At 36.7% G+C, this 57671-nt stretch carries 59 protein-coding genes (1 of these 59 running past the window's edge); 30 read left to right on the forward strand and 29 right to left on the reverse strand.

Translation table 11 applies throughout. The annotated features are described in order from the left end of the window. Window positions 1-260 precede the first annotated feature (260 nt). From AC27VX_RS21225 to mdlD, 4 genes are all read right to left on the reverse strand, one after another. Window positions 261-1304, reverse strand: coding sequence for an anhydro-N-acetylmuramic acid kinase (locus AC27VX_RS21225; protein WP_488697800.1), 1044 nt, complete (start codon window positions 1302-1304; stop codon window positions 261-263). 10 nt (window positions 1305-1314) lie between these two features. Next, window positions 1315-1905: an LPS export ABC transporter periplasmic protein LptC gene (lptC, locus tag AC27VX_RS21230; RefSeq protein WP_300690081.1), complete on the reverse strand. Its 591-nt coding sequence runs from the start codon at window positions 1903-1905 to the stop codon at window positions 1315-1317. Between the two features lies 1 nt (window position 1906). Then, on the reverse strand, window positions 1907-3193 hold the full coding sequence (bamG, locus tag AC27VX_RS21235) for a BamG family beta-barrel-assembly machinery protein (protein ID WP_488697802.1): 1287 nt from the start codon (window positions 3191-3193) through the stop codon (window positions 1907-1909). Window positions 3194-3389: 196 nt separating this feature from the next. After that, complete coding sequence (mdlD, locus tag AC27VX_RS21240; RefSeq protein ID WP_488697804.1) at window positions 3390-4709, reverse strand: NAD(P)-dependent benzaldehyde dehydrogenase MdlD; 1320 nt, start codon at window positions 4707-4709, stop codon at window positions 3390-3392. A 253-nt stretch (window positions 4710-4962) separates the two neighbouring features. Here mdlD and AC27VX_RS21245 point away from each other — a divergent pair, with 253 nt between their 5' ends. After that, window positions 4963-6081 carry a DNA polymerase III subunit gene (locus tag AC27VX_RS21245; protein ID WP_236855421.1) on the forward strand — a complete coding sequence of 373 codons (1119 nt, stop codon included), beginning with the start codon at window positions 4963-4965 and terminating at the stop codon, window positions 6079-6081. A gap of 48 nt (window positions 6082-6129) precedes the next feature. Here AC27VX_RS21245 and AC27VX_RS21250 read toward each other — a convergent pair whose 3' ends face one another. Beyond that, the gene (locus AC27VX_RS21250) at window positions 6130-6360 is read right to left on the reverse strand and encodes a hypothetical protein (RefSeq protein WP_236855420.1); all 231 of its coding nucleotides are present in this window, start codon (window positions 6358-6360) and stop codon (window positions 6130-6132) included. 229 nt (window positions 6361-6589) lie between these two features. Here AC27VX_RS21250 and AC27VX_RS21255 point away from each other — a divergent pair, with 229 nt between their 5' ends. The 5 genes from AC27VX_RS21255 to AC27VX_RS21275 all read left to right on the forward strand — a co-directional run bounded on the left by AC27VX_RS21255 (window position 6590) and on the right by AC27VX_RS21275 (window position 12400). Then, window positions 6590-7228: a TetR/AcrR family transcriptional regulator gene (locus AC27VX_RS21255; RefSeq protein WP_236855419.1), complete on the forward strand. Its 639-nt coding sequence runs from the start codon at window positions 6590-6592 to the stop codon at window positions 7226-7228. Further along, window positions 7212-8528, forward strand: coding sequence for a TolC family protein (locus tag AC27VX_RS21260; RefSeq protein ID WP_236855418.1), 1317 nt, complete (start codon window positions 7212-7214; stop codon window positions 8526-8528). Before AC27VX_RS21255 ends, AC27VX_RS21260 begins: the two co-directional genes overlap by 17 nt. A gap of 20 nt (window positions 8529-8548) precedes the next feature. Continuing rightward, window positions 8549-9652, forward strand: a complete 1104-nt coding sequence (locus AC27VX_RS21265) for an HlyD family secretion protein (RefSeq protein WP_488697807.1) — start codon at window positions 8549-8551, stop codon at window positions 9650-9652. 158 nt (window positions 9653-9810) lie between these two features. Further along, a complete protein-coding gene (locus tag AC27VX_RS21270) occupies window positions 9811-11388 on the forward strand; it encodes a DHA2 family efflux MFS transporter permease subunit (RefSeq protein WP_236855416.1) in 1578 nt (525 codons plus the stop codon). A 415-nt stretch (window positions 11389-11803) separates the two neighbouring features. Beyond that, window positions 11804-12400, forward strand: coding sequence for a hypothetical protein (locus AC27VX_RS21275; protein WP_488697809.1), 597 nt, complete (start codon window positions 11804-11806; stop codon window positions 12398-12400). Between the two features lie 235 nt (window positions 12401-12635). Here the strand turns inward: AC27VX_RS21275 and AC27VX_RS21280 are convergent, their stop codons facing one another. The 3 genes from AC27VX_RS21280 to AC27VX_RS21290 are packed head-to-tail and all read right to left on the reverse strand — an operon-like array spanning window position 12636 to window position 15008. Beyond that, window positions 12636-13646 (reverse strand): TQO small subunit DoxD, encoded by a 1011-nt coding sequence (locus AC27VX_RS21280; protein ID WP_236855414.1) that lies wholly within the window; start codon window positions 13644-13646, stop codon window positions 12636-12638. A 52-nt stretch (window positions 13647-13698) separates the two neighbouring features. Then, entirely contained in the window at window positions 13699-14055 is a 357-nt protein-coding gene (locus AC27VX_RS21285) for a hypothetical protein (protein ID WP_236855413.1), read from the reverse strand. Between the two features lie 38 nt (window positions 14056-14093). After that, complete coding sequence (locus tag AC27VX_RS21290; protein WP_488697812.1) at window positions 14094-15008, reverse strand: alpha/beta hydrolase; 915 nt, start codon at window positions 15006-15008, stop codon at window positions 14094-14096. A gap of 166 nt (window positions 15009-15174) precedes the next feature. Here AC27VX_RS21290 and AC27VX_RS21295 point away from each other — a divergent pair, with 166 nt between their 5' ends. Continuing rightward, complete coding sequence (locus AC27VX_RS21295) at window positions 15175-15495, forward strand: MazG-like protein (RefSeq protein WP_488697814.1); 321 nt, start codon at window positions 15175-15177, stop codon at window positions 15493-15495. Continuing rightward, the gene (locus AC27VX_RS21300) at window positions 15492-16052 is read left to right on the forward strand and encodes a DNA-3-methyladenine glycosylase I (protein ID WP_236855410.1); all 561 of its coding nucleotides are present in this window, start codon (window positions 15492-15494) and stop codon (window positions 16050-16052) included. Before AC27VX_RS21295 ends, AC27VX_RS21300 begins: the two co-directional genes overlap by 4 nt. A gap of 74 nt (window positions 16053-16126) precedes the next feature. Here AC27VX_RS21300 and AC27VX_RS21305 read toward each other — a convergent pair whose 3' ends face one another. Then, complete coding sequence (locus tag AC27VX_RS21305; RefSeq protein WP_236855409.1) at window positions 16127-16528, reverse strand: winged helix-turn-helix transcriptional regulator; 402 nt, start codon at window positions 16526-16528, stop codon at window positions 16127-16129. A 91-nt stretch (window positions 16529-16619) separates the two neighbouring features. Between AC27VX_RS21305 and AC27VX_RS21310 the strand changes: the two genes are divergently transcribed. Then, window positions 16620-17150: an NAD(P)H-dependent oxidoreductase gene (locus tag AC27VX_RS21310; protein ID WP_488697816.1), complete on the forward strand. Its 531-nt coding sequence runs from the start codon at window positions 16620-16622 to the stop codon at window positions 17148-17150. 74 nt (window positions 17151-17224) lie between these two features. On the opposite strand, the gene AC27VX_RS21315 is transcribed toward AC27VX_RS21310, so the two are convergent. From AC27VX_RS21315 to AC27VX_RS21330, 4 genes are all read right to left on the reverse strand, one after another. Next, window positions 17225-17731: a DUF2199 domain-containing protein gene (locus tag AC27VX_RS21315; protein WP_488697818.1), complete on the reverse strand. Its 507-nt coding sequence runs from the start codon at window positions 17729-17731 to the stop codon at window positions 17225-17227. Between the two features lie 9 nt (window positions 17732-17740). Continuing rightward, the gene (locus AC27VX_RS21320) at window positions 17741-19210 is read right to left on the reverse strand and encodes an FAD-binding protein (RefSeq protein WP_488697820.1); all 1470 of its coding nucleotides are present in this window, start codon (window positions 19208-19210) and stop codon (window positions 17741-17743) included. 33 nt (window positions 19211-19243) lie between these two features. Then, complete coding sequence (locus AC27VX_RS21325) at window positions 19244-20830, reverse strand: patatin-like phospholipase family protein (protein WP_488697822.1); 1587 nt, start codon at window positions 20828-20830, stop codon at window positions 19244-19246. A 62-nt stretch (window positions 20831-20892) separates the two neighbouring features. Further along, on the reverse strand, window positions 20893-21792 hold the full coding sequence (locus AC27VX_RS21330; protein WP_236855404.1) for a magnesium transporter CorA family protein: 900 nt from the start codon (window positions 21790-21792) through the stop codon (window positions 20893-20895). A gap of 73 nt (window positions 21793-21865) precedes the next feature. Here AC27VX_RS21330 and AC27VX_RS21335 point away from each other — a divergent pair, with 73 nt between their 5' ends. Continuing rightward, complete coding sequence (locus tag AC27VX_RS21335) at window positions 21866-22888, forward strand: 3-oxoacyl-ACP synthase III family protein (RefSeq protein ID WP_488697824.1); 1023 nt, start codon at window positions 21866-21868, stop codon at window positions 22886-22888. A 129-nt stretch (window positions 22889-23017) separates the two neighbouring features. Here AC27VX_RS21335 and AC27VX_RS21340 read toward each other — a convergent pair whose 3' ends face one another. After that, window positions 23018-24178, reverse strand: a complete 1161-nt coding sequence (locus AC27VX_RS21340; protein ID WP_236855402.1) for a thioredoxin family protein — start codon at window positions 24176-24178, stop codon at window positions 23018-23020. A 301-nt stretch (window positions 24179-24479) separates the two neighbouring features. On the opposite strand from AC27VX_RS21340, the gene AC27VX_RS21345 reads away from it, so the two are divergent. Continuing rightward, window positions 24480-26105: a tetratricopeptide repeat protein gene (locus AC27VX_RS21345; RefSeq protein ID WP_488697826.1), complete on the forward strand. Its 1626-nt coding sequence runs from the start codon at window positions 24480-24482 to the stop codon at window positions 26103-26105. Between the two features lie 380 nt (window positions 26106-26485). Here AC27VX_RS21345 and AC27VX_RS21350 read toward each other — a convergent pair whose 3' ends face one another. Together AC27VX_RS21350 and pruA are read right to left on the reverse strand one after the other, a co-directional pair. After that, window positions 26486-26695 carry a hypothetical protein gene (locus AC27VX_RS21350; protein WP_236855400.1) on the reverse strand — a complete coding sequence of 70 codons (210 nt, stop codon included), beginning with the start codon at window positions 26693-26695 and terminating at the stop codon, window positions 26486-26488. Window positions 26696-26954: 259 nt separating this feature from the next. Beyond that, window positions 26955-28580: an L-glutamate gamma-semialdehyde dehydrogenase gene (pruA, locus tag AC27VX_RS21355; protein WP_236855399.1), complete on the reverse strand. Its 1626-nt coding sequence runs from the start codon at window positions 28578-28580 to the stop codon at window positions 26955-26957. Window positions 28581-28991: 411 nt separating this feature from the next. On the opposite strand from pruA, the gene AC27VX_RS21360 reads away from it, so the two are divergent. The 13 genes from AC27VX_RS21360 (at window position 28992) to AC27VX_RS21420 (ending at window position 40863) form a co-directional block, all read left to right on the forward strand. After that, a complete protein-coding gene (locus AC27VX_RS21360; RefSeq protein WP_236855398.1) occupies window positions 28992-29357 on the forward strand; it encodes a hypothetical protein in 366 nt (121 codons plus the stop codon). A gap of 155 nt (window positions 29358-29512) precedes the next feature. Then, complete coding sequence (ureA, locus tag AC27VX_RS21365; protein WP_089737134.1) at window positions 29513-29815, forward strand: urease subunit gamma; 303 nt, start codon at window positions 29513-29515, stop codon at window positions 29813-29815. A 14-nt stretch (window positions 29816-29829) separates the two neighbouring features. Next, window positions 29830-30198 carry an urease subunit beta gene (ureB, locus tag AC27VX_RS21370; RefSeq protein ID WP_488697830.1) on the forward strand — a complete coding sequence of 123 codons (369 nt, stop codon included), beginning with the start codon at window positions 29830-29832 and terminating at the stop codon, window positions 30196-30198. Between the two features lies 1 nt (window position 30199). Beyond that, window positions 30200-31921, forward strand: coding sequence for an urease subunit alpha (gene ureC, locus AC27VX_RS21375; RefSeq protein ID WP_236855396.1), 1722 nt, complete (start codon window positions 30200-30202; stop codon window positions 31919-31921). Between the two features lie 118 nt (window positions 31922-32039). After that, on the forward strand, window positions 32040-32687 hold the full coding sequence (locus AC27VX_RS21380) for a hypothetical protein (protein WP_236855395.1): 648 nt from the start codon (window positions 32040-32042) through the stop codon (window positions 32685-32687). Then, entirely contained in the window at window positions 32677-33186 is a 510-nt protein-coding gene (gene ureE / locus AC27VX_RS21385) for an urease accessory protein UreE (protein WP_300690118.1), read from the forward strand. Before AC27VX_RS21380 ends, ureE begins: the two co-directional genes overlap by 11 nt. Window position 33187: 1 nt before the next feature. Beyond that, a complete protein-coding gene (locus AC27VX_RS21390; RefSeq protein WP_236855393.1) occupies window positions 33188-33877 on the forward strand; it encodes an urease accessory protein UreF in 690 nt (229 codons plus the stop codon). Window positions 33878-34017: 140 nt separating this feature from the next. Further along, window positions 34018-34656: an urease accessory protein UreG gene (gene ureG, locus AC27VX_RS21395; RefSeq protein ID WP_236855392.1), complete on the forward strand. Its 639-nt coding sequence runs from the start codon at window positions 34018-34020 to the stop codon at window positions 34654-34656. Then, window positions 34657-35445, forward strand: coding sequence for an urease accessory protein UreD (locus AC27VX_RS21400; RefSeq protein ID WP_488697833.1), 789 nt, complete (start codon window positions 34657-34659; stop codon window positions 35443-35445). Between the two features lie 103 nt (window positions 35446-35548). Beyond that, window positions 35549-36250 carry a hypothetical protein gene (locus AC27VX_RS21405; RefSeq protein ID WP_300690123.1) on the forward strand — a complete coding sequence of 234 codons (702 nt, stop codon included), beginning with the start codon at window positions 35549-35551 and terminating at the stop codon, window positions 36248-36250. 201 nt (window positions 36251-36451) lie between these two features. Continuing rightward, on the forward strand, window positions 36452-37342 hold the full coding sequence (locus AC27VX_RS21410) for an urea transporter (RefSeq protein ID WP_236855389.1): 891 nt from the start codon (window positions 36452-36454) through the stop codon (window positions 37340-37342). Window positions 37343-37484: 142 nt separating this feature from the next. Then, window positions 37485-39731 (forward strand): TonB-dependent receptor, encoded by a 2247-nt coding sequence (locus AC27VX_RS21415; RefSeq protein WP_236855388.1) that lies wholly within the window; start codon window positions 37485-37487, stop codon window positions 39729-39731. A gap of 244 nt (window positions 39732-39975) precedes the next feature. Beyond that, window positions 39976-40863 carry a helix-turn-helix domain-containing protein gene (locus AC27VX_RS21420; protein ID WP_236855387.1) on the forward strand — a complete coding sequence of 296 codons (888 nt, stop codon included), beginning with the start codon at window positions 39976-39978 and terminating at the stop codon, window positions 40861-40863. A gap of 155 nt (window positions 40864-41018) precedes the next feature. Here AC27VX_RS21420 and AC27VX_RS21425 read toward each other — a convergent pair whose 3' ends face one another. From AC27VX_RS21425 to AC27VX_RS21435, 3 genes are read right to left on the reverse strand one after another with little or no spacing between them, the layout of a single operon-like run. Beyond that, entirely contained in the window at window positions 41019-42125 is a 1107-nt protein-coding gene (locus tag AC27VX_RS21425; RefSeq protein ID WP_488697836.1) for a DNA topoisomerase IB, read from the reverse strand. A gap of 9 nt (window positions 42126-42134) precedes the next feature. Further along, window positions 42135-42302: a phosphatidate cytidylyltransferase gene (locus AC27VX_RS21430; RefSeq protein WP_300690131.1), complete on the reverse strand. Its 168-nt coding sequence runs from the start codon at window positions 42300-42302 to the stop codon at window positions 42135-42137. A gap of 23 nt (window positions 42303-42325) precedes the next feature. Continuing rightward, window positions 42326-42763 carry a DUF6526 family protein gene (locus AC27VX_RS21435; RefSeq protein ID WP_236855384.1) on the reverse strand — a complete coding sequence of 146 codons (438 nt, stop codon included), beginning with the start codon at window positions 42761-42763 and terminating at the stop codon, window positions 42326-42328. A 402-nt stretch (window positions 42764-43165) separates the two neighbouring features. Between AC27VX_RS21435 and AC27VX_RS21440 the strand changes: the two genes are divergently transcribed. The 4 genes from AC27VX_RS21440 (at window position 43166) to AC27VX_RS21455 (ending at window position 47606) form a co-directional block, all read left to right on the forward strand. Further along, the gene (locus tag AC27VX_RS21440; RefSeq protein ID WP_488697839.1) at window positions 43166-44935 is read left to right on the forward strand and encodes an aminopeptidase P family protein; all 1770 of its coding nucleotides are present in this window, start codon (window positions 43166-43168) and stop codon (window positions 44933-44935) included. Window positions 44936-45202: 267 nt separating this feature from the next. Continuing rightward, window positions 45203-45769: a Crp/Fnr family transcriptional regulator gene (locus tag AC27VX_RS21445; RefSeq protein ID WP_300690134.1), complete on the forward strand. Its 567-nt coding sequence runs from the start codon at window positions 45203-45205 to the stop codon at window positions 45767-45769. Between the two features lie 236 nt (window positions 45770-46005). Then, complete coding sequence (locus AC27VX_RS21450; protein WP_236855381.1) at window positions 46006-47031, forward strand: NAD-dependent epimerase/dehydratase family protein; 1026 nt, start codon at window positions 46006-46008, stop codon at window positions 47029-47031. Further along, window positions 47028-47606, forward strand: a complete 579-nt coding sequence (locus AC27VX_RS21455; RefSeq protein ID WP_236855380.1) for an NAD(P)H-dependent oxidoreductase — start codon at window positions 47028-47030, stop codon at window positions 47604-47606. The genes AC27VX_RS21450 and AC27VX_RS21455 overlap by 4 nt, the downstream gene beginning before the upstream one ends. A gap of 80 nt (window positions 47607-47686) precedes the next feature. On the opposite strand, the gene AC27VX_RS21460 is transcribed toward AC27VX_RS21455, so the two are convergent. From AC27VX_RS21460 to AC27VX_RS21505, 10 genes are all read right to left on the reverse strand, one after another. Next, window positions 47687-48709 (reverse strand): TerC/Alx family metal homeostasis membrane protein, encoded by a 1023-nt coding sequence (locus AC27VX_RS21460; RefSeq protein WP_488697841.1) that lies wholly within the window; start codon window positions 48707-48709, stop codon window positions 47687-47689. Window positions 48710-48717: 8 nt separating this feature from the next. Further along, window positions 48718-49401 (reverse strand): hypothetical protein, encoded by a 684-nt coding sequence (locus tag AC27VX_RS21465; protein ID WP_488697843.1) that lies wholly within the window; start codon window positions 49399-49401, stop codon window positions 48718-48720. A 33-nt stretch (window positions 49402-49434) separates the two neighbouring features. After that, window positions 49435-50229 carry a protein kinase domain-containing protein gene (locus AC27VX_RS21470; RefSeq protein WP_488697845.1) on the reverse strand — a complete coding sequence of 265 codons (795 nt, stop codon included), beginning with the start codon at window positions 50227-50229 and terminating at the stop codon, window positions 49435-49437. Window position 50230: 1 nt separating this feature from the next. Further along, window positions 50231-51709: a protein phosphatase 2C domain-containing protein gene (locus AC27VX_RS21475; protein ID WP_488697847.1), complete on the reverse strand. Its 1479-nt coding sequence runs from the start codon at window positions 51707-51709 to the stop codon at window positions 50231-50233. Window positions 51710-51803: 94 nt separating this feature from the next. After that, window positions 51804-52442, reverse strand: coding sequence for a vWA domain-containing protein (locus AC27VX_RS21480; protein ID WP_236855376.1), 639 nt, complete (start codon window positions 52440-52442; stop codon window positions 51804-51806). A 1-nt stretch (window position 52443) separates the two neighbouring features. Next, window positions 52444-53082, reverse strand: a complete 639-nt coding sequence (locus AC27VX_RS21485; RefSeq protein WP_488697849.1) for a vWA domain-containing protein — start codon at window positions 53080-53082, stop codon at window positions 52444-52446. 37 nt (window positions 53083-53119) lie between these two features. Next, window positions 53120-53779 (reverse strand): TerD family protein, encoded by a 660-nt coding sequence (locus AC27VX_RS21490; protein WP_236855374.1) that lies wholly within the window; start codon window positions 53777-53779, stop codon window positions 53120-53122. 8 nt (window positions 53780-53787) lie between these two features. Then, window positions 53788-54363 carry a TerD family protein gene (locus tag AC27VX_RS21495; protein WP_236855373.1) on the reverse strand — a complete coding sequence of 192 codons (576 nt, stop codon included), beginning with the start codon at window positions 54361-54363 and terminating at the stop codon, window positions 53788-53790. A gap of 305 nt (window positions 54364-54668) precedes the next feature. Further along, window positions 54669-55391: a siderophore-interacting protein gene (locus tag AC27VX_RS21500; RefSeq protein ID WP_236855372.1), complete on the reverse strand. Its 723-nt coding sequence runs from the start codon at window positions 55389-55391 to the stop codon at window positions 54669-54671. A gap of 87 nt (window positions 55392-55478) precedes the next feature. Beyond that, window positions 55479-56345, reverse strand: a complete 867-nt coding sequence (locus AC27VX_RS21505; protein WP_488697852.1) for a helix-turn-helix domain-containing protein — start codon at window positions 56343-56345, stop codon at window positions 55479-55481. Window positions 56346-56828: 483 nt separating this feature from the next. Here AC27VX_RS21505 and AC27VX_RS21510 point away from each other — a divergent pair, with 483 nt between their 5' ends. Further along, window positions 56829-57404 carry a helix-turn-helix domain-containing protein gene (locus AC27VX_RS21510; RefSeq protein ID WP_300690149.1) on the forward strand — a complete coding sequence of 192 codons (576 nt, stop codon included), beginning with the start codon at window positions 56829-56831 and terminating at the stop codon, window positions 57402-57404. Window positions 57405-57491: 87 nt separating this feature from the next. After that, window positions 57492-57671, forward strand: the start of a protein-coding gene (locus tag AC27VX_RS21515) for a serine hydrolase domain-containing protein (RefSeq protein ID WP_488697855.1). 1308 nt of this gene lie beyond the right edge of the window; only the first 180 of its 1488 coding nucleotides appear in the window; the start codon lies at window positions 57492-57494; its stop codon lies beyond the right edge, outside the window.

Raw genomic sequence — 57671 nt, forward strand, 5'->3', positions numbered from 1 at the left:
ATGCCCTTTTCGTAAGATTGGAGTAAAATTGGTTGATAAAATAAACCGAAAGAAGAAAATTATAATAATAAAATAATATTTTTCTTCTTGTTAACCATTTGGTAATTAGCTGAATGAGGTGTTTTAGCGATATGATTGTTGATTTTTGTGAGATCAGTTGTAAAAGGTATAGAAGTATCATACCTTGCTCGGATTTTATAGCTGAAGTACTGGATATTTTTTTATGGAAACTAATAAACGAAATACATTGAAGAGTTCATCTAAGCGATTACACCGGAACAATGATCAGTTATACTTCCTGTTGCTGAAGATAGGACATTGATCTCATTATTCATCCTTAAAACTCCCATGAAAGCAAAAATCAAAGCTTCTTTGTAGTCAATGATCTCTTTTCTGGGAAGGATCACTTCAGCTTTTGTTTTTGTTCTTATTTTTTCAATCAGAAAAGAGTTGTAAGCGCCTCCTCCGGTGATCAGGATGTCTTTTATATTGTTTTTATTAATGACATTCGAAATCTGCTGTGCAGCATGTTCTGTAAAAGTAGCGAGCGCATCTGTAGTTTCTGTATCCTTGAGTATTGGATAAATATATTGGTGACACCATTCTGCTCCCAAAGATTTTGGGTGAGACTGTTTATAGAAATCTAATGAATCCATTTGGTTAAGCACCTCTTTATCTACTTTTCCCTTTCTTGCCAGCTCTCCATTTTCGTCAAAACTTTTACCCAGCTGTTGTGCGAATTCATTCAGTACAATATTGACGGGAGCTATGTCAAAGGCAATTCTTTTACCATTGGATGACAAAGAAATATTAGAAAATCCTCCCAAATTAAGGCATGCAGAATATTCGGAAAAGAGTAATTCATCACCTATAGGAACCAATGGAGCTCCATTTCCTCTCATAAGGACATCCTGACTTCTGAAATCATAGATAACGGGGAGATTGGTCTCTAGTTTTATGGCCCGTCCATCTCCAACCTGCAGTGTGAATTTTCTTTGAGGCTGATGGAAAACCGTATGGCCATGAGACGCTATTACATCAATATTTTCAAGCTTATATTTTCTGATAAATTCTTTAACCTGCTGGCCAAGATAGAATCCATAGTCTGAATTCAGTTCCAATAAATCATCTGCTGAAAGATCAATAGCAGTACGGAGTCTGTTTTCCCAATCAGGAGAATAGGGAAGGGTTTCTGCTTTTAGAATCTGAAAAGTCCATTGTTTCTGTTTTTCAAATTCAGCCAGGCAGATATCCAAACCGTCCAGACTTGTTCCGGACATCAATCCAATAGCCAGCGATTTCATTATAACAGATTTATTTTTTATTTTCGGAAATTCTTTTTGAACTGAAATCTCCTGAATTATTATAAAAGGTGTATTCAGAAAAATCATCCTTGGCAGTCATACCATTGGCGCCTACCAGCGTAGAGCCATCTTCCATAGTAACATAAACCGTATCCTTGGTATAGATTCTTTTTTTTCTCTGATCCCAATAAATACTTTGCATAGCAAATTTCTGACCCTCATTTGTAGTGATCCTAACATTGCCTTTAGCTTCATAAAATTGCTTATAGTCAAAAAATTTAGCATATTTAGCTTTAATCGTTCCCGGAATTTTGGGCTTTTTCTTATCAAAAAACTCAATGTCAATTCCTTTTCTGGCCACAGTATAAGGACTGTCGATCAACTCATATTTTTCTATAATGGGAGCTTTTGCCTTTAATATCACAAACCCGGAATCACGTTGTACAATATTGGCATTATTGATCACCTGTGATGGAAAGTTTTTACTCTGATTACCTTTGTTTTTCGTAAGGTCTTCTTCACAGGATGTCAATATAAAAAATATAGCACAACTAAAAAGGCATGCTATATTTTTATATGATATTTTTTTTGAAAAATTCATTCTAGTTATAAAGACTCTTTCTGAACCATTTATCAGCAAAATTGAATCCGATTTTCAGGTTGATATAATTCTGGTTGATCAGGTTATCACTAAGCGTTCCTCTTTTACCGATTTCTAATCCTAATTCAAGCCCGCTCATTCTTGTAATACTGCTGTTTTTGAATGGAAGCATTACTCCGGCAGTGATACCGAATTTATTGATACTGTTACCATCTAGTTTAAGATTTCCTCTTTCATAGAAAGCTCCATATCTGTAGATTACTCTTGAGAAGTAGTTTCTGAAGTTATTGTAGTTAGGAAGGTACCATCCACCGGCAGAAACTCTGTAAGTATCCTGAAAATCAAAAGATTTACCGAAATAGGCGATATCTTCTCCTCTTTTATAATCAAGCTGTCCTGATAAGAACCAATGGTTTTCACTTCCATATCCTACCCCTAAAGAAGCTTGAAACGGAATAAGATTTTTAGAACTTACACTTTGTTGATCCAAGATACTTTCATCCATTTTAGTACCGGCTTTTGCATCTGCATACCTGTATGTACTGTTGGTATAATCAGTAGTTGTATTACTCGTATTTCCAAAAGTAGCCGTAGCACCTATGGTCAGTTTTTTATCAGTACGTGTATTTATAGTCTGATAACTTGTACCTAATGTAAAGTTAAAGTTTCTGATTCTGTTTGTCGTTTGATATCCGTTCACATATTCACTCCCATATGCAGTAAACTCATTAAGATCACTAAGATCACCAAAATAGAGATTCGCTTTTGCTCCTACCGAGAATTCCTGATTGATCTTATAAGCAACAGCCACCTGTGCAATGTTTACAGTACCGCTTCCTTTAAAGCTGTTTTGAGAAAGAGGACTTCCCTCTGCCGTTGTTTGTTGAGTTACAATATCATAACTTTTAGAACTGTAAGGCTGATAAGAAATTCCCATTTTCACTTTTGAAGAGATAGGAAATGCCAGAGATATATTGGAAAGATACGTAGAATGCTTTGTAGATTTCGTATCGTTGAAATTCGATTTGAAATAATTGTTTTCATTGGTAGCTTCCAGTTTGATACTCGTAAGTTCAAAATTGGCATTGTTTGCCGGGTTGGCAAAATTGAAACTACTGGTAAAATCACTTATAAAAGCAGTTGATATACCTCCCATGGAAGCAGTTTCGATCGTATTATCATATTTTACATCTCCAATTCCATATGCTGCATAAGGAGAGTTGCTTAGACTCTGTGCATTCAGGAAGTATCCAGCTGATATGAATGATACTACAAAGATTTTTTTCATTCTTTATTTTTAAAACAATGCGCAAATATCTTAAATATTAATGAATTGTAAAAATTATATGTGGTTAAAGTTTGTTAAGGGCCGTTCTTTAAACGAAAAATGCAATTTTTCACCCATTAGAATATCAATTTTATTATATAAAAAAAGACTGTCTACGGCATAGAACAGTCTTTTTGATAAAGGCAGACGCCCATTATTATTTTACCTGAAGTACAGAACGGCTGTGGCTGAAACTTTCAAAACTGAATTTTCCATGATATTTCCCCATTCCCGAGGTTCCTACTCCTCCAAAAGGTAGAAAATGTGAACCTACATGAATGATTGTACTATTGATTTCAGCATCTCCGCTTGTAGTATGGTTTAAAACCTGATCAGCAAATTCCTGATTTTCTGTAAAAACATACAGTGCTAATGGTTTTGGGCGGTTATTGATCTCTTCCAAAGCTTCATCAATATCATCATATGTCATAATAGGAAGGATGGGCCCGAAAATTTCCTGCTGCATAACCTGATCATCCCAGGTTACATTATCCATTAAAGTAGCCTCGAAATGTCGGGTCTCAAGATCATATCCCCCTCCATAAACTACTTTTTCAGGGGCTGCTTCCAGATAACCTGCAAGGTGTTTAATCTGGTTCTGACTTACAATTTTTCCGATTTTTCCTAAAGACTGCCCCTCATAAATAGTATTTAAATGAGCTTTAAACTTCTCAATGAAAGCATCTTTTATAGATTCGTGAATGTAAAGATAGTCAGGAGCAACACACGTTTGTCCGCAATTGATCCATTTTCCGTAGGATATTCTTTCCACAGCCTTATCCAGGTCTGCATCTTTATGAACAATTGTCGGGGATTTACCTCCCAGTTCTAAAGTCAGAGGAATCAGTTGCTCAGCAGCAGCTTTCATGACAATCTTTCCAACATTTGGGCTTCCTGTAAAGAAAATATAATCAAAGGGAAGGCTCAGTAATAATGTGTTTTCCTCAATCGCTCCCTGAATGACTGCTACATAAGACTCGTCAAAAGACTCTTTTACAATATTTTCAAGAACTTTGGCCACATGAGGGGTATTTTCGGATGGTTTTATGATGGCTGTATTTCCGGCAATCAAAGCTCCGATAAGGGGGCTGAAGGTCAGCTGAACGGGATAGTTGAAGGGACCAATAATATAATTGACTCCATAAGGCTGATAAGTCACCCTGCTCACAACTTCAGCTCCGGATGGATGTGGTTTTGAAGGTACAGGAGTAGGCTTTGCCCATTCATCAATGTTTTCCAGCAAATAATCCAGTTCACTGATGACAATCTGGATTTCCACGTACTCTGCCTCTTTTCTGCTTTTCCCCAAATCAATAGATAAGGCTTCACAAAGATCATCCGTATGAGCTAAAAAAACTTCACGAAACTTTCTTAGGGCTGCCTTACGGAATTCAATATCTTTTGTCTGATTGGTTTTGAATAAAGCTTTCTGCTGCTGGAATATTCCTTTTATTTTATGCTCTAATTCTTTGTCCATTTGTTTATCGATTTTAAAATTTGAAACTTGATGAAATTCTAACGGTAATTTACGCTTAAATTTTCTATCACAAATTTATTGTTTAAAATTAAATTGTGTAAAATTTAATTTTACATTTTATTCTAATAAGATTATTAATATTTTCTATAATATAAAAGGTATTGCAATGTCTGGGAAAGTGGAATATGCATTTTTATGCATTTTAACCAGACTTAATTTTATAAATTGAAATAAGATTTTTTATCTTTGAAGCATGAATTGGGAGAATATCGCAGGACAGAATAATCTAAAGAAACTTCTTAGAGAAAGCATTGCTGAAAACAGAGTGAGCCATGCCCAGCTTTTCGTAGGAAAAGAAGGATACGGAACATTACCTATGGTTTTGGCTTATGCAAAGGAGATTTTCAGAAAGGAAAATGAACATGCTGCTGCGAAGGTGGAGCATCTTAATCACTTGGACCTGCATTTCAGCTTTCCCGTTTTTACAGACCATAAAAATTCTTTAAGCAAAAATAAATTTGATGAATTCAGAGACATGATCATGGAGTCTCCTTATGCGAGCTATGATGACTGGGCGGCTTTTCTGGAATCTGAAAATAAGCAGCTCTTTATTTCTGCCGATGAGATTGATGATCAGAACCAGAAGTTTTCATTAAAAAGTTTTGAGGGAGGAACTAAGATTCTCATTGTCTGGAGAGCAGATAAAATGAATATTTCAGCCTCAAATAAGTTTTTAAAATTTCTGGAGGAACCACCTGCAAAGACAGTTATTCTCCTTACAGCTGAAAGTACAAATGATATACTTCCTACCATTCTTTCCAGAACACAGGTAGTGGAAGTTCCGAGAATTGATGACGAAGACCTTGAAAAGTATCTCAAACAAAGTCATTCTGTTGCCGAAGAAAAAGTCAGAGAGATTGTGCATGAAGCTCAGGGAAATCTGAATGATGCACTGAAACTACTGAACTCAGGAGACAAAACCAGTGAGTTTGAGCAGTTATTTGTGCAATGGGTTAGAGATGCATTTATGGTAAAGAAGAAGCCTGCCTACCTTAAAAGTATTATTTTTTGGGCAAGGGAAATAGCAGGGTGGAACCGGGAAAAACAGAAAAACTTTTTGAACTATTGTTCTGAGATTTTCAGATTGGCACTCCTTCAAAATTATCAGTCGGAAAACCTGGTATACAAAAAGATTGATGTCAACGGATTCAACTGGAGTGGTTTTTCAAAATTTATCAGTGGGGCCAATATTGAAAGCATTCTGGAAGAAATCAATAGTGCTGATCTGCACTTAACAAGAAATGGAAATCCTAAAATTGTATGGACAGACCTTGGGATAAAATTATCAAGACATATTCATAAAAATACATAAAACAAAACTCCGGTCAGACGATCGGAGTTTTATTTTTTATTTCGGCTGTTAAGCTGTCTTTTTTACTTTTGCCGCTTTTTTATCTTTTTCAGGAGCATTTTCAGCTGTTTTCGACTTCATATTACAGTCTTTATGCTGTGACTGAGCACTTGCCTTTTTATCTTTTACAGCACATTCTTTTTTGTCTTTGCCGGCACAGCAGCCTCCTTCTTTAGGCTTCTCCTGAGCATACCCGAATGCAAATAAACCTACAGCTAAAATTGAGATTATTTTTTTCATAATTTTAATTCTTTAACAGTGACTCAATATAATGCTTTTTGATTTATTAACGAAAATTTAAAAAAACATTAAAATAGCTAATGTTTTTTTTCGTAAATTCATATTTGATTGTACTATCGTTACCAGCTTATAGAAAGCGTCTCTTATTTACCATAAATTAAATCTATATTAAAAAACCAATCAATCGTTTGATTTGAATGAAAACTTGTGTAAATTTGCGCCCTGAAAAATGAGTAATGACATGATTTCAAAAGAAGAAAATATATTATTCGCCGCCGAAAAGCTTTTTGCTGAAAAGGGGTTCGAAGGAACTTCTACCCGGGAAATAGCCAAGGCGGCACATGTAAATATTTCTATGATCTCGTATTATTTCGGTTCTAAAGAAAAACTTTATGAGAAACTAGTGGAATACAGAATGAATGAAGGACAGTTTTTTTCAAAAGATATTTTAGAAAGAACTGATATGAACGAATGGCAAAAGATGGAAAGGGTAATAGATCAGTTTTCTCACAAGATAAGAACTCAAAAATGTTTTTACAGGATTATGCAGAGAGAACAGCTGCACACTAAAAATCCTCAGATTGTAGAGTTTTTGAAGCAGACCAAAATGGGATTTCTTTCTATGTATTCGCAAATATTGGAAAGTGGTCTCAAAAATGGAGTTTTCACGAAAAATCCTCCCATTTATCTGCTTCATTCAACGGTGAGCGGAACTTTATTTTATGCATTCAACGCTAAAGAGATGTATAAAGAGTTCCTTAATGATACTGAAGAAGAGAGCGTTTTTGACGAGACATACTATACAGAACTTAATAAACATATAAAATATTTACTAAAAGACCTTTTAGGTTATGAAGAGAATAAATAACTCAGTGATTGCATTATCACTATTCGTAGGAATAGCAAATGCAAATGCTCAGGAGAAAAAGACACTTTCTCTTGATGAAGCTGTGCAGCTGGGAATCCAGAACAGCAAGAATCTTAAGATCGACGCGGCCAAGATCGAAGAGGCTACGGCTGATCTTCTGGAAGCCAAAAACAAACAGCTTCCGGAATTGAAAGTCTCTGGGAGCTATATGTATCTTCCCATAAAACCAAATGTTGATATCAAACTCGCAGGACTTTCCGGGGGAGCAGGAGGTCCGGATATTCATCAGGTAGCTTATGGTTCGGCGAACCTTAGCGTTCCGATTTATAGTGGTGGAAGAATCAAATATGGTATTCAGTCTGCTAAATATTTAGTGGAAGCTTCAAAATTGAGTACGGAAAACGATAAAGTAGCTATAGCTTATAACGTTGCCCAGGCTTATAATAATCTGTTTAAAGCCAATCAGTCTATCAAAGTTTTTGAAGAAAATCTGTCAGCTTCTCAAAAAAGGGATGAAACATTTCTGAAAATGGAAAATAATGGATTGATCGCAAGAAATGACAGATTAAAGGCCAACCTTCAGACCTCGAATATTGAACTTCAGTTACTGGAAGCTAAAAACAACTATAATATCGCCAATATCAATATGGACTTATTATTAGGGCTGCCTGAAACTACAGAACTGGAAGTTGATCAGAATTATATTGAAGAAGGTTCAGACGTAAAACCTGTAAGCTTTTATGTGAACGAGGCCAGAGAAAATCGTAAGGATTTACAGGCCCTAGTTCAGCAAAGAAAAGCTGCAGAATTGGGAACAAAAGCAGCAAAAGCAGAAAATCTTCCCTCAATAGCTTTTACCGGAGGATATGTAGCAGCAGACATTCCTAAATTTCTTACTGTTTACAACGCTGTGAATTTAGGAGTAGGTATTTCTTACAACTTATCCAATATCTGGAAAGAAAACTCATCATTGAGACAATCACAGGCCAGAGAAAAACAATTGGCAGCTACAGATGAATTGCTGAATGATAACATTAAACTGGATGTCAACAGAGAATATCAGAATACAGATTACTCCAGAAAGAGAATTTCTGTTTTTGAAAAGACAGCGGAGCAGGCTAATGAAAATTTCAGAATTACAAAAAACAAATACGACAATGGTCTTGCTACCATGACAGAATTATTGGATGCAGACGCAGCTCAGATTGCAGCAAATGTTGGTGTGATTAATGCAAAGGCAGATGCTGCATTGGCCTACAGAAAATTATTACAGACAACAGGAACTTTAACATTTAAATAAACTTAAGAACGATACCAACAATGGAAAACAATAATACACAAGCGGCTGAACCTAAAAAGAAAAAAAGTTTAGTCTTTCCAATAATTTTGGCGGTTGTTTTAATCGGTGGAGGAATCTACGGTTATAGAGCTTACTCTTACGGACAATATCACGAAGAGACTGATGATGCTCAAATCGCTTCAAATATGTCACCTGTTATTTCTAAAATTTCAGGATATATAACTCAGGTTAAAGTAAAAGACAATCAGTTTGTGAAGAAAGGAGATACTTTGGTTGTTTTAGATAACAGAGACCAGAAAATGGCACTTGAACAAGCTCAGGCAGCTTTGTCTACAGCTAAAAGTAATATTTCAAATGCAGAGGCTTCTACCACTGCTACTTCAAAAAATATAAGCTCTTCTGAGGCTGCGGTAGTAACTGCCAACGCTCAAATAGAGGCTGCAAAAGTAAATGTCTGGAAAACAACTCAGGATTTAAAAAGATATGCAAACCTTGTGAAAGACCACTCTATTACAGAACAGCAATATGAGCAGGCTTTAGCGGCAAAACAAACAGCTGACAAGCAATTACAGGTTTTAGTTGACCAAAGAAATCAAATTGCTCAGCAAACTACTATTGCATCATCTCAAACAGCTGCCAGCTCTCAGCAAATCAGTGTTGCAGGTTCTGTAGCTAAGCAAAGAGAAGTAGATGTAGAAAATGCTAAATTGAACTTATCATATACTGTAATATTGGCATCTGAAGACGGTTTCGTTGGGAAAGTTCCTATCCAGGCCGGACAATATTTACAAGCTGGATCACAGTTGTTTTCTTTAGTTAAGGACGACCAGAAATGGGTAGTTGCTAACTTTAAAGAAACTCAGGTTCATAAAATGGTAGAAGGACAAAAAGTGAAAATTGAAATTGATGCATTCCCTGATAAAGAATTTGAAGGAGTAGTAAGTTCGTTTTCTCCGGCTACAGGTTCTACATTCTCTATTCTTCCTCCGGATAACGCGAGTGGTAACTTTGTAAAAGTAGTTCAGAGACTTCCTGTAAAAATAGATTTTGTAAACCTTGATAAAGCTATTGCAAAAAAACTGAGAACAGGAATGAACGTGAAGGCAGAGGTTGCTTTGAAATAGTATTCATGTATTGGCGTAATATGTATTCAAGAATGATTTAAGTAATTTGGTAACTCTTTCAAAGAAATTGGTTTTATCAGAATTTAAATTATTGATACATTTTACATTACATTGTACATTTTACAAAATTTTTACATCAATACATTGTACAAAAAATTATGCAAGATTCATTAGTAGAATATGGAGCCCGAAGAGTGATCATCACGATCACAGCGATTCTTTGTGCTCTGCTGGAAATTGTGGATTCCACGATTGTGAACGTTGCCCTGAACGAGATGAAGGGGAATCTGGGCTCTACACTTTCCGAAGTGGGATGGGTAATTACGGCTTATGCCATTGGTAACGTAATTATAGTACCAATGACGAGCTGGCTTTCCCAGCAGTTTGGGCGTAGAAATTACTTTGCAGCTTCTATTATCATTTTTACTGTATTTTCATTCTTATGTGGTAACGCAGATAATATTTGGGAACTCGTATTTTTCAGATTATGCCAGGGAATTGGAGGGGGAGCCTTATTGGTAACTTCGCAAACAATCATTACAGAATCCTATCCGATTGAAAAAAGAAGTATGGCCCAGGCGATTTATGGTTTGGGAGTAATTATCGGCCCTACTTTAGGTCCGCCTCTTGGAGGGTATATTGTCGATAATTATAGCTGGCCATATATTTTCTATATTAATATTCCAATCGGGATTGCAGCGACTTTGATGACACTACAGTTTATAAAAAGTCCAAAATATGCTGAAAAACGTAAGGTATCAGATGTAGACTGGTTAGGAATTGCTTTATTGGCAATTACGGTGGGATCATTACAGTTTATTCTGGAAAGAGGACATGAAGAAGACTGGTTTGCCAGTGGAATGATTGTGACATTTACAGTAGCAGCAGTATTAGGATTTATATTATTTCTCTGGAGGGAACTTACATTCAAGTACCCTATTGTAGAGCTGAGGGTTTTAAAGAACGGAAATTTACGGATCGGAACCGCAATGTCCTTTGTATTAGGATTTGGTCTGTATGGATCTACATTTATAGTTCCTTTATATACCCAGAGTATTTTGGGATGGACAGCTTTAGAATCAGGAGCATTGATGATTCCAGCTGCCTTGACAACCGCCTTTATGATGCCTATTATTGGTAAGCTCCTTTCCAAAGGAGTGAAACAGCAGATTTTGGTTTCTTTAGGACTGTTTACATTCTTTGTTTATAGTTTCTGGGGATATAAAATTCTGACTCCGGATACCAGTAAAGAGGCCTTTTTCTGGATGTTGATGGTAAGAGGAGCCGGATTAGGATTGCTGTTTATTCCAATCACATCCTTATCGCTAAGCACCTTGAAAGGTCAGGAAATTGGCCAGGGAGCCGCATTTACGGGAATGATGAGACAGTTGGGAGGATCTTTTGGGATCGCAGCAATTACAACCTTTATTGCGAATGCCAGCCAGAAATACAGGGTTAACCTGATCTCCCATCTGGACTCCAACGATTTTGATGTCCAGCAGAGATTAAATGCATTGAAAGCAAGTTTTATGGCTAAAGGGATGACTCCCGATGCTGCCATGAATGCCGCCTATAAAATGCTGGATCTTACGGTCACCAAACAGGCAACGGTACTTTCCTATATGGATGTTTTCCTGTATTTAGGAGTTGCATTCTTAATCTGTATACCGTTTATCTTATTTATTAAAGAAAGAAAGAGTAAAGAAAAAATAGATTTAAGTGAAGCCATGCACTAAATTTTTAATTAAAAACCTTCGGAATTTCCGAAGGTTTTTTTATGGGTGGGTATAGTGGATTTCTATAAAGTATTAGAAGCCAAGTTGTTTATTTTAAATTTCAGACCGATTTCTTACAATAAAAATAATATCACTTATTGGAGAGTTTATTATTTTTTATAGCTTTACAGTACCAAATGAAAAAATATGAATAGACTTCCTCTCCCTCAGACGTCCTTTTCAAAACGCACAGCCAGAATAGATTTTTTGATTCTTGTGTGAACATAGATTTTAGTATACAGCACTTTGTGCTCATTATTCCTTTATTATTATGTGAAGGAAAAATTCTCAGTTTCCGAAGAAAGAGCCATAAGCCTTTATTCATTTATATTACTGATCCTAACCATGACTATGAAAACCTTACAAAATATTAAATATGAATCCAATACAACTACCGGAGACCTATGTGGCATTATCCGATTTCAGAAAACATGATGTCTATCTGCCTGAAATGAATCAGAATCAGATTATTTCAGATTTCTTTCCAGGAACTTTTACTGAACTTACCCAGCGTCTTTCAGATATTACAGGAGCTTTTTATGGAGGTATGCTTAAGCAGGCAGGAAAGCTTTATGGAGATGAATCTATTGAGCAGCTTTCCAGTGCTTTTATGTATGATCTTGGATCAGGAATGGGCATGAGAATACTGAAAGCAAAACCAGATCTGAAGCCCGGAATCCCGGCAGTTGCAAAAATACTGATAGGAGCTATTTTTACATCCAGTCCCGAATATAATTTTGAATTTAAAGAATTAAATGACCACAGAGGCAAACTACTGATCAAAGGATTTGACCGGTATCATAGAATTACACATAGTCTGCAGATTGCAGACCAGTTGAAATGGCCGGTTATAAAACCTTTTATCCATGGAGTTTGCGATACCATGGGACTGGATGTTTTTATTGATGCAAAGGTGCTGAAACTTGATACGGACAGCTCGTGTATTTATGAGATTACCGTTTCGAAAAGTTGAAAATTGAAATTGAAGAGCTGAAAATTTAAAACTTGAAGCGATACACTTTAAATCGCATTATCACCCATCAACAGGAGCGGACTTTAGTCCGCTTTTATTATGAATATCTCATCCAAATGGCTCCATCCGAAATTTAAAATGCAGATGATCTCCAATCAGTCTTTCATTACCTATTATCAACCATTTAATTATCCACTTTCAATTATCCAATTACAACTTTCAACTTTCAATTCTATCAAATTTTCTCTATCCACTCAATACCACTGATATCAATCAGTTTTATCGAGTGAATTTCACTTTTCAGAATAATATCATCAATACTGATTGTCACATCGGCTTTAGCTCCCAGTGGAATTACCAGGCTGTGTTTGCCGGGCTTTACTTTGGCAACGTAGTGATTTCTTATATTTTCTTCAGAGAGTTTTGAAAGGTCCTTTTGAAAAAGTTCCTTTACTATATTTCCATCTTTATCCAGAATTTGAATTCCTATTAAAAAAGAACCATAAACGTCTGCCCCTTCAGTCCTATAAACTTCAAATGTTAAATCCGAATTGTTATGCGAGATATTTGAAATTTCCAGCTTTGGTTTTACAGACTTATTATGAAGGGTTCCCCATACCCCTCCATGGAAATATTGATTGGTATACAGAGTAAGTCCGAATATGATAAATGAACCTGCCAAAACAAGACCTTTAGGATTTGAAACAGGTAAACTTCCTGACCCCATCCATTGAAACCATTTTGTTTGAGTGAAACTCCTGTTTTTTTTCATGAAATAGTAATCAAGAGAATAAGGTCCGCTCCCTGTAAGGAACAAAACAAAACCTCCTGCAATCCCAAGAACACCTATCTGCCATTCATCTACGCAGGTTGTCCCCAGCCAGCCGGAACCTAATAAAATTCCCAAAGCAAGACTGAAAATCCCGATACTCATCAGGCGGGTAAGCAACCCAAGAATAATAAGAAGTCCTACGACTGCTTCAATAATAGTGAACATCATCATCGACTGCTGTAAAGTATCCGGGTGCGTAACCAGATATTCGATGATGGGTTTAATTCCTAATGCATTAGGTAAAAAATGATTGAATTTTTCTCCGATATATCCCTTTTCATCGGGAATAAGTTTGTTTTCAAGTATAAGTCTGCGCCAGAAAGCTGAAAAGTAGGTCCATCCGATAACCATGCGGAGGGATAAAGTATATAATCCGGCCAGGTCAGAAGACTGGCTGTTCATGCTATGTTTCATTGAAATTAATATTGTATTGTAAAAAACTGATTTTAATCTGATTTAAAAAAAATTAAACCAGGCTTACTTTCAGTCTTTTAAACAGAATATATTTCGGAGGACTGTTTCCCGTGGAATGCCCTGAATAATCATTGAATAAAATCTTCTCTTCTCCGGTGTTTTCTGCAGCAGAATTAAATTGTGAGAAATCCCCTTTGTATCTGTGTTGAACTCCAGCTTTTGACACAGAAATGCTGGAGGAAGCAGAAGCCGCATCGCAGCCAAAGGAAAACGCAGAGGTTGCTTTTACTTTATTCAGGCCACTGATGTACTGAATGTCAAAAATATCAAGAACATCCCTTTTCAGAGAACATGGTGATAATGAAAACGCCAATATTAGCATCGTGACGACAGCTTTATAGGTTTTCATATGGAGTCCTGATTTTGACATTATTACAAAACTACACTTTATTTTAATGTAAGCTTTATAAATTTAAAAAATTCATCCTGCTGATCTACAAATAAGTAATGTGAACAGTTATCTATAAGCTTAAAATTACCTTTTCCAACTATATTTTTAAGGTCATTCAATTGTTTTTCGGAGAATATTCCGTCATTTTTGCCATAAATACAGAAGATAGGCACTCCTTTTCTTTTAATCTCCTTTAAAACAGCAGTATTATCAAGATTGTTCAGAGGTTCATTCTGATAAAATTTGGCTGGCGAATCAGGATTTCTAATATTGTTTTTATAAAATTCACCAGCCTCATATTCTTCCCTTAAATTTTCACTTTCGGGAGTAGGAGAGGGCATCTTGAAGAAATTCATTTTACCTGCAATTTCATAACATCTCTTTCTGTAAGCTGCAGTGTTTTTATCCAGCCTTTCTATTTCTGAAATTTCTTTTAGCTGGGCAGGATCATTTTTGAAGTATATTTTTGCTTCTTTTAAAATATGATCATAGGTTTCCTGCTGAGTAAATAAAGCTCCCGCAAGAGTTAATGAGCTTACTTTCTTTGGAAACTGACGGGTAAATAAAGTACCTATGATTCCTCCAAAGCTATGGGCAATAATATGGGCCTTTTTGATTTTATACTTTATATAAAGCTGATTCAGATCTGCAAAACTTTCTTTAAAGGTCATGGTAGCATTCTCATCTTTTGAGCGGCCTTCACCACGACGGTCATAAACGATCACATAGAAACCTTTTTCAGCTAGTTTGGATGCCGTTGTTCCCTCAAATAAAGTAGCATTCCCACTTGGACCGCCATGGATAAAAATCACCGGAGGATTCTGAGAATTTCCATACACTTTGGAATAAATGGTCTGTGCCTGATAAAAAATGGAGAATATGGAAAATAGAAAGGCTGTAAAAAATTTCATGATCTTAGTTTTGAGTTTTCAAAACTAATGATTATTAAAAATAAGAGAACTATCGTCTTACTTAATTAATGTTAAATTTTAAAGATTAAAAACACTGCTGACTAACAGTTGTCAAAACCGTACCTTATCTTTATGCTCTGAAAGTTTTTAAAACAGAAATTACAATATGGACACCAATAATTTTGAAGAGATTATCAAACGATCTTTACAGATAAGAGACGAGTATCATCAACTTGAAATAAAAAGTAACGGAAAAGAGTGGACGCTGGAAGAAGATGCACTTGCTTATCTTACCGATGCCGGATTGGTAGGAAGAAATGTAATGTCACATCAGAAAACATGGCTGAAAAAAGATTCGGCAGAAGAACTTGAACATAAATTAGCAGAAAATATCTGGTGGCTGATTGTCCTGGCAGACCGAACAGGAATTGATATAAAAGAAGCCCTGGAAAAATTCTTAACCAAAACAGAAAACCTATTTCCATGAGTTATTGCTTAGCTATAGAAGGAATGCAGCCTGAAAGCAGAAGAGAACTGCACAAAAATTACCACGACAATTATTATGGATTTCCGATTCATGATGATAATGAATTGTTTGGAAGACTGATTCTTGAAATTAATCAGGCAGGATTAAGCTGGGAAACCATTTTAAAAAAAGAAGAAAGCTTTCGAAAAGCCTATGACAATTTTGATATCCATAAAATAGCAGCGTATACAGAAGAAGACCGCGAAAGGCTTCTGAGCGATAGCGGAATTATCAGAAATAAGCTAAAAGTAAATGCTGCCATAGAAAATGCCAAAACCATCATTGAGCTGCAAAAAGAATTCGGTTCATTCGAAAAATGGCTGGAACGTCATCATCCTAAAACATTACAGGAATGGATGAAGCTTTTTAAAAAAACATTCAAATTTACAGGAGGAGAGATTGTAAATGAATTTCTGATGAGTACCGGATACCTGAAAGGGTGTCATTCCGAAACTTGTCCTATTTACTTTAAGGTATTGGAAAGTAATCCATTATGGAATACTATAGAAAACAAATAGAAAAACTGATCAATATATAATTTTAAATTTCTGCGGAATGATAATCGGACTACCTGACTAATTCGTATATTTTATCATTCCGTAGAAATCTCAATTCTTTGGGGATTCTCTGAAGTCTCTTTTATAAGTTCTTTATGTTCTTTTCCCCATTTTTCAAATTCCAGAATAATAGGACCCAGTTTATAACCGATTTCTGTAAGCTCATATTCTACGCGCGGCGGAACTTCTGCATAGACTGTTCGGGTAATAATTTTATCTTCCTCCAGTCTTCGAAGCTGAAGGGTCAGCATTCGCTCTGTAATGTTATTGAGTTTTTTCTTCAGTTCACCAAACCTCATCTTTCCGTTGATCAGATAACAGCAGATAGCCAGAGCCCATTGCCCTCCGATAATATTGGAAGCATAGATCTCAGGACATTCATCAGCAAGGGCTTTTTTATTGGCAAAATTGGTGGATGTTTGCTTTATTTTAGTCATTACTTACATTTTTTATAGTACCATACAATTGGTAGCTAATGTACGAAATGTAAGTTACATGCAGTAATTTTGCATCAGAAATTTAAACATAATGAAGACGTTAATTATTGTTACACACCCTGGAATTGAAAAATCTGTTATCAATAAAAGATGGATTGAAGAACTGCAAAAAAATCCTGAAAAATACACTGTTCATCAGCTCTATAAAGTCTATCCAGATGGGAAGATCAACGTAGCAGAAGAGCAAAAACTAATGGAATCTTATGACAATATTGTATTCCAGTTTCCTTTTTACTGGTTCAGCAGTCCGCCGCTTTTGAAGCAATGGCTGGATGAGGTTGTGCTGTATGGCTGGGCGTATGGCAGCGGCAGTGGTTTCAAACTGGCAGGAAAGAAAATGTCTCTGGCGGTTACAGCCGGAATTGACGAAGAGGGCTACAGCGCTTCCGGAGAATATAAATACACAATGAAAGAACTGTTCCGGCCTTATGAACTGACCTTCGATTATATAAAAGCAGACTATAAAGAGCCTTTCGTCTACTACGGAATTGAAAGAGATTCTTCTGATGAGTGGATTGAAAAAAGTGTTCCGATGTATCTTGAGTTCCTGGATACTTTGTGATGATATGAAAAAAGAGTTGGAGTATTGAATTTTCGATACTCCAACTCATTTATTCTTTCAGCAGCTATATCTTTTTAATTTTTTTCTGCATTTAAGACCCAATTAATCCTTTTTTCGGCTTCTTCTTTTGTAATCCCATTATAAAAATCGTGTACAAAGGGATGCTCATAATCCTGATGAGGAAAGACAAACGGACGGCCAATAGTATTATTTACCACAACAGTTGTCGGTATACTTTCCGGGAAATCGTAATCCGGAAGATACGTGGAAAGCCATCCGAAATATTCAGCTTCAAATTCTTTATTGTCATAATTTTCTACATATTCGTTGAAGCTTTTCTCACTTAGCGAAACCCAGATACCATAATCAAGATCCCGGCAGTCGCCAAGAACTTCCTGTATCAGAACGGCTCTCACAAACCGATGAGTATGCTCAGTTTCTTCAACCACACAAAGATCAGAAGTCAGCTCATTGTTTTTCTGTTCCTCTTCTGATAAGCAGGTGTAATAGTAAGGAGAATTGTAGGCCAGCGCCGGCCAGTCTTCTTTTTCTTCCCCGCAGCATTCACAGATGTATTTCATAGCTGTATTTTATTTATAATGTTGATAGAATTTATTATCAAAAAGCTCAGCAGGATCATATTTTCTTTTCAGCTCAAAAAAAGATTCAGCTTGGGGATATACCTTTCTCATTTTATCTTTTCCGATATGAAGACGGTAGGGAAGATAAAAAGTACCTTCATTTTTTATAGCCATATCTACCAGATGATTGGTGAGTAATCTCATGGCATCTTCCTGCTTTACCGTTTTCTTCTGATTGAATAAAAATACAAAACCAAATACATTTTCTCTGGCATAGTTCATATAGCTGTCTTCATCTTTGTTCACCGCACGAATGGTTATGTTAAGCAGGTCCATCCCGGAATTTCTCAGAATGGGTTTAATGTCTTTAATAAACTGATTGAAGTTTCTTTCCGGAATAAAATATTCCTGAAGAAGATCTGTAGAATTGGGATCTTTGTTTTCAATAAGGGATACGTGGTCATTCAGAAGCTCGTTTCTGGAATAGACTGCATTTTTGGTCATCTTATTCATTCCGGTTTCCAGATCCCATCTTAGTCTTTTTCCGTATTCACTGTTGACGGTACTTCTGAAAACAAGGCGTTTGGTTTCTGCATTTTTGGCATTTTGAAGAGGAAGCGGCAGCGGTTTTTCATTTACTTTTTCAAAATAATTAATGGTAGCTTCCTCAAGAAAATGTTTGTCGGAAATTCTTAACCTTCCAAAAACCAGATTGACATTTGGGTTTTCGGAGATAAATTTTTTATAATAATCCGTATAATGATCAGCACTTAAACGCACATATTTATATTGAAGTGCAGCATTATCAACCACTTTTAAACGAATATCGAGAATCACTCCAAAAAGTCCGTATCCGCCAATAACGAGCTTAAAAAGCTCAGGATTTTCTTCCCGGCTGCAATTGATGATCTTTCCACTTTCGTCCATTAAGGTAAAGGATATCACACTAGACGAGATAGGAGGGAGGTTTTTCTGCCATCCATGCCCGTTCACACTGATAGAGCCGCCTACCGAGAATGAGCTGAAAGCCTGCATTACAGAAACAGATTTTCCGTATTTATCAAGATATCTGATGGCATCTTCCCAAAGAGCTCCGGACCCGATTGTAAGAATATTGGTTTTCTCATCCAGTTCCATATGTTTGTAAGGAAGCATATTCAGAAGAATTCCATTCGGGTAAATAGTATGGCCGCCCATACTGTGCTGAGCTCCGGCAATGGAGATTTTCAGGTTCTTTTCTTTTGCATATTTCAGGATCTGGCGAATTTGATTTTCGATTTCCGGTTTGGAAGAAGGTACTTTTATAAGAGTATCTATTTTGGTTAAATTCAGCTGGCTGGCATCATTGGTATAACCTTTGGGAATTTCATTTTTAAAATCAGATTCACTCCATTTTGTCTTAAGGACATGAATAATCGGAATAGAAATGAAAATGACGATTGCTGCAACCGCAAGTCTAAAAAAATGTTTCTTTTTCATGGATATATAAAAAGCTAAAATACTTAAAAATCCTTATCCCACCGTTGGGGTATCCTCTTCCTTAAGTATTTTTTTCTCTTTCATAGAAAGCATCATTCGCTCATACTTATATTTTTCCCAGTCAAATTGATTGAGAAAGTCAAGGGCCGCCTGAAACCCTTTGTTGAAAAGCTCTTCCTTCTCTTCTTTTTTCATAAAGAAATTCAGCCAGCTGCTGGTACCACAGTTGACGGTCTGTATGCTGTACAACCTGTAGAATGTATGCTTGGTAAGGAACGTTTTATCATTGAATCCTTTTAAAGTACTGATGATGTTTCCGGCATAGCTAAAAGGACTTTTTAAGATTTCTTCACTTGTTTTTCCTTTTTCAGAAAGCAGATCAGAATCATTGGTAAGCTGTACCCCGAAAAGAGGTAACCTGGGATAGAAAACTTCATCCGCATGAAAAAGATCAATAGGAAAATTCGAAATGCTGCCGCCATCAATGAAGATTCCCACGGGGTTGATCTCATTTTGTTTTGTGTTCATCCAGTATCTCCATGCATATTTTACAGAATCTTCTTCTTTATTGATCACTTTTTGAAAGGGTTCAAAGAAAAAAGGAACAGACATGGAAGCTCTTACAAAATCTGCCGGGCTGATATGTTTCAGCTCCTCTTCGGACCAATACAGATTGGCCATTGTGGGAAGTTCCACTTTTATTTTAGCATTGATGTCGGTTGTAATAACAATGTATTCAGATCGGAGAAGATAAAATGGATTGTTTTTGTAGTAATCATTATTGACAGCACTTTCGTAGAAAATCCTATATCTCGTCTGGTCAATATGCTCCTGGTTTTTAGTTTTTATCTTTTCTATGCTTTGCAGAGCCATTGTATAATATTCCTGACCGTTTCCATATCGGTAGCTGAGGTTCAGATCCCATTCTTTCCGAATGAATTTTTCGTTAAGGCTGGCAACGGTGTCTATTCCAAAGCCTTCCAGTGCACTTTTCATGGTGTTCTGAAAAGTATTTCCGGGATTGAGCCCGCTGTTCTCTTTTCTGAAATTGTTGTATAGTTTTTGAATGCAGAAAAAGAGCATAATAGCCGGAACCAACGGAATTAAAAACATCAGTTTGGCATTCAGAATAGTTTCTGAATGAGTGACAAAAGGAATACTGATAAGGATAACAAAAAATGCTACAGCTATAATAGCATTGATTTTAAAGAAATTTTTATTATTCAGTATCGCATGAAGAGTAGTTTTTACATAGGTTTTCCCATCCATAAAATCCGAAAAATCCCAATTGAAAAGAATCTCTTTAATTAATTCGCTTTTCGGCTCCTCTTTGGTTTTACAGGCTGCTATAAGCACCGTATTAATAGCTCCGGCACTGGTTCCTGCAATTTTCAAAAAACGGATTCCAAAGGTTTCTAAACCATAAAGATAACCTACCAGTGCACTTCCCCAGACACCTCCTCCTTCCTGTACAAATTCTATATACTGATTACCATTTGCATCCAAAAGATCAGAGAACTCTCTGGAGGAGATGTTGAGATGCAAAGCAGCAAGCTTTTCTTTAGAAGCCTCAGAAAGTGAATCATCTTCCAGAATTTTATTAAGATCCTCAGTTTTCATGGTATTTTGGTTTTATAGTGCTTAAAAGCGAGTGTTAAAAAATAAACACTCATTGCGTAAAGTTACCATTGTCTGCGCCTTACGTAGATAAAAGTACTGATCACAACCGTTGCCATTACTCCTAATGTTATAAAATAGCCATGTTTATGATGAAGCTCGGGCATATTTTCAAAGTTCATACCATAAACCCCTGCAATAAAAGTGATCGGTAAGAAATAAACCGAATAGATGGCAAGAACCTTCATAACCTGGTTGGCCTTTTGATCTGAAAGTGCCAGAAACATTGAAATAAGGTTGGTAATCTGAATATTTAAATGATCAAAATCGGCCACTACGTCTTTATGCTTATCCTTTAAATCGACAATTTCGGAATCCTGAAGGTCCAGAAGTTTGAACTTATCAATAGCATCTGTGGAAATAACCAATACCCTTGAATTCAGCCCGGACTTTCGTTTTAGTTTATAAAGACGTCTGATCTGGCTTGTGTGATTGGTATTTTTAAGGAAAATTTCATTTTCAATATTATCCATAGTTTCCATTAGGCTTAGCGACTCATCATCAAAACTTTTCATAATGAGGATAGCGATCATTAAAGCTACTTTTTGAGGGGTTGCTTCTTCCTTCAGCACAGAGAGTTTCTTTTTCGTTTCAGAAATGCTTCGGGTTTTCATCCTGTGGATGGTGATAATGGTTTTACCCACTAGGAAAATTCCTATTTTGGTGCTGATATCACTGATGGTATTGAGATTTTTTCTTTCCAGCTCGGTACTTTCACGGAGAAGGAAGAATTTTACATTCCCATCTTCTTCATATTTTGGAAGGTGATTGGGGTCTATGGTATCTTCAAGAAGGAGATTGTTGATTTCGTATCTCTCATGAAGAAATTTCAGGTCTTCTGCTGTAGGAGCCTCCACATCTACCCATTCACACTGGGAGCTTCTGTATATTGTATCAATTGGCATAAAGTAAAAATACTAATATTTTGAAATACTATGTTTTAAATAAGTTTTATCTTTGCCAAAATTAAAAAACTATATGATTAAAAGTACCATAAAAGGAGTAGGATTTTATGTTCCAGATAATGTTGTTACCAATGATGACCTGTCCCAGGTAATGACAACCAATGATGAATGGATTACAGAGAGGACAGGTATTAAAGAAAGAAGACATCGTAAAAACAGGAATGATTCTCAGGAAACAACTGCCTATCTTGGATATAAAGCTTCTGAAAAAGCACTTGAAAAAGCAGGTTTGACTGCTAAAGATATTGATTATATTATTTTTGCAACACTTTCTCCGGATTATTATTTTCCGGGATGTGGAGTATTGCTTCAGGAGATGTTAGGCTGTGATACCATCGGAGCGCTGGATGTGAGAAACCAATGTTCAGGATTTGTCTACTCTATGAGTGTTGCCAATGCATTTATTAAATCCGGTATCTATAAGAACATCCTTGTTGTAGGAGCAGAAGTTCATTCTTTCGGTCTGGATTTTTCTGATGCGGGAAGAGGAGTTTCTGTGATTTTCGGAGATGGGGCAGGAGCAGTGGTACTCTCTGCTGCAGAAGATGAAAATGCAGGAGATATTTTAGCTGTAAATATGCATTCTGAAGGGAAATATGCTGATGAATTGTGTACGCAGTTTCCAGGTTCTAAATATGGATGGAGCGACAGGATGAGAAAAGAGCCGGAGAATGTAACGGATAAGGAAGTATATCCAATCATGAACGGAAATTTTGTATTCAAACATGCGGTAACAAGATTCCCGGAAACAATGATGGAAGCATTAGATAAGGCAGGAAAAACAATTGAAGATCTCGATATGTTTATTCCACATCAGGCAAACCTTAGAATTGCCCAGTTTGTTCAGCAGAAATTCGGGTTACCGGACGATAAAATCTTCAATAATATCCAGAAATATGGAAATACAACAGCTGCTTCTATTCCAATTGCCTTAAGTGAGGCTATTGAACAGGGGAAAATCAAAAGAGGAGATTTGGTTCTTCTTTCAGCTTTTGGAAGTGGATTCACGTGGGGAAGCGTATTGTTTGAATATTAATAATACCAAAACTCAATATTAAGATTCCCATCCTAAAATGAGAAACTTGAAAGGGGGAATCTTAGCAATGAAAAATAAGAAACCGCAGAACTAATCGTTCTGCGGTTTCTTATTTTATGTATTATTTAACTAAAGGCTTTTTAGTAATTTTTCAGTGTCAGACGAATCCTCTCCTGAAGTTTTTGCCAGTTCAACAGACTTTTCAGCCCACATTTTGGCATTTTTCTTATCACCTACCTTATTGTAAAGATTAGCCAAAGTATCTGTATTGGCAAAGTTCTGATCTTTTTTTACAGATTCTTGTGCCCAGGCAATGGCTTTTTCAAGGGAAGCTTTATTATTTACATTTTCAAAGAAATTCCATGCAAGAGAGTTCAGCTCCTGAGAACTTGCCCCAGAGTAGTCCTGGTATAGTTCCAGAATCAGCTTTTCATAAACCGGAATATCTTTGTTTTTCAAAGCTCTGTTGGCCTTCATCCTTTTAAAGATCTTGTCTGCCTCTTCTTTACTTAGAAATTTCTGAGTTTCTGTCATGAAATAAGTTTCATTCCATGTTTTTGTGTCGGCATTATAGGCCTTTTGGGCTACTGTATTCAGCTTGATATTCTTGTTAATACCTTCGTACTTTTCTTCTGGAAGAAATTTTAAAATATCTGCTTTTTTATCCTGAAAAGTCTTGTATAAAGGGCTGTCTGTAGTTTGAGTTCCTGAAAGAAGCATTTGAACATCATCCTGATCTAAAGTTTGTTTTTGTTGAAAATAACGGTTAAGTACCTTTCCTGCAAACTGAGGATCATTATAGATCGTAAGTCCGGCAAGATTTTTTAAAAATTCCTGATCCTTTTCGCCCTTTTCGAATTGCTCTTTTAAAGAGGTCAGTCTTTTATTTGGATCTTCAGCATCTTTGGCAAACTGGATAAAGTCGTTTTCCTCCACATATCCAAGAGTTCTGTGTACTGCTTCGCCTTTACCATTGATAAAAAGGTATGTAGGGAATGCTTTTACGTTGTACTTTTTTGCCAGCTCTATTCCTTCTCCTTTTTCCATGTCGATTTTAGCATTGATAAAGTGAGAATTGTAATAGTCTCCTACTGCTTTAAGAGGGAAAACATTTTTCACCATCAGTTTACATGGTCCACACCACGAAGCGTAAGCATCTACAAAGATCAGTTTGTTTTCTTTTTTTGCTTTCGCAACGATAGCTGCGAAGTTGCTGTCCTCGAATTTTATTCCCTGCGCCCATGCAAAGGCACCTATAAAGAGAGCTGAAATCAGCATTATTTTTTTCATATGAACTTTTTATTCCATGCAAATGTAATAAATATGATAACATTTAGGCAGGTCATATTAAAAATAATTATACAGGAACCGTGTTTTTAATATAGGGATAGGCTCGTATGAAAGATAATCGTTTATTGTTTTTGTCTAATTATTAAAATTAATGTAAAATGATGTTTTAGGTTAAATGATTAAATTTCAATAGAATGTTTTAATTAAAAGTAAAATATTACTAATTTTGTAAAAAACAAAAAGACACCAAGTGAAACTAATGATGAATTATTATAAAATAAGAATAATAATTTGTTTTTCTATGTCTAAACATCTACTGCCCCTTTTGTTTTTGCTCACCGCAGCAATCCCCATATTTTCCCAGAAAAAAAACGACTTTGAACAGATCTGTGACAGAACTTCTTCCATCACTGCCTATAAAGATTTACCTAAAGCCTTTAAAACTGCGGATTCTCTTTATATAGCGGCCCAGGCACCCTCAGAAAAGGTTAAGAGCCTGATGCTTTCTTCAGAGCTTTACCATCACGCAGATGAACTTAAAAAAGCGATATGCTACAGTGAAAACGCCCATTCATTAATCAATCAGTTCAACAATCCGGAATGGATGGCGGATGTGAGTAGGTTATTGGCCAGACAATATAGACAGGTAGGGTTATACGAAAGAGCAAAGAAATATATATTAAAAGGGCTGGAAGCTTCAAAGCAGATCTCCAGTTTTGAAAAAAGAAATGAGGCAGCAGGACTTCTGAATCAGGAAATGGCTTTTTATGAAATGGAACTTGGGAATTATTACAATGCAATACAGTACGTAGAATTTTCCCTCAAATATTTTGAAAAAATAGACAGCCAGATTGAAAGCCGCACGGAGGCCGCTTCGTATCAGGTTTTGGGAGATGTTTATTTTAAACTGAATGAATATCCCGTTTCCGAAAAGTATTATCGAAAAGCAGAGCAGTTACTAAAAAAGGGAAGCTGTACCCTTGGACTGGTTTATAACGGACTGGGTGGAATACGTCTGAAACAGAAAAACTGGAAAGATGCAGAGCTGTACCTTAAAAAAGCAGAAAAAATAGCAGATACTTCCAGAAGTCTTAAGCTTAAAAAAGCAGTTTATTCTAATATTAATGATTATTACGAAGGGATAGGAGATAATTTTAAAGCCTCTTTATACGCCGTGAAATATGTCAGAGCATATGATAGTATTGCAGCCCGTAATCATACATTTATTGGTCAGAGCAAAGAAGGTTCTAATGGTAAAAATAATAAAGGAAGCGGACAAATGAATGTGGCAAAAAATATAGCCATCATTATTCTGTTTGTTTCATTGGTTTCCCTGATTATATTCTTTAAAATAAAACAGAAGAGACAGCGTTCCAAATTAAGAAATATCATAAGAACACAATCCAATCTGATCAGTAAAAACAATTACCATCTGTCATCTTCCGATCCTGCTGAATTTTCCAACATCTCTGTTGAAGAAATTGCCGAGAAAGATTCTGAGGACGGTAGAAAAAGAAATGAATCTCTGATGACTTCCGAAACAGAGTCAAAACTGCTTGAACTGCTTGAGGAATTTGAAAAAGGAAATCTTTATAATAACAAAGGAATGTCTCTTTCCTTTCTTGCAGGAGAACTGAACACCAATACGAAATACCTTTCATATGTGATTAATCAGCATAAAAATGCTGATTTCAAAACTTATGTCAACCGCTTAAGAATCAACTATATTGTCGATAAACTGATCAATGATGAAAAGTACAGACAATACAAGATCAGTATTCTTGCTGACGAATGTGGGTTTTCTTCACACAGTAAATTTGCAGCTATCTTTAAAGTGGTCACAGATTATTCGCCATCAGCTTATATTAAATATCTGGAGTCTGAAAATCAATCAGATAAAAATGTTCATTTTCAGGAAAATGATTAAAGGGAGATCCTGTTTTTGATTATATCTTGCCATTTTCATGAAAATGGACAACCTATTGTTTTAAAGAATGCCATTACTATCCTATATTTGCGCCAGTTTTATGGGATATGACTTTACAGGCTGTCTCTTTTTCTTTTAAAAAGCTCCTGTTCTTTTTTGAGATGAAATAAGACGGAAACTATCAGGCTATGAAACTTCAGACATTACTACTTATTACACTTCAGGATTCTGAAATAATCAAGACTCCGGTTTTTATCTGCTAAAAAATATACTGATCCGAATCTTCGGACCATAACCTATAATCGGGGTTGATTGCCCGGTTTTTTTTCAGTCAAGTTTTTTTAAGTGCAAATCCACAGATATTCTGTGGATTTGTGATTTTATTTCGTTTTTGCACTGTCGGCTTTGGCTTTTGAAGTATTTGGAGTTGTGGGGGAGGGTTCAGAATTGGCTACTGCAGAATCGCCCATTCTGTTTCTTAAAGAATCCTTATCATGGGCATCTTTATATTCCTCTCTTTTTTCCTTGTTTTGAGCACAGCTTCCCAGAAAAAGAATTCCTAGAATAGTTGCTATCCAGAGTTTTTTCATAATCCTATTTTTATTGTTTGATGTTACCCAAATATAGTGATTTTATTAACAGATTATAAAATTAACAGATTCTTTTGTGAAAACTTAATAGGATAGGCTTTAATCTGTTTTCAAATGCAGATACAATGTATAATCCTTTAGCTGATCTATAAAATCAAAAAAGCAGCAGCATTTTCCGATTTCTTATGCATAAAAAAGCCCCGGAACTAAAATTCCGGGGCCATATTTAGAGTCAATAATTATTTATGACCTGTTATTATTATCCAAGGAATGGATATTTGTAGTCTTTTGGAGAAACAAAAGTTTCTTTTATACTTCTTACAGAAGTCCATCTTAGAAGATTCATTTTAGAACCCGCTTTATCGTTAGTTCCTGAAGCTCTACCACCACCGAAAGGTTGCTGTCCTACTACAGCACCCGTTGGTTTGTCGTTGATGTAGAAGTTTCCTGATGCATTTTCCAATGCCTTATAAGCCTCATTGATCGCGTAACGGTCTTGAGCGAATACAGAACCTGTCAATGAATAAGGAGAAGAAGAATCAACTATTTTAAGCGTTTCTTTCCAGTCCTGATCTTCATAAACAAATACAGATAAGATAGGCCCGAAGATCTCTTCTACCATACTTTCGTATTGAGGATTTGTAGTTTCAATTACTGTAGGGTGTACAAACCATCCTTTAGAATCATCAACTTTTCCACCGATCGCTACAGTAGCTTCACCAGATGCATTAGCTCTGTCGATATATCCTTTACATTTTTCGAAAGAATTTTTGTCGATTACTGCATTCACAAAGTTAGACGGATCTTCAGGAGAACCAATTTTAATTGTACTCATCTGAGCTTCCATTACTTTTTTCACATCAGCCCAAAGAGACTTAGGAACATAAGCTCTTGAAGCCGCAGAACACTTTTGTCCCTGATATTCGAAAGAACCTCTTACCAAAGCAGTAGCTACAGCTTCTACATTAGCAGATGGATGAGCGATTACAAAATCTTTACCACCGGTTTCCCCTACAATTCTTGGATATGTTCTGTAGTTGTGAATATTGTCACCGATCATTTTCCACATTCCCTGGAATACTTTTGTAGAACCAGTGAAGTGAAGACCTGCAAAATCTTTATGTGCCAATACTTTTTCAGCAGTTTCTTTTCCATCGGTAAAGATCATATTGATGACACCGGCTGGAAGACCAGCTTCTACCAATACATCCATAATTACTTTTGCAGAATAAACCTGCTTGTCAGAAGGCTTCCAAACGACTACGTTTCCTAGCATTGCCATACACGTAGGAAGGTTTCCTGAAATGGCCGTAAAGTTGAACGGAGTTACTGCAAAACAGAATCCTTCTAATGGTCTGTACTCTACGCGGTTCCAGATTCCATCGTCAGAAACAGGCTGCTCAGAATACATTTCAGTCATGAATTCTACGTTGAATCTTAGGAAGTCAATGAACTCACAAGCTGCGTCAATTTCTGCCTGGTGTACATTTTTAGACTGTCCAATCATTGTTGCTGCATTGATGACGTCTCTGTAAGGGCCAGCTAAAAGATCAGCTGCTTTCAGGAAAATTGCTGCACGCTGTTCCCAGCCTAGTTCATTCCACTCTTTTTTAGCTGCCAATGCCGCGTTTATAGCGTCATCCACATGCTGCATACCCCCTTGGTAATAAAATCCGAAGTCGTGAGCATGATCCTGAGGAGACTGAAGCTGTACTTTATTGTCAGTTTTTACTTCTTTACCATTGATGATCATTGGAATTTCTACCTTTTCAGACCACATTTTTTTATAGGTACTGATAAGGCTTTTAACTTCGGGAGATCCAGGTACATATGAACTTACCGGCTCGTTTACTGCTAATGGCACTTGCGAAATTGCTTTTGACATATTACGTTTTTATTATTTTTATTAAATTTTACTAAGTATGTTGTATACAAATTTACGATAATTATAAGAAAAGAAAAAATACCGCCTGTTTTTATGGAATAAACTTTTTAGCCTGATAATTTTTATCATTAAAGGTGTTTTTAATGCTTTATACTAAGAATGTTTAATGAATTTATTCAATTTTTTAGATTGATGGAAAATAAAGATCGATGGAGTATAATTGCGGGAATAGGGACAATAAAATATTTGTCATAGTTCAAATCTTACACTTTTATACTGTAAATAAAGGATTTATGGCTAAATGTTAAAAATATATAAAATTACGTTTGTTGCGATTTTGAACATTTTAAATAAATTTTTTGATAGCCAGAGTTTTAAGATTGTCCTACTTTTACATCATTATTAACAGGTATGAAAAAAAGAGTCCTATTTTTCTCTTTTGTATTATTTTTCTCAGCATTGTGTGCAGGTCTTTTTGCACATAAAGGGAAAACTGAATCATACTCTGATATCCTTTCAAAAATTCATCTTCTTCAGCAAAAATCGGATCAGCAGACCCAGCCTGAAATTTATAGTTTTACAGATGCTCAGGATGCTCAGGATTCCAACGATTGGGAGAAGGTAAAATTTGACTATTCAATACTTGCACAGCAGTGGCTTCACTATTTTTTTGCAGATTATTCTCATAATATACCGGTTGCGGCCGTTAAAAACCGTGTCTATATTACAGCACCAAGGTACATTCTGTATCATTCCCTGCAAATAGCAGGCTGCTAATCCTATTTTAAATTTTTCAATGACCCTTTATGGTTTGTATTATGTAAATACAGATCAGTAGGCATCATTCCTCACTTTACATTTTTAAACATTCCTATTTGTCTTTATAGAAAGACGAACCGGATACTGTTTGTTCAATTTTAAATAAAAATACTATGCACTTAACACCGAGAGAAACGGAGAAGCTTATGCTATTTCTGGCAGGAGAGCTGGCTCTAAAAAGAAAGGCTAGAGGCCTTAAATTAAACTATCCAGAATCAATAGCATTGATTAGCCATTTTTTGCTTGAAGGAGCAAGAGACGGAAAGAGAGTCGCTGAACTGATGCAGGAAGGCGCTAATCTTCTTACCAAAGATGATGTGATGCCCGGCGTGGCAGATATGATCCACGATGTTCAGATTGAAGCAACATTCCCTGATGGAACGAAGCTGGTAACCGTACACAACCCAATCCGTTAATACCTATTTCTATTATGATACCAGGAGAAATTTTCGTAAAAGAAGGCATTATTATCTGCAATGAAGGCAGAGAAACTGTCAAAATAAAAGTAACAAATACCGGAGACCGTCCTATTCAGGTAGGTTCACATTTTCACTTTTTCGAAGTAAATAAGGCAATGAGCTTTGACCGCGAAAAAGCCTTTGGAAAGAGACTGAACATTGTAGCAAGTACTGCAGTACGTTTCGAACCGGGAGAAGAAAAAGATGTGGAACTGGTAGAAATAGGAGGTACTAAAAAAGCAATGGGCTTTAATAACCTTGTTGACGGACAGGTAGATTCTGAAGAACAGAAAAAAGTAAGCCTTGCAAAAATTGAAGAGTTAAACTTTAAAAATTACTAAGATGAGCTTAAACGTAGATAGAAAGCAATACGCCAATATATTAGGTCCTACAGCCGGAGATAAAATCAGACTGGGAGATACTGAAATTATAATTGAAATTGAAAAAGATTTCACCCATTACGGAGACGAGGCTGTTTTCGGAGGTGGAAAAACCGTACGTGACGGAATGGGGCAGAACGTTACTGCAAAAAGAGACGAAGGGGTTTTGGACCTTTGCATCACAGGAGCAGTAATCATTGACCACTGGGGAATTGTAAAAGGTGATATCGGAATAAAAGACGGTAAGATCGTGGGAATAGGAAAAGCCGGAAACCCTGATACGATGGATGGTGTATCTCCTAATATGATCATTGGTGCTTCTACTGAAGTTCATGGTGGAAAAGGATATATCGTAACAGCGGGAGGAATAGATACCCACATTCACTACATCTGCCCACAGCAGATCGAGACCTCTTTATACAGTGGAATTACCACGATGATTGGTGGTGGTACAGGACCGAATGACGGGACAAATGCTACAACCGTTACTCCAGGGAAATTCAATATGCAGAAAATGCTTGAAGCAGCAGAAGAATATCCTATGAATCTTGGGTTCTTTGGAAAAGGAAACTGTTCTGCTGAGGAGCCTATCGAAGAGCAGGTAGAAGCAGGTGCTTTAGGAGTGAAAATTCACGAAGACTGGGGAGCAACTCCTGCAACAATAGATGCCGCCCTAAAAGTAGCGGATAAATACGACGTTCAGGTTGCCATCCACACAGATACATTGAATGAAGGAGGTTTCCTGGAAGATACAATGAGAGCGATCAACGGAAGAGTAATCCATACTTTCCATACGGAAGGAGCTGGTGGAGGGCACGCACCGGACATCATTAAAGCAGCAATGTACCCCAACGTATTACCTGCTTCCACAAACCCAACACGTCCTTATACAATCAATACGATTGATGAGCACCTAGATATGTTGATGGTGTGCCACCATTTGAGCAAAAATATTCCTGAAGATGTGGCATTCGCAGATTCACGTATCCGTCCTGAAACGATTGCAGCAGAAGATATTCTGCATGATATGGGAGTATTCAGTATCATGAGTTCCGACTCTCAGGCAATGGGAAGACCAGGCGAAGTAATCACCAGAACATGGCAGACGGCTAGCAAAATGAAGGAGCAGAGAGGTGCTTTGGAAGAAGATCAGAATACAGACAATGATAACTACCGCGCCAAAAGATATGTAGCGAAGTATACCATCAACCCGGCTATTGCTCATGGTATTTCAGAATATGTGGGATCTCTTGAAGAAGGGAAATTAGCTGACCTGGTGATCTGGAAACCTGCATTATTTGGGGTAAAACCTGAAATGATTGTAAAAGGAGGATTTGTAATTGCTGCTAAAATGGGAGATCCTAATGCATCTATTCCTACACCTCAGCCTGTTATTTACAGAAATATGTTTGGGGCTCACGGAAAAGCTAAATACGGTATCTGTGCCAACTTCGTTTCTCAGATCTCTATTGATAACGGAACCATCGCTTCTTATAAATTGGAGAAAATGATCCTTCCTGTGAAAAACTGTAGAAATATTTCTAAAGCAGATCTTATCCATAACGACAAGACTCCTTTAATAGAAGTAAATCCTGAAAACTATAAAGTAACGGTAGATGGTGAGTACATCACTTGCGAGCCGGCAGAAACACTTCCTTTAACACAGTTATACTACTTGTTCTAAAAATAAATCTGAAAAGTGCAAATCAAACCTTATAGGTTTCCAAAACCTATAAGGTTTAAATAAGATTTCAAAAGATTTATCCAAAGAAAATTTAACTCACTATAGAACTAAGTTTAGAATGAAATATTTAAATAAAACAGTTTTTTCTCTTGCGATAGCCGGGATATCCTTGATTTCCGGGGATTTAAGTGCTCAGTTCCTGGGGGGACACAGACTTAAAAGTGATGAAGAGGGGCCAAAAGGCCAGTTTATGGTTTACGGATCATTAGATTATTCCAAGATCACTACACCATCCAGCAGCAGCAGTACCGTTTCCAGCGCACCCCTTGGAGTGGGATACTTTATCAATAATAATGACCTTGTCGGAGTCAACTATGCTTACTCACAAAATACGGTAGATCATAAAGTTTTGTATAAGCAGAATGAAGCAGGAATCTGGTATAGCCCGTCATTGATGCTTGGAAAATATTTTGTACTGATTGGCCAGGTTGATGCTCATTATGTTTGGGGTCAGCAGCAGTCAGGAGCTGTGGATGCAATGCAGAATTTTAACGGATTCCGTCTTCGTGCTTATCCACTGATCGGAATTTTGTTAGGAGGAGGCTGGGCTTTGAAATTCAAATTTGCAGAACTTTCAATGCTTCAGACCAAGACAAAAGAGGAAGGCTGGACAAAAACCTATGTAGCAGGAATCAGTGGTTCAACGTTCGGAGTAGGAATTTCCAAAAACTTAGACTTCAGAAAAAAATCCCAAAATGATAATTAATCAAATCATAGGCAATCTCTCTGAAAATCCTACAGCAAAAACCATAGATTATCTTGATCTTGAATGGTTTGAAACAACAAAAAGAATCCAGCGCAAAAAAACCAGACAGGGAACCGATGTTGCCATCAAGTTTCTCAGAGAGGGGCAGCGCCTGCATGAAGGAGATATTCTTTTTGAGGATGCAGAAAAAATAGTTGCCATTAATGTTTTGGAGACGGATGCTATTGTAATGGCTCCGGGTTCATTACTGGAAATGGGAACAGTATGTTATGAAATCGGAAACAAACATATTCCGCTTTTTATTCAGGACGATAAAGTTTTACTGCCTTTCGAAATGCCCATGTTCAGATGGCTGGAGGCAAGCGGGTTCAAACCGGAAAAGAAATCTGTAAAGCTGCTTAATCTTCTTAAATCAAACGTTGAGCCTCACGGGCATGGAAGTCTGGGTTCAACAATATTTACAAAAATCTTAAAAATGGCTGCCCCAAAAGATGAATAATATGAATATAAATTTTCTGTCAGGACTGCTTCATCTCGCAGATCCTACACTTCCTATTGGTGGCTATACCCATTCCAACGGACTTGAAACCTATGTACAGGAAAGAATTGTACATAATTTACAGACCGCGAAAGAGTTTGTGCAGAATATGCTTCAGTATAATCTTAAGTTCAATGACGGAGCTTTTGTAAAACTGGCTTATAAAGCAGCGGAAAAAGGGGACTTAGAAGCACTCTTACTTCTTGATAATGAATGTAATTCTATCAAATGTCCGAAAGAAATCCGTCAGGCCAGTCAGAAGCTTGGTCTGAGATTGATCAAGATATTCAAGAGAAGAGAAAGTTTCCCTTTTATGGAGGCTTTTGAAAAAGCAGTTCAGAATAAAGAAGCCAATTCTCATTATTGTATCGTTTTTGGAGTATATGCTTATTTAATGAAAATACCATTATACGAAGCCCTGCTGGGATTCTATTATACCTCGGTTGCAGGGATGATCACCAATGCTGTAAAATTGGTTCCTCTGGGACAGCTTGACGGTCAGGATATTCTCTTTTCTCTGTATCCCGTAATGGAAAAGACCGTTTGGGAGACCATGGAACTGGACAGAGATATGGTAGGACTTTGTAATACGGCTTTTGATATAAGATGTATGCAGCATGAAAGACTTTACTCAAGACTTTATATGTCATAGAAAGCAGAACAAAAAAAATTAAAAGGAAACAGGGATGAACGAAGTGGAAATACTTTACTGAGTGAAATGCCTTTATCACCCTTAAAAAATATCAATAAAAAAATCAGTGCTCTTTGCACTAAAAAATAAAATTTAGAAAAATGGAAAATAGAAAATATATAAAAGTAGGAGTGGCAGGACCTGTAGGGTCAGGAAAAACTGCATTACTGGAACGTTTAAGCAGAAAATTATTCGGGATCTATGATCTTGGAGTAATTACTAATGATATTTATACCAAAGAAGATGCTGAGTTTATGGCTAAAAACAGTCTTCTTCCTCATGACAGAATTATCGGAGTAGAAACAGGAGGCTGCCCTCACACAGCAATCCGTGAAGATGCAAGTATGAACCTTGAAGCAGTGGATGAACTGGCAGCACGTTTCCCGGATATTGAATTGGTTCTTATTGAAAGTGGAGGTGATAACCTTTCAGCAACTTTCAGTCCGGATCTTGCAGACGTTACCATCTTTATTATTGATGTTGCAGAAGGAGAAAAAATTCCTAGAAAAGGAGGCCCAGGTATTACAAGATCAGACTTATTGATCATCAATAAAATTGACCTTGCCCCGCATGTAGGAGCGAGTCTTGAAGTAATGGAAAATGATGCAAGAAGGATGAGAAAAGGAAATCCGTTTGTATTCACGAACCTTAAAACGGATGAAGGACTGGATAAAGTGATCGGCTGGATTAAAAAATATGCTCTTTTAGAGGAAATTGAAGAACCGAACTTAGTAAGATAGATGGATAGCCGCTTAAATATTATAGCAGGATTCAAGGGAGGAGAATCGTACGTGAAAGATCTTTATGTCTCACTTCCTTTCAGAGTTGTTTCTGTAGGACAGAGAAAAAGTGACAAAAAGCTTTATCAGATGGTGATGAGCTCCTCCCCGGGAATTCTGGATGGAGACCATTATCATCTGGATGTTGCTCTTGAAAAAGGATCCTCATTGCAGTTGCAGTCACAGTCTTATCAGAGATTGTTTAATATGAAGGATAAAGCTTTGCAGGAACTGAATGTAAAAATGGAAGATGAAACCTCCTTTGCCTATGTTCCGCATCCTATAGTTCCGCATGAAGATTCCAACTTTAAAAGTAAAGCCAATATTCATATCGGAAGAGACAGCCAGATTATCATCAGTGAGATCATTACCTGCGGAAGAAAGCATTATGGAGAAGTTTTCAAATTGAAACGTTTTCAGAATCTGATGGAAATCTACCATAACAATAAACTGGTAGTAAAAGACAATGTGGTAATTCAGCCGGATCTGATCCCCATCAGCAGCATCGGAAATCTGGAGCAGTATACCCATCAGGGAACTTTAATCTTTTACAGTACGAAGGAGAATGTAGATAAGAATGCACTGATTGATGAGATTGTTGAAGCAGCAGCACAGCATCATGAAGAAATGGAAGTAGGTGTTTCTGCAATGGAAGATAATGGTTTTGTAGTGAGAGCTTTAGGGCATGGTGGAGAGCTGATGTATAATTTCTTCCTTTATATTCAGGAAATCCTTTGGTCACTGGAATAAAAATTAAAATGATTCTTATCAAAGTTAACGTACTTCATTTTTTCAGTAGAAACGGGCTTTAGCCAAAAACTTAATAAGAATCAGAAATAACAGAATTAATAAAATGGATAGTACAGTTTGGGCGCTTCTTTTGAGTGCCGTTTCAATAAGTTTTATACATACCGCTTCAGGGCCGGATCATTATCTGCCGTTTATTGTAATTTCGAAATCCAAGAAATGGAGTGGGATGAAAACAGCAATATTAACTGTTGTCTGCGGGCTGGGGCACGTATTGAGTTCACTTATTTTAGGATTTATCGGAGTTTTCCTTGGCTGGCAGCTGAATAAAATTTCCTGGTTTCAGGATATAAGAGGAAACTTCTCAGGATGGGCACTGCTGATCTTTGGAGGAATTTATCTGGTGTATGGGCTGGTTCAGGCAATCAGAAATAAGCCCCACAAACATTTTGATGTAATGGGAGATGATGTATATGTCTATGAACACAATCACAATGAAGTGGTAATGCCTCAGAAAAGAATAAAAGTGACCCCACTCGTACTTTTCATGATCTTTGTAATGGGGCCAAGCGAACCTTTAATCCCTTTATTATTCTACTCAGGAGTAAAACATTCAATGTCTGAAATCGCAGTATTGGTTACTTCATTCACCGTGACCACCGTATTGACAATGCTTGGGATGGTTCTTTTAGGACGTTACGGGTACTCAACTTTATTCAATACTGATAAACTGGAAAGATATATGGGCGTGGTAAGTGGTGCCGTTGTGACAGTTTGTGGAATTGGAATGGTCTTTCTGGGATGGTAAAGAATCATGATTTGGAGAGTTTAAAGGTATAAAATCAGAGAATTTGAATGAGAAACACAACATTCGTAATCATTAATAATTTTCAACTTTCAACTTTCAACTTTCAATTTTCCACTTTGAATTTTGGATTCTTCATTTTCAATTTCCCCATTCCCCTCATTAATACATTATACACTCTACATTAATACAATTAAAAAAACTATGGACGAATTTTTCAAAAAACTACCTTTTATCGATAATATTTTAAAAGGAATCGGGCAGATTATGCTTCAGGAAAACAGATGGACCGGGCTTCTGTTTTTGATAGGAATATTTATGGGAAGCTGGCAATGCGGAGTTGCCGTTTTGCTATCAACAGCAGCCGGAACTTTTACCGCCATGAAGCTTAAATATAACCAATCTGAAATCAATGCCGGTTTATACGGATTCAGTGCAGCCCTTGTAGGAGTGGCATTGTCATTTTTATTTGAAACAACCGTATTGATCTGGGTTCTTATTATACTGGGAGGGGCATTGGCTGCTATTATTCAGCATTTCTTTATCCAAAAGAAAATCCCGGTATTTACTTTTCCTTTCATCATTATTTCATGGGTATTGGTATTTGCACTGCATCATTTTACCCACATTCCGCCATCTGCAATGCTGAGCAGTGAAGTGGTACCTACAAAATATGATGATTTCCTTACCTGTACCAACGGCTTTGGGGAAGTGATATTTCAGGGTGGAGTACTTTCAGGAATGATTTTCTTTATTGCCGTTTTCATCAGTTCACCGGTTGCTGCTTTATATGGACTTGCAGCCTCTATTCTGGGAGCCGGACTATCACAGTTGAACGGAGAACCTGTGAAAGAAATTCATATGGGGCTATTCGGTTTTAATGCAGTGCTTTCAGCCATTGTATTCTCAGGAGTTAAAAAAACAGATGGATTATGGGTGCTCATTGCAGTGTTCTTAACGATTGCCATTGATGATTTCTTAGTTGATAATAATTTGCTGAGTGCCGTAGGTGGGGTGTTTACTTTCCCGTTTGTAGCAGGTACCTGGATTACACTTTTGATTCAGAAAGGGATTCGTAAAGCGAAAATGAATTAGAGTTGAAAATTAAAAGATGAAAATGGAGAATGAGAATGTAGACTGGAAGCTGCAAATCAATTTTTCTGACCGGAATTTAACCTATAATCATTCATTAACACATTTTACAAACAACATAATACATTTTACAAAAAAATAAAAAATGAAAATAACGAAAATAGCAGCTGTATTTCTGGTAATGGCCTTCAGTGGAAAAATGAGGGCGCAGGAAGCTGAAAAACAACTGTTAATTAAAGATGCAGACGATAAATTTCCCATTGCGGATGTGTTGATAAAATATAATCATGGTGAAAGCCATACTCATACAGGAACAGACGGTACGTTTGCCATTCCAGTGAAGTCACTTCCCGATACGTTGGTAATCAATCGTCCGGGATACGATGAGGTAAAATGGGTGGTAACCAATGATGAAGATAAAAGTAAAGTTATTTTTTTACAGCATAAACCTTTTCAGATATCAGAAGTAGCCATCAATCACAGCTCATTCTTATCAGCAATTACCAAAGTTGATCTGAATAAATTTCCCGTAAACTCTGCGCAGGATTTACTTAGGAAAGTTCCGGGATTGTTTATTGCCCAGCATGCAGGAGGAGGAAAGGCCGAACAGCTTTTTTTAAGAGGATTTGATGCAGACCATGGTACTGATGTAAGCGTGAATGTAGACGGAATGCCGGTAAATATTGTATCTCATGCCCATGGACAGGGATATTCTGATCTCCATTTTGTAATTCCTGAAACAGTAAACAATATAGACTTTGGAAAAGGGGCGTATTATATGGATCGTGGAGATTTCAATACAGCCGGATATGTAGATTTTCAGACTTATAACGGATTGAAGAATAGTATGATCAAACTGGAAGGAGGCTCATTCAATTCAAAAAGAGTCTTGGGAATGTTCAATATTCTGCATGATGATGAAGGTCGGAAAAATGCATATATAGCAGCAGAATACAATTATACAGATGGTCCTTTTGATGTAAAGCAGAACTTTAACAGAGTTAATATCTTTGGAAAATATAACCAGTGGTTTACTGACAAAGACTATTTCAATATCCAGTTTTCGACCTTCAGTTCTTCATGGAATGCTTCAGGGCAGATTCCTGAACGTGCCGTAGACGAAGGAATCATCGGAAGATGGGGCAGTATAGATCCTACTGAGGGCGGAAAAACTTCCAGAACAAACATTCAGATGAACTTTAAGCATATCATTTCTCCTTCTGAGCAGATTGATGCAATGGCTTTTTATTCAAGATACAATTTCAATCTTTATTCTGACTTTACTTTTTACTTAAAAGATAAAGATCACGGAGATGAAATCCAGCAGACAGATGGAAGAAATATTTATGGAACAGAAATAAAATATACCAAAAGCTTTTCTCTGCCAAGCAGCTCTCTGAACTGGATATCGGGAGTAGGTTTAAGAAACGATGATATCAATACATTACAGCTTAATCACGTTTATCACAGAGATCTGCTGTTGGATAGATTATCAGATGTAACGGGAACGGAAACCAATCTCCATGCTTATTCAGGGTTAATCTGGAAAACAGGAAAATGGACCATCAATCCAGCTTTAAGAGTTGATCATTTTATTTTTAATATGCATAATCTTCTGGATGTTGAGCAATTACCCTCCGGCCAGTCAAAAGAAGCAACAAGATTAAGTCCGAAACTTAATTTCTCCTATGCTCAAAATGATAATGTGATGTGGTTTTTGAAAACAGGAATGGGGTTCCATTCCAATGACCTGAGAGTAGTGGTGCCTAATAAAAATGAAAATACACTTCCATATTCTATCGGAGCAGATTTCGGAGTCAGGCTGCATCCTTTCAAATCCTTGATCATTACCCCAACGCTTTGGTATATGGATCTCCAGCAGGAATTTGTATATGTAGGAGATGATGCTGTAGTAGAACCTTCAGGAAAATCAAGACGTTTCGGAGCTGATTTGGGCGTGCGTTTCCAGCCATTGGAGAACTTTTACCTGAATGCAGATATCAATTATTCTCACGCAAGATTTATTGAAGAGGAAAAAGGACAGGACTATGTTCCACTCGCACCGGTAGTAACCAGTACAGGATCTGTAAACTGGGATTTTCTTAAAGGATTTTCTCTGGGATTACAGTACAGATATCTGGGGGCAAGACCTGCGGTGGAAGATAACAGCATCAGAACCAAACCTTACTTTGTTAATGATCTTATGCTTTCATATAACCGTCAGACTTGGGGTGCCAATATCCAGGTCAATAATCTTTTCAATGTAAAATGGAATGAAGCACAGTTTGCAACAGAAACTCAATTGAAAGGAGAGGCAGAACCTATTACAGATCTTACCTATACTCCGGGAAGCCCTTTTGGGGTGAGAGTAGGAGTGTATTATAAGTTCTAGAGTATAATGTATAATGTATAATGTATAATGTATAATGTATAATGTATAATGTATAATGTTGCGCTGATGATTGATTATTTTAAAATGATAAAGAACAATACATCAGATAATAATCCTTCTATTTGAAAGCAGTTATACCTTATACCTTTTACAACCGACATTATACATTATACAACTGATATTATACAAACAAAAATATCCAAATATTCAATTTCAGCATTAAATTTGTAACAATCAAATCATTATGGAAGTATTATCCAATTTTCAATATAAAAAGCTTTTCCTACCGAACATTACGGATAAAATATTAGCCAATAATGCAGACATACAGCTTTATCGGATAGAGAATTACCTTAAAGGAATCCTTATGCCGGTGATTCCGTATCGTACTACTTTTAATTTTATTATTTTCGTCACCAACGGACACATCAAGCAGTATCTTGAAAATAAAGAATATCATTCTGAAAAAGGTGGTGTCATCTTTATCAAACAGGGAACCATCACGGCTACTGTAGAATTGTCAGATGATATTGAAGGTTTTTTTCTGGCTTATGAAAATAATATCCTGTCTGAACAGGAACTACCGAAACATAAGAGCAGTATTTTCTTTATGACTCCTTTCCTGAACCTTGACAGCCTGACTTACGGAACCATTACCCAGCTTCTTCCCATTATGGAGCAGGAATTGTGGCTGAATAGCCTGAATATTAATGATGTAGTAGTAACGATGCTTCATCTTATTCTGATCAAAATGCTGAGTACAGATTCTGATACCCATCACAAGTCAGCAACCCGCCCTATGGAGCTTTCTCTTCAGTTCAGGGATCTTTTGTTTAAATATCATGTAGTAGAAAAAAGAGTAGCTTTCTACGCAGATAAGTTATCCGTTACAGAAAGTTATTTAAATAAATGTGTAAAAGGGGTAACCCAGAAATCTCCAAAACAGTGGATCAATGAGATTGATATCAACTATAGTAAAGCTTTACTGCATTCAAGTAAAGATATTGCGGAAATTGCATACGAACTGAATTTTCATACAGCATCACATTTTACCCAGCTTTTCAAAAAAATTGCCGGAATTACACCGAAAGAATACAGAATACAGTTTTCAAATAAAAGAATACCTGTTTAATTAGAGAGCGTAGTTTGATAATGTCAATGGTTAACTTTGCTTCGCAAGTGAACGGCCAATAGAATGATTGATAATGCAGGAACGGATTTTAAGATGCAGAAGTACAAATTCGCGGCGAAGCAAATTCACTATTTACCATTGACACATTTTGTTCTCTACATTCTTTCATTTTCCAGTATTTTCAGCACAAGCTTTTCCTCTCGTGTCAGATCAGCTTTTCCGTCATTCTCTTCAATTACTTCCAGTTCATCAAGATATTTTTTGATAGAATTGTTTTCATAAAGATTGATAACAAGAGGATGCACATAGTACTTTCTGCAGACAGCAGAGGTGTTTCCCAAATGTTCAGCAACAATATCCAGTGCTTCTTTTACTTTACTTTTATAGGCTGTATTATTTTCTGCATAGCCGATTTCTTTAAAGGCAATCAGGGCACTCACCGTTCCGGACCATGTTCTGAAATCCTTAGCCGTAAAATCCTCACCGCTTATTTCTTTAATATATTCATTCACCATTCCTGAATCTACAGAATGGAGATTTCCTTCGTCATCAAAATATTGAAAAAGTTCCTTACCGGGAATATCCTTACATTTTTGAACAAGCCTTGCCAGTCTTTTGCTTTTAAGATCTATATGATGCATAATGCTTTTTTTCCCCTTAAAAGAAAAGGTTATTTTCTGTCCTTTTACCTGCACATGTTTGTCCTTTAATGTAGTGAGCCCAAAAGACCCATACAGCTTTTCATATATATTATTACCAATACGGATATTTGTTCTTTGCATCAGGCTTACAATTAAAGCGAGAATCTTTCGCTTCTCAAAATTTCTTAAAGCCAGATCCTGTTCCACCTGAAGCCGTATATCCGGCAGTGCATATCCGAACTGAAGCATTCTGTAAAATTTGGTGTGGTTTCTTAAGGCACTCCATAAAGAATGATAACGATACTGTTTTCTTTTTTTCAAATCGAAGCCTGTTGCCTGAAGGTGTCCGTTTTCCAGTGCACAGATCCACACATTTTCCCAGGCGGGTGGAATGACAAGTTTATTGATTCTTGCAATCTCATCCTTGTCTTTTATTTTTTCTCCATCTTTATAATAAGAATACTTTTTTCCGTTTTTTTTACGAGTAATACCGGGCGTTTCCGCATCGGAGGTATATACAAGATGTACCGCCTTTGCAGAAGCCTCGGGATTTTTCATGATTTTAACAATCTTTGCCGGTTTTAAATGAGAAATAATCTCTACCTCTGTGTTCTTCTCCATAAAACATGGTTAAGAGTTTTTACCCTTCGAGAAAATCACTAAAAGAATCACTACAATTACACAGACTAAGAAGATTCCCCACCACATTCCGGCTTTAAAAATTGTTCCTACTGCCTCGCAGCTTGTAAGTGTCAGTAAAGTTAATATTGCAATACTGTATAATGTCCATTTTTTCATAGCTTACTATTTTGATTGGTTAATTAAATTCTGAGTCGGTCTGCTCTCCAGTTTCTGGTCGATTTTTTGATCTCGTCACCAGAAAGTTTTTCGTGAAGCGCTTTGTACAAAAGTTCTTTGAATTCATCATCATGTGCAAATCTCAATGCTGCAATCTGGTCGAATTTTAATTTTTCAACAGTTTCATCAGATCTTTTATTGAAAATTTCAAAATACCGTTGCTTAAACTCAAGGATAACCATACGGTTTTGAAGCCCCAGTGCGTAATGCTGTCTGGTCATAAATGCCAGATAAAATAATAGAAAAATAACAATCGAAAAAAGTATCCAGCTTAGTTTGTGTTCAGGATCATCCCATATTTTATAGATTCCCAAAATCTCCAATATGATTAATATAGGAAGGTAAATAAAGTGATGTGGCGGATAAAATTTCCTGTGATTATTGTAATTCTGTTGTTTCATATTGTAAAAATACAGCAATAATCTTTCCAAAATTTATTACTTTGATAATAAATGCGTATTTGTGGTGTGTTTTGATGACTTATTAGAGTGTTTTTTTGAATATATTTTGTGCTGTAAATTTATATTGTTTTCATTTTAATAGTGTGATATGCATTTTGTGGACAATACACGATCATATGAAATAGATCATCCCAAATCAATTAGAAAGAAAATAAAGATTTTCAAAAACTTAAGAATTTTTATGATGGAATAAACGATCTTTTAGAAATAATTAGGTTTTCAAGACGCTTTGTAACTTGTAGGTTTAGCAGATTTTAATAATTTTTTTGTCGAAAATAGGCTCTACATTTCATCTTTTGACTTCAAATTTTTCGTAACTTTCGGTGTTTAAAAAAGAAAAGAATGACTTCAAAGGAAAAAGTTGCTGCGCTTCGTGAAGAAATGCAGAAAAATAATATTGACGCATTTATCGTATATTCTGCAGACCCGCATATGAGTGAGTACCTTCCTGAAGAATGGCAGGAGAGAGCCTGGTTGTCAGGGTTCCTAGGTTCCGCAGGTTTTGTGGTTGTTACCAAAGACAAAGCGGGACTTTGGACAGATGGAAGATACTTCACACAAGCCGCTCTCGAACTGGATGGTTCAGGAATTGACCTTTTCAAAGACGGAATGGAAGGAACACCCAATTATATCGACTGGATTATTTCTGAAATCCCCGCAGGAGGTAAAGTATCTGTAAATGCTTTAGCAGCTTCTAATGCTAACTGGGAACTGCTTTCTCAAAAATTTAATTCAAAAAATATTACCCTGATAGATTTTCCGCTTTTAAAAGAAGTCTGGAAAGAAAGAGGGACACCATCAGCCAATTCTATCTATGTACATCCTGTAGAAAGAGCAGGTAAATCTGTGGCTGATAAACTTTCTGCCATCCGCCAGAAAATGGAAGATCAGGAAGCTACCGTACACATTATATCAAGTCTGGATGATGTTGCATGGACATTGAACCTTAGAGGAAGTGATGTAGAAAGCAACCCTGTATTTTTAGGATATATTGTTATTACTAAAAATGATGCAGTTCTGTTTACAGGATTGGAAAAAATGGAAGTTGGTGCAAGAAAGCAGATGGACGATGCTTTTGTGAAAATGATGCCTTACGAAGAGTTTTATAACTATCTGAAAGGATTTAAAAATGAAAAAGTTTTAGTTTCTCCCAACAGCAACCAGCAGATTTTTGAAACTTTAAAAGCAGATAATCAGTTTATCAAAGCTCCGGTTCCGGGTAATCTTATGAAAGCTCAGAAAAATGAAGCTGAACTGGAGGGTTTCAGAAAGGTAATGGTGAGGGATGGCGTTGCTATGGTGAAATTCCTTTACTGGCTGACTCACAATGCAGGAAAAGAAGCGATGAATGAGTATTCTATCGGGAAAAAACTAAAAGGATTCCGTGCAGAAGGAGAAAACTTCGTAGGAGAAAGTTTCGGATCTATCGTAGGATATAAAGAGAATGGGGCTATCATGCACTATTCTGCAAAAAACGAAGGAAGCAAAGAAGTTACCAATGAGGCAACAATTCTGGTAGATTCAGGAGGTCAGTATCTTGAAGGAACTACCGATATTACAAGAACATTTGCATTAGGAATACCTTCTGAAGAATTTAAAAGAAACTCCACATTGGTATTGCAGGGATTGATCCGTTTGTCAATGGTAAAGTTCCCGAAAGGAACAAAAGGAGTACACCTTGATGCTATTGCAAGACTTCCGTTATGGATGGAAGGTAAAGACTTCAACCATGGAACAGGACATGGAGTGGGAAGCTTTATGAACGTTCATGAAGGACCTCAGAATATCAGAAAAGATATGAATCCTCAGGATCTTCTTCCGGGAATGGTTTGTTCCAATGAGCCTGGATATTATCTTGAAGGACACTACGGAATTCGTCATGAAAACCTGATTGCAGTAAAAGAAGCAGAAAAAACAATTCACGGAACTTTCTACGAGTTTGAAACATTGACGTTCTGCCCGTTCTTTAAAGATACGGTGGTAAAAGAAATTTTATCTGAAACCGAAATTGCATGGTTAAACAGCTATCATAAAACATGTGAAGAAAAATTAGCCCCTTACTTAGAAGGGCAGGTTAAAGAATGGTTCTTACAATTGGTAAGCCCGCTTTAATCATTAATATTTGACTTTAAACAAAGTAATTGTTAGATAATCTAAAGTCCTGTAAGTTTCTTGCAGGGCTTTTTCCTTTTATACAACCGTATTTTTACGGATATATTTTTAGGGATTCCCCTGAGGTGTATCATACGGACTCTGTCTATATTTGCAACAACACAAATCATTCATATCTTCATATATAACTTAGTAAATTCAAAGCGGTAATCATCTCGTCCTGAGATGATTTTTTTTATTTATTTTCGCATGATGTAATTTGATCTTATGGAACATGACTATTTTCGAAGCTTTAACTTATTTTCAGAAGGTGAGATTGAGACGTTTCTAAAACTTTTCGAATTCAGAAAAATCAATAAAAATGATTATTTCATACAGGAAGGGGAGCGGTGTAAAGAGGTTGCATTTATAAAATCTGGTCTTTTTCGTTCTTTTTATATCTCAGACGAAGGGAAAGATATGACCTATTGCTTTAGATTTCCTAACCAAATGATAGCTGCTTATTCTTCATTCATCTCAGGAACTCCAAGTAAAGAAAATATGCAGGCCATTGCTGATGCCGAGCTGATGATCCTTAGAAAAGAAGCTGTAGATGAACTGGTACAGAATAATCTTAACTGGACACGGTTTTTAAAGCTGATTGCCGAGCAGGAATATCTTGAGCTGGAAACAAGGTTTTTTCAGCTTCAAAGAGACACTGCTGCTCAGAGATATATGGCTCTTCTTGAGAATTACCCTGATTATATCAGAAATATCCCCTTGCAGTACCTGGCTTCATATCTGGGAATTACACAAAGACATTTAAGCAGAATCAGAAAGGAAATAACCTTTTAGAATCTACATATATTCTCAAGCAAAGTATCTCTTAAAAGAAGTAATTCAATAGGAACAGACTTTAGCCCGTGAGTTTTAAAAATAAACAGAATATCAGTGGCTTTAACCAAAAATTAAAAATGATTACTTTTTTTCGCATTGATGTACCAATAAAAGGATTCTTGCATCATTGATCATTTTTGGACATTTGTCCTGTCATCAGGAGTTGTGGCTCTATACTTTTGTGAAAAAAAAATATGGAACACAATATTCTGATTATCGGCGGAAACGGTTTAGTAGGTAGGACTATCTCCCGAATTCTGCAGGCAAGAAATCCTCAGGTGTCGGTTTATACCGGAGGAAGAAAGGGAGGTAAAACAAGCAAAGACCTGAAAATAGACGTCACAGATCCCGAAACTTTCAAAGCAATTACAGACCTTAAAATTGATCTTATCATTCTTTCGGTGAACGATAAAGAGGATCATATACTCCGTTTTGCTATTGAAAATAGAATAGACTATCTGGATATTACAAAACCTACTCCGGCTTTGATGAAAGCTTATGCTATTGCCGGAAAAAAAGAGGTGAAGAGCAGAATTGTATTCAGTTCCGGATGGATGGGAGGGATTGTACCGGGATTGGTGAATGCTGTTTCAGATCAGGGCTCGAATATTAAAGAGACCAGTCTTTTTGTATACTATTCAGTGAAAGATCTGGCAGGGGAGAGTTCAGCTCATTTTATGGCAGAAAATGTAGCGGTTCCTTTCCATCGTTATCAAAATGACAGGCCCGTTTCCATCAGGCATTTCTTAAACACAGAAACTTTTGATTTTTCTTTTGGAATAGGAAAGAGGCAGGCTTATAACTTTGATGTTCCGGATCTGTATATCCTGAACCATGTTGAGAGAGTTCCCAATGTAAGTGTGAAGATGACTTATAATTCAAAATTTATTACCTGGCTGCTGGGTAGTTTTCAGTACCTTAGGATTTTCAATATCTTATCTTTAAAGGAGAGAAAAATGATTTTCGGTTCCAGTGGAAATGGCGACCTGTCAGTTTTCGAAATTGTGGTAAAAGATCAGACGGGATCTAAAAAAATCAGTCTTCAAAGCACTAAAGGGCAGGCTGAACTGACGGCTTTATCAGCCGTTATACATACAGAAGAGTTAATGAGAAATCCTCATGAGAATAAGGTATACTTCAGTCATCAGCTGCATGAGCCTTTAGCATTAATGGCGCAGCTTAATGCTTACGAAACGGTCAATATCAATGTAACACCATGAAAAAAATAGTAGTCATTAACGGGCATCCCAATAAAGCCTCTTTCAACTTTGGGATTGCAAAGGCTTATCGGAAAGGAGCTTTGGATTCAGGAGCTGAGGTACAGGAAATTGTTATTGCAGAGCTTCAGTTCAATCCTAACCTTCAGTTTGGCTATCAGAAAAAAATGGAACTTGAGCCTGACTTGATCAAAGCTTGGGAGATTATTCAGTGGGCGGATCATCTGGTTTGGGTACATCCCATCTGGTGGGGAGGTCTTCCGGCGGTTACCAAAGGATTTATAGACCGGCTTTTTTTACCAGGATTTGCCTTTAAATACAAAAAAGATTCATTGTGGTGGGATAAACTTTTAAAAGGAAAAACCGCACACATCATCACTACTATAGACCAGCCCGGCTGGTATTACCGCCTGATGTACGGAAGACCGAGTGTCAATCAGCTGAAAAAATCAACATTGGAATTTTGCGGAATCAAACCCGTGAAGGTAACTTACATCGGTATTATCAAAACTTCTGATGAAAAACAGAGACAGAAGTGGCTGGAGAAAGTAAAGAAGCTGGCACGAAATTTAAAGTAAACTTTCTGTTCTGAAAGTTAAAAAACATCACAATGCTTTTTCAAATCTTGAAACGGCATTGTGATATAATGAGTATGAATTTATTCTGTTTTGACGGATTCTTTTTCAGGGAAAATAAGGGATATGGCGACCGAGATGATTAATATTCCGGCTACAATTCCTAAGGAAACAGGAGAGGGAATATGAATCCACGGAGATATCAGCATTTTTATTCCGATAAAACTTAAAATAATAGCAAGACCATAAGGGAGTTTGCTAAACATATGAATGAAATTAGCCAATAGAAAATACAGTGAACGTAAGCCCAGAATAGCAAAAATATTAGACGTATAAAGAATAAAAGGATCTTTGGAAATAGCAAAGATGGCAGGTATAGAATCTACAGCAAACAAGACATCAGTAAATTCAATAACAGCAACGACAATGAGAAGGGGCGTTGCCATCTTAACACCGTTTTGAATGGTAAAAAACTTGTCTCCTGCATAATTATCGGAAACTTTCCAGCATTTTTTTACCAGTTTTGCGCCAGCAGTATCATTAAAGTCTTTTTCATCATCGTCATCACCATCTCCCCAGGACTTAATCCCTGCATAGATCAGAAACAAACCAAAGAGAGTCATTACAATATTGATCCTGATGGCTTTACCCAATATCTCTATTTCAGGTAAATAGGTTAAATTAATAATCCCGATGCCTGCAAATATAAATACAGCCCTGAAAATCAAGGCCCCTAAAATTCCCCAGAATAATACTTTGTGATGCAGATATTTTGGAACTTTAAAAAAGCTGAAGACGAGGATAAAAACAAACAGGTTGTCAACCGAAAGTGCTTTCTCTATCCAGTAAGCTGCCTGAAACTGAGAAAATTTTTCAATTGCTAATGCATGCCCGCCTGTATCACGGCTGAATATCAGATAGATGACACCTGAGAAAACCATAGACAATGAAATCCAGATTATTGACCAGATGGTAGCTTCTTTTGTGGAAACTTCATGGGCTTTTTTATTGAAAATTCCCAGGTCGAGCAGCAGCATAATGATAACTACTGATGCAAATCCCACAATCAGTCCCGGATGCAGGTCGATCATATTTTGTTGATTCATATTTTGAATTATTTATTAATTAAAGTAATGTACATAAGTCTTCCACCTTCCTCATCAGAAAGGATGATTTTCTTTCCGTCCTTTATTTCTACCATAGAATTGATAGGGATCTCTTTATTTTCAGACAAATCTTTCATGGAAGATAATCCCTGGTTGACAAGCATCCATTTATTCTGATAAAATGTAAAATATCCTACAGGCTTCTTATCCTCTTTTGTAAGACTTTCATTTCGGATTACTTTTTTAGAAACATGCCATTTGAAAAGATATTGGTTATGATATACCATCAGCCTGTGATTCTCCGGCTTCCATACATTATCTTTAAACTTATAATACAGATCAATAATAGGCAGGCTGCCTTTGTGGGCCGTCCCGCAAAAAGGACATTTGGGAACTGATGTATTATCAAATACATACCATTTTTCATCACAATCAGGGTTGCTGCAGGGCTGTATAAGGTCTACCGTTTTTAAAAGAGCGGTCTCCCATTCATTGGCAATGGGTCTTAGCAGGGGATTGTGAAGCCCGTCAATAAAAGCCTTTTTAAAGAGATCAGTCAGATAAGGACCAGTAATGGTGAAGGGGGATTCTTCAGGATCTCCCCAAAATGTATTCCATTTCTTCAGATGGTTAGATTTTACCCTGTTAACGGTATTGTCAGGATGCTCAATGAAAACAGCCTTTTCTCCCATGGCAAGCATTTCATCTTTTTCAGCATCAAGATCTCATATTTTTCCTCCTCTGAAGGGATGTCTTCGGAGCAGATACATATAAATAAGAACGGGAAGGGCGTGAAGATCTGTTTTTTGATTGGGAAGTATACGGTTAGAATCTTCAATGTGAAGATGCTTTGTTTTTAAAACCTCGGGAGCGATAAAATCAGCGGTTCCTATTACCTTTGCAGGGATAAGTCCCGGTACTACAAGGCCGTCAATATCTATAATGCAGGCAGATTTTGTCACCGGATCTACAAGTACATTGTTATAAGAGAGATCTGAATGAGCCAATCCCATTTGATGCATTTTTTTGACTCCTCTGGAGATATTAATGGCAATTTGGAAGTAGCTCAGCCAGTCTCCCAGCTCAGACTTGTCCAGAGACAATGGATATTGTTTATTCCTGAAAGAAGGAGTGGTAAACCATTTTCCGATTTTTTCACCGTTTTTTATGGTTTCATTAGATGAATATCCTTTTTCAAAGAAAAATTTTTTATTATAAAAAGGTACAATCACTCCCCATTTCCCGCTTTTTTCTACAGCGTCATAAGGCCATCTGTAGATTTCATCTAAAAAATAATCAGAAGAGCTTCCATTTTTTATATTGTTATGGTAGAGAGTTACAATTTTTTTAAGACTCTCTTTGTGGTTAAAATCAATAGGATCACGAAAGAAAGCTACGGCATATTTCTTATCAGGTGAAAAATAGACATCTTTTACTCCACCTACTTTAGGATTTCCGTCATCAACGTATTCATAACTTCTGGTTGGGTCGATAACAGAGTGTATCTTTATAATATTCATATCAGTAGATTATAGCTATTGTTCTGTCATCATGATTTCCTTTGCTCCAAAAGTCCATCCAGTGAAGCAATTGTGCTTCGATATCGGTGTCTTCTTCAAAATCTACTTTTACCACTTCTTCATTTTCACCATTGAGATCCTTTAAAAACTCCTTCCAGTTTTCAATATTCTCCAGCTTGCTTTCAACAAGAAATTTTGGATCATATATTCCATCTGTCATCAGAAATAGTTTTGAAAAATCTTCAAAGCAGTTGATTCCGAAGCGTGATCCCATATCAGGATTTGAAAATATTTCATTCATCGTGATAAAACGGGTTGCTCCGCCAACATCTCCTACATCCATTACATTAAGAAGCTGGACCTTTTCATCATTATCCGTAAGTATATTAATAGGGCAGTCACCTACACCAAAAGTGAGTACCACATAACCAAATTCAAATTTTTTGGCAAGAGAAAAGATGATCGTTGTATTCAGATCCTTAATGCTTAAAGCCTCTTTATCTGCGAAGTTTTTAAGTTCATGATACAGATTTCTTACACTTTTATAAAGAATATTGATGATCGCCGATTTTTTTTGAAGCTTGTTGTTATTTGTTTGTTTTTCAGTAGTTTCATGATCAGGTGCTGTATCTTTATTTTCGTTTGCAATAGAAGGATTATGATCACTCTCCACAGTATCTGGCATTTCAGGCTTTATTGTCTCGCAGAAAAAATCAGTGACATGATTTGAAAGTAAGGTGAGCAGATCAGAATCATCAAAACTTTTCGAAATAAATTCTGTTGCGATTTGTGAACCCATACGTGCATATTGAGCAGATCCTGCACCATCTGCAATGGCTGCAATCGCCCAGTCATCCGGTAAATCCTGTACATAGAAATCATCATCTCTAAAAGTTCCTGCATGTGCGTGTGAACGTCCCCGTTTGGAGGCTATTACAATTTTTTTATCAAGAAACGTTGCAGAGAGGCTAGCCGTATCGGATTTAGCAAATCGACTCCCTTTATCACTGGGTTTATCTATCCAGAGATCTTTTGGATCTGCATTGACGACAAATGGAACGACCTTAATATCATCTGTTTCGTTTTTATCATTTTTGTTGTAAAAGACAATTTGAATATCAATATTATTGGCCACTGTAGGGGTTCCTGTGATGCAACAGTTCTCAGCATCAAAACGAAGCCCCACAATATCAAGATTTTTGATGTCTCGAATAATAATATTAGTATTTTCACTTGGATCAAATGAAAACTGATATTCCTTTTTGGCATTGGCGTTCGGAAGGCTGATATTCTTTTCTCTAAATTCCTCTTTATCTCTGTACATATTAAATAGGTCTAAAACCTGTTTCTTTATTGAGGTCATCGATTTTTCGAGATCGCTTACTTTAGCATTTTGTATCAGTTTTGAAATAGTAGTCTCCACTACTTTATTTTCTTCGATCTCAAAATCTTTTAAAATTCCTTTTAAAAATGTTTCCATACTCTCCTAATATTCTGTTTAAGTCAACTCTTTCTTATGAAATACCCTTAAAGCCCTGTAGTATAGCGTTAAGGGTATTCTTTTCATAATTATTTTATATGATGATGTTTAATTCTCTTGGCGGTGGTGGTAAGATCATCGTTTCGCCGGTTCCCTGAGATCTTCCCCCCATTTCAATAGAGGTGCTTACCCATTTAAAAAAGGTAGTCAGGGTATTGGCGTCCGTAGATTCCAGCTTTACAACATGATTTGTAAGTTCCTGCAGAAAGCTTACTTCTGCATCCGGTCCTGCAGCACAACCTACAATCACTCCAAAATCCAGCGATTTTATTTGAGGGATCATTTCTCTGTATTTCTGAATATCAGAAGGTTTCCCATCAGTAAAGACAAAAAGTAAAGGCTTCCAGTCTCCTTTACGGTCCGGAGAGCCTTTGATAATTTCTTTATTAACAAGATTACAGGTCATTTCAAGTGCATCTCCTGTGTGAGTGGGGCCACTGTCGGGGCATACTATTTCTATAGGCTGAAAGCTTGCGAGATCAATGAGAGGGATGATATTATGAACTTCACGGTTATAGGTGATAACACTTATATAAAGAGAATCCATTGCCTGCGGATCTGCCCGCAGCATACTTATGAGCCCGTTGAAGCCATTGTTTAAAGCCTGAATAGGTTCCCCACGCATTGAACCGGAAGTATCTAAAAGAAAATAGGTTAATAATCTTCTGTTCATACTAAGCTACAATTACCAGTTCGGATGGAGGAGGAGGCAGCTGATCTATTCCTGCCAGTTCCACACCGGTTGTTTCAACTTTGGTAGAAGTAGTGGAAATAGAAGCGGTAACCCATTGAAAGAACTTTGAGATACTTTCAGAGTCTGCATTACTCAATTTTACAACCGCTTCAGTAATCTGCCTCAGCACAGTATCATCAGCTCCCTGCCCGGCAGCACATCCTACGATCAATCCTTTATTTACTGATTTTAATTTTTGATATCCTGCCTGCCAGTTATCAGTAGGGACACCATCTGTCATAATAAAAGACAGAGGTTTCCAGTCCCCTTTTTGTTCAGGTGTTGTTTTGATAATTTCAGATTGCATTTTGTCTGCTAAAAGGCTTAATGCTGCCCCTAAAGAAGTAGTTCCGGAAGCTTTCAGGTCAAGCATCTGAAAAGAGGCTAAATCTGTTAAGGGAACAAGCTGTTTCGCTTCACTGTCAAAAGTAATAATGCTTACAAAAGCTGTTTCTATGGCCTGAGGATTCTGCCTTAGTGAATGAAGCATCATCTGTACTCCATTTTTCACGGCTTCAATAGGTTCTCCGGACATTGATCCTGATATATCAAGTAGTAAATAGACGGGTAATCTTCTCATAGTGGTAGTTTTTAATTGTTATTATTTATTTTTATAATTATTTAGATCCTGGTGCCCATTTCATTCCCCAATGATACATTTTATCACAATCGGCATGAGAATTATGGAAGGTGACCAGTTTTTTTACCTGCATAGAATTGGGAAAGAAGAGGATTTCTGCAATAGCGCAGAATTTTCTGGAGTCATTCTGTTTGCCCATTTCAACTTCTATATCAGGATTTCCCGAAGCTTTGATATTGATTATGCCATTTGTTTCATTCCATCTTGCAACTCCGTCATAGATGAAGCAGTAGATCACTATTCTTTTCAGACTGTTGATTCCATTGGGATTTACAAGGATATTTTCACCGGAACCGGCATTTGAGCCACGGTCATCTCCCGTATGCCAGATAAACGGAGTATCATTATACCTTCCCTGTCTGGTCAGTTTTTCTCTGCTTCCGCCATTGCCATTGGCAAACTGAAGACCGTCTATACAGTCTTTCTTGCCATTCTGTAATTCATAAAAGCATCCCAGATCCAGATCTATACTATTGTTTCCGCCTAATAAGCTTGAGAAAAAGCCCTTTTTTTGCTGAGGTTGTGACCAGTTGAGATTGATGACGATTTCCTTTTGAGAAATCCCGGTTTTGGTAAGATCAATGGAGTGAGTGTCACCCTTTTTTTCAAGGGTGATTTTCTGTAGGTTAATAGACATAGTTTTATTTATTTAATAATATTTCCTTTGTAATATTTTGAAAGAAAAAATGCCAGGTCTTCTCTGTATCCGATCCCGGAAGCTTCAAATTTCCACTGTTCATTTTTTTTATAAAGCCGGCCGAATTCTACTGCTGTTTCAATAGAAAAATCTTCACCCAGTTCATATTTAGCGATTTCCTGCCCGTTACTGTTATCTACAATTCTAATGTATGAATTGCGGACTTGCCCGTAATTCTGTTTCCGTATGCCGGCATCGTGGATGGTCACAACAAACAGTATTTCTGTAATACGGGGATCTATTTTAGAGAGATCTACAATAATAGATTCATCGTCGTCTCCATCACTTGATTTACCGTCAGGATCATCTCCTGTATGCACTAAGGCTCCATCCGGAGATTGTGTATTTCCGTAAAAAATAAAAAAAGGGTCTGAAGGAATTAGCCGGCTCTCATCGATCATGAAAGCAGAAGCGTCCAGATCAAAATCAAAACTAGTTCCCTCGCTGGGATCCCATCCCAAACCAATGGTCATACTATGTAATCCAATATTAATTTTTTGACCTTTTTGTAAATTAATTGCCATAAAATCTATTTAAGTTGTTGTATCTTATACCAATTCCGATCTTCATGGAATGCCGAATCTTGGTTTTTATATTGTGGTAAAAATAGATACAACACCTTTATCATCATTACGGGAATCCGTAATGATGATACCAATTAAAAATTTGTTTTTTAGTAGGTTATATTTATTGCATAAAAAAGCATAATAGGAGATCTATTATGCTGGATGGGAGTTAAATGGCAGTTCTTAATAAATGTGAAAATTTGAATTCTGATTTCGAAATAAAGGTGAAAGATTATATTAATCTTTGTGGATGTTATTTTATACTATAGCCCTCTTTTCCCCTCTATCCAATACGCCTGTGATTTTATACATTTTGGAGAAACACCTCTTGCCTTGAGAAATTTTCTGAAGAGAGACATCCGTTCACCGTTCCCTGTAAGATAAAAAACAGCTTCACCATTATGGATGGCTTCATTTTCTTCATTCAGGAAATCATTTAAGGCTTCTATCATTCTCATCGTACTATTTTTAGGGCTGTGGTAGCCATATAGATGCAAAGTTTCCAGAGCAATAATTTCTTCCAGTTCATGCAAACATATAAATGTACCTTTACCCTGATCTACAGCTTCTTTGATGGAAAGAGAACTTCCAAGTGAAGTTTCATCCCCTATAGAAAAATGAATTTTAGCAAGGGGCTCATAGAAACGTTTTCCTCTGGGTACTAAAATTTTTACAGAATCCCCAATGGAAAGCTGGGTCACAAAATTACTTCCCACAGCAGCTGTATCATGTATATGAAAAATAACATCAAAAGTACCGGATTCCTTATTGAAATTAAAAGGCGAATAATTACGGAAATCTCTGTCGTTCACTCTTATTCCTATCGCGTAAGCCGGTTCAAACTGAACATCCTGCAAATCCGTTTCAAAACGAATCCTGCGAAGATGCTGAGTAATAGTTTCTATATAGGTGACAGTACAGTCTTTAAATTTTGAGGACCAGACATTTTCTACAGTATCGTTGATCCACTTTGGTAAACTTGGCATAAATAATTTTATTGCAAAGGAAGCTTCAAAATTAGAATATAGCCATAGCCGTTTCAGGGAATTAATTGGACATTTCGTGGGTAGTGTTTATTTCCTGTTTAGGTTTCGGAATTCTGATGGTGACTGGTCTTCCAGTTTTGAAAATAAACGGGTGAAGTACGTATGGTCACTGTACCCCAGTTCATAGGCAATTTCTTTTATCGTAAGATGGGTAAATGCCAATAATCTTTTTGCCTCAATTAAAATTTCCTGATGAATCCAATGCTGTGCCGGTTTACCGGTCACTTCGCGGGTTACTTCTGTAAGGTATCCTCTCGAGATAGCAAGCATTTCAGCATATTCTGATGGACTTTTCATGGTTTTATAGTTCTGCCTCGCCATAATCCTGAATGCCCTGGCAAGCTGCAAAGAACGGCTTTCACCCACTGTCTGGGAACTGCTTTCTTTTGAATAAATAAAAGCAAACATACCCAGCACAGCATGAAGTAAAGACTGGATCACTAAAGAACCTTCTTTGGAAGAAAGCATTTCATCTGTATAGAAAGCATGAAGCATAGAAGCTGCATTGCTGATCTTTTCCACCCAGTTTTTATCTATTGTTAAAGGTTTTATTTCTTCCAGAGACTCTTCAAAAACAGAACGTACAGCATCCGGAACCATATCAGATTTTATAGCAATAAACCATCCGTTCACATCTTTCATCAGAAGTCCCTGATGTACCTGACCTGGTAAAAGACAGAAAACGGTTGAATCCTGCACTTCCATGACATTGAAATCTACCATCATTTTGACATGGCCACTTTCCATACAGGTAAAGATATAATGGCTGTCTCGGTGGATCCCTTTATCCATTAGAACTTCTTCTTTATGTTCTGTATGCTGATCCATTTTCTTCACATGAAAACGATGGGTGGAAATTTCACTCAAATCATAAGTGGGAATGGTGTGCTTCATTTTTAAGCATTTTTTGCAAATCTATACTATATTTTTAAGAGAATGGCTTTAATATAATAAGATCATTATTCAAAAATTTCGATGTTGTAAACGCTTAATCAGGCTTCAATAAATATCAAAGGATCGTTGCTAAAGATAGAGTATTTAATGTTTTTTTATATTTATTTCATTGATTTTTAGTTGCTTATGTTTTCATTGATCATGCATGCCCTATCCTGTAATTACGTATTTTTACGGTAAGGTATTCAAAATATAAATCTGAAATTTGCGCCGTAATGATAAGCTAACCAGTTGGTCCAAATTTTTATATGACTTTACACCGACATCCGGAACAGAATAAACTGTTCCGGATTTCAATTATATTGATTCCAAAAATATGTCATCTATAATCAGATGATCTCAGATAAAAAAATATTACTCCTTAAAAAACTGTAAATTAGCCGCTGAAAATTAATTGAGAATACATTTCACGTAATCTTTACTATGTCCAAGCTAAAAGCCATAAGAGAACAAAAGAATCTGACCCAGGAAGAATTATCAGAAAAATCGAAGATTTCTGTAAGAACCATTCAGCGGATAGAATCCGGTACAGAACCTAAAGGACATACCCTTAGAGCGCTGGCACAAGCATTGGAAATACAGGAAATTGTACTACAGGATACCGTTGTAATTTCTGAAATAAGTGAGGTAAAGACAGAATCGAAAGAAGAGGACAAAGCACTGGAAAACATCAACTATTCTTTCATTAAAATAATCAATCTTTCATCACTCCTGTTTGTGATATTACCTCCTCTGAATATTCTTGTTCCGCTTCTGCTGATGTTCAAAATGAAGCAGAGAAATAGTCTGGCGAGACAAATTATTTCCGTACAGATAGTATGGACGGTTATGGCACCCATTGTATTTATGCTGTGGATCTTTTTGAAGATGGGACCAGAGTCTACTTTGATCATTATGATCCTGATTGTACTCTCAAATATCTTCATCATTCTTCGAAATGCCTCAGAAATAGACCGTCATAAAAAACTGTATTTGAGGTTGAATTTCAGTATGATATAAGACTGTCAGGGCTTTGTCGGGTTTTTGTCGGGTTGGTTTTTGCAGAAATAGCAGATGAAAATCTAACCTTTGTCAAAAATATTAACAATGACAAAGTATACTCATTTTATACTCACTTTTTTTATTGTTTTCTTCAGCAGCCTTAATGCTCAAATAGAAAAAAAAGACCCTTTGTACAAAACAATTATGTCCAGAGACAGTCTGCTGTTTTCTGTAGGTTTCAATACCTGTAATGCGGCACAAATGGAAAATATACTCAGCGGCCAG

Source organism: Chryseobacterium sp. 14P4.3.2, assembly GCF_057799275.1.

What these genes read in the sequence shown, in the direction of transcription:
- AC27VX_RS21225 (WP_488697800.1), bottom strand. Translation starts at nt 1,304, where the DNA reads ATGAAATCGCTGGCTATTGGATTGATGTCCGGAACAAGTCTGGACGGT.
- lptC (WP_300690081.1), bottom strand. Translation starts at nt 1,905, where the DNA reads ATGAATTTTTCAAAAAAAATATCATATAAAAATATAGCATGCCTTTTT.
- bamG (WP_488697802.1), bottom strand. Translation starts at nt 3,193, where the DNA reads ATGAAAAAAATCTTTGTAGTATCATTCATATCAGCTGGATACTTCCTG.
- mdlD (WP_488697804.1), bottom strand. Translation starts at nt 4,709, where the DNA reads ATGGACAAAGAATTAGAGCATAAAATAAAAGGAATATTCCAGCAGCAG.
- AC27VX_RS21245 (WP_236855421.1), top strand. Translation starts at nt 4,963, where the DNA reads ATGAATTGGGAGAATATCGCAGGACAGAATAATCTAAAGAAACTTCTT.
- AC27VX_RS21250 (WP_236855420.1), bottom strand. Translation starts at nt 6,360, where the DNA reads ATGAAAAAAATAATCTCAATTTTAGCTGTAGGTTTATTTGCATTCGGG.
- AC27VX_RS21255 (WP_236855419.1), top strand. Translation starts at nt 6,590, where the DNA reads ATGAGTAATGACATGATTTCAAAAGAAGAAAATATATTATTCGCCGCC.
- AC27VX_RS21260 (WP_236855418.1), top strand. Translation starts at nt 7,212, where the DNA reads ATGAAGAGAATAAATAACTCAGTGATTGCATTATCACTATTCGTAGGA.
- AC27VX_RS21265 (WP_488697807.1), top strand. Translation starts at nt 8,549, where the DNA reads ATGGAAAACAATAATACACAAGCGGCTGAACCTAAAAAGAAAAAAAGT.
- AC27VX_RS21270 (WP_236855416.1), top strand. Translation starts at nt 9,811, where the DNA reads ATGCAAGATTCATTAGTAGAATATGGAGCCCGAAGAGTGATCATCACG.
- AC27VX_RS21275 (WP_488697809.1), top strand. Translation starts at nt 11,804, where the DNA reads ATGAATCCAATACAACTACCGGAGACCTATGTGGCATTATCCGATTTC.
- AC27VX_RS21280 (WP_236855414.1), bottom strand. Translation starts at nt 13,646, where the DNA reads ATGAAACATAGCATGAACAGCCAGTCTTCTGACCTGGCCGGATTATAT.
- AC27VX_RS21285 (WP_236855413.1), bottom strand. Translation starts at nt 14,055, where the DNA reads ATGAAAACCTATAAAGCTGTCGTCACGATGCTAATATTGGCGTTTTCA.
- AC27VX_RS21290 (WP_488697812.1), bottom strand. Translation starts at nt 15,008, where the DNA reads ATGAAATTTTTTACAGCCTTTCTATTTTCCATATTCTCCATTTTTTAT.
- AC27VX_RS21295 (WP_488697814.1), top strand. Translation starts at nt 15,175, where the DNA reads ATGGACACCAATAATTTTGAAGAGATTATCAAACGATCTTTACAGATA.
- AC27VX_RS21300 (WP_236855410.1), top strand. Translation starts at nt 15,492, where the DNA reads ATGAGTTATTGCTTAGCTATAGAAGGAATGCAGCCTGAAAGCAGAAGA.
- AC27VX_RS21305 (WP_236855409.1), bottom strand. Translation starts at nt 16,528, where the DNA reads ATGACTAAAATAAAGCAAACATCCACCAATTTTGCCAATAAAAAAGCC.
- AC27VX_RS21310 (WP_488697816.1), top strand. Translation starts at nt 16,620, where the DNA reads ATGAAGACGTTAATTATTGTTACACACCCTGGAATTGAAAAATCTGTT.
- AC27VX_RS21315 (WP_488697818.1), bottom strand. Translation starts at nt 17,731, where the DNA reads ATGAAATACATCTGTGAATGCTGCGGGGAAGAAAAAGAAGACTGGCCG.
- AC27VX_RS21320 (WP_488697820.1), bottom strand. Translation starts at nt 19,210, where the DNA reads ATGAAAAAGAAACATTTTTTTAGACTTGCGGTTGCAGCAATCGTCATT.
- AC27VX_RS21325 (WP_488697822.1), bottom strand. Translation starts at nt 20,830, where the DNA reads ATGAAAACTGAGGATCTTAATAAAATTCTGGAAGATGATTCACTTTCT.
- AC27VX_RS21330 (WP_236855404.1), bottom strand. Translation starts at nt 21,792, where the DNA reads ATGCCAATTGATACAATATACAGAAGCTCCCAGTGTGAATGGGTAGAT.
- AC27VX_RS21335 (WP_488697824.1), top strand. Translation starts at nt 21,866, where the DNA reads ATGATTAAAAGTACCATAAAAGGAGTAGGATTTTATGTTCCAGATAAT.
- AC27VX_RS21340 (WP_236855402.1), bottom strand. Translation starts at nt 24,178, where the DNA reads ATGAAAAAAATAATGCTGATTTCAGCTCTCTTTATAGGTGCCTTTGCA.
- AC27VX_RS21345 (WP_488697826.1), top strand. Translation starts at nt 24,480, where the DNA reads ATGTCTAAACATCTACTGCCCCTTTTGTTTTTGCTCACCGCAGCAATC.
- AC27VX_RS21350 (WP_236855400.1), bottom strand. Translation starts at nt 26,695, where the DNA reads ATGAAAAAACTCTGGATAGCAACTATTCTAGGAATTCTTTTTCTGGGA.
- pruA (WP_236855399.1), bottom strand. Translation starts at nt 28,580, where the DNA reads ATGTCAAAAGCAATTTCGCAAGTGCCATTAGCAGTAAACGAGCCGGTA.
- AC27VX_RS21360 (WP_236855398.1), top strand. Translation starts at nt 28,992, where the DNA reads ATGAAAAAAAGAGTCCTATTTTTCTCTTTTGTATTATTTTTCTCAGCA.
- ureA (WP_089737134.1), top strand. Translation starts at nt 29,513, where the DNA reads ATGCACTTAACACCGAGAGAAACGGAGAAGCTTATGCTATTTCTGGCA.
- ureB (WP_488697830.1), top strand. Translation starts at nt 29,830, where the DNA reads ATGATACCAGGAGAAATTTTCGTAAAAGAAGGCATTATTATCTGCAAT.
- ureC (WP_236855396.1), top strand. Translation starts at nt 30,200, where the DNA reads ATGAGCTTAAACGTAGATAGAAAGCAATACGCCAATATATTAGGTCCT.
- AC27VX_RS21380 (WP_236855395.1), top strand. Translation starts at nt 32,040, where the DNA reads ATGAAATATTTAAATAAAACAGTTTTTTCTCTTGCGATAGCCGGGATA.
- ureE (WP_300690118.1), top strand. Translation starts at nt 32,677, where the DNA reads ATGATAATTAATCAAATCATAGGCAATCTCTCTGAAAATCCTACAGCA.
- AC27VX_RS21390 (WP_236855393.1), top strand. Translation starts at nt 33,188, where the DNA reads ATGAATATAAATTTTCTGTCAGGACTGCTTCATCTCGCAGATCCTACA.
- ureG (WP_236855392.1), top strand. Translation starts at nt 34,018, where the DNA reads ATGGAAAATAGAAAATATATAAAAGTAGGAGTGGCAGGACCTGTAGGG.
- AC27VX_RS21400 (WP_488697833.1), top strand. Translation starts at nt 34,657, where the DNA reads ATGGATAGCCGCTTAAATATTATAGCAGGATTCAAGGGAGGAGAATCG.
- AC27VX_RS21405 (WP_300690123.1), top strand. Translation starts at nt 35,549, where the DNA reads ATGGATAGTACAGTTTGGGCGCTTCTTTTGAGTGCCGTTTCAATAAGT.
- AC27VX_RS21410 (WP_236855389.1), top strand. Translation starts at nt 36,452, where the DNA reads ATGGACGAATTTTTCAAAAAACTACCTTTTATCGATAATATTTTAAAA.
- AC27VX_RS21415 (WP_236855388.1), top strand. Translation starts at nt 37,485, where the DNA reads ATGAAAATAACGAAAATAGCAGCTGTATTTCTGGTAATGGCCTTCAGT.
- AC27VX_RS21420 (WP_236855387.1), top strand. Translation starts at nt 39,976, where the DNA reads ATGGAAGTATTATCCAATTTTCAATATAAAAAGCTTTTCCTACCGAAC.
- AC27VX_RS21425 (WP_488697836.1), bottom strand. Translation starts at nt 42,125, where the DNA reads ATGGAGAAGAACACAGAGGTAGAGATTATTTCTCATTTAAAACCGGCA.
- AC27VX_RS21430 (WP_300690131.1), bottom strand. Translation starts at nt 42,302, where the DNA reads ATGAAAAAATGGACATTATACAGTATTGCAATATTAACTTTACTGACA.
- AC27VX_RS21435 (WP_236855384.1), bottom strand. Translation starts at nt 42,763, where the DNA reads ATGAAACAACAGAATTACAATAATCACAGGAAATTTTATCCGCCACAT.
- AC27VX_RS21440 (WP_488697839.1), top strand. Translation starts at nt 43,166, where the DNA reads ATGACTTCAAAGGAAAAAGTTGCTGCGCTTCGTGAAGAAATGCAGAAA.
- AC27VX_RS21445 (WP_300690134.1), top strand. Translation starts at nt 45,203, where the DNA reads ATGGAACATGACTATTTTCGAAGCTTTAACTTATTTTCAGAAGGTGAG.
- AC27VX_RS21450 (WP_236855381.1), top strand. Translation starts at nt 46,006, where the DNA reads ATGGAACACAATATTCTGATTATCGGCGGAAACGGTTTAGTAGGTAGG.
- AC27VX_RS21455 (WP_236855380.1), top strand. Translation starts at nt 47,028, where the DNA reads ATGAAAAAAATAGTAGTCATTAACGGGCATCCCAATAAAGCCTCTTTC.
- AC27VX_RS21460 (WP_488697841.1), bottom strand. Translation starts at nt 48,709, where the DNA reads ATGAATCAACAAAATATGATCGACCTGCATCCGGGACTGATTGTGGGA.
- AC27VX_RS21465 (WP_488697843.1), bottom strand. Translation starts at nt 49,401, where the DNA reads ATGGGAGAAAAGGCTGTTTTCATTGAGCATCCTGACAATACCGTTAAC.
- AC27VX_RS21470 (WP_488697845.1), bottom strand. Translation starts at nt 50,229, where the DNA reads ATGAATATTATAAAGATACACTCTGTTATCGACCCAACCAGAAGTTAT.
- AC27VX_RS21475 (WP_488697847.1), bottom strand. Translation starts at nt 51,709, where the DNA reads ATGGAAACATTTTTAAAAGGAATTTTAAAAGATTTTGAGATCGAAGAA.
- AC27VX_RS21480 (WP_236855376.1), bottom strand. Translation starts at nt 52,442, where the DNA reads ATGAACAGAAGATTATTAACCTATTTTCTTTTAGATACTTCCGGTTCA.
- AC27VX_RS21485 (WP_488697849.1), bottom strand. Translation starts at nt 53,082, where the DNA reads ATGAGAAGATTACCCGTCTATTTACTACTTGATATATCAGGATCAATG.
- AC27VX_RS21490 (WP_236855374.1), bottom strand. Translation starts at nt 53,779, where the DNA reads ATGTCTATTAACCTACAGAAAATCACCCTTGAAAAAAAGGGTGACACT.
- AC27VX_RS21495 (WP_236855373.1), bottom strand. Translation starts at nt 54,363, where the DNA reads ATGGCAATTAATTTACAAAAAGGTCAAAAAATTAATATTGGATTACAT.
- AC27VX_RS21500 (WP_236855372.1), bottom strand. Translation starts at nt 55,391, where the DNA reads ATGCCAAGTTTACCAAAGTGGATCAACGATACTGTAGAAAATGTCTGG.
- AC27VX_RS21505 (WP_488697852.1), bottom strand. Translation starts at nt 56,345, where the DNA reads ATGAAGCACACCATTCCCACTTATGATTTGAGTGAAATTTCCACCCAT.
- AC27VX_RS21510 (WP_300690149.1), top strand. Translation starts at nt 56,829, where the DNA reads ATGTCCAAGCTAAAAGCCATAAGAGAACAAAAGAATCTGACCCAGGAA.